Origin of the sequence: Caballeronia ptereochthonis (assembly GCF_001545075.1) — a bacterium.
Taxonomy (GTDB): domain Bacteria; phylum Pseudomonadota; class Gammaproteobacteria; order Burkholderiales; family Burkholderiaceae; genus Caballeronia; species Caballeronia ptereochthonis.
This window is the reverse complement of sequence record NZ_FCOB02000038.1, coordinates 1-56,997: the sequence shown is the minus strand read 5'-3', so window position 1 is coordinate 56,997 and position 56,997 is coordinate 1. Positions and strand designations below refer to the sequence as shown.

General features: G+C 64.4%; 54 protein-coding genes, 1 pseudogene and 1 riboswitch (1 of these 56 only partly in view). Of the genes and pseudogenes, 8 read left to right on the top strand and 47 right to left on the bottom strand.

Features of this window, described 5'->3' with window-relative positions:
• The 22 genes from hisF to AWB83_RS30050 form a co-directional block, all read right to left on the bottom strand.
• A protein-coding gene (hisF, locus tag AWB83_RS30155) for an imidazole glycerol phosphate synthase subunit HisF (protein WP_087049290.1) crosses the window boundary here: on the bottom strand, positions 1-230 show its start. 544 nt of this gene lie to the left of the window's left edge; 230 of the gene's 774 nt are visible here — the first part of the coding sequence; the start codon lies at positions 228-230; its stop codon lies off the left edge, out of view.
• 93 nt (positions 231-323) lie between these two features.
• Positions 324-1,076, bottom strand: coding sequence for a 1-(5-phosphoribosyl)-5-[(5-phosphoribosylamino)methylideneamino]imidazole-4-carboxamide isomerase (hisA, locus tag AWB83_RS30150; RefSeq protein ID WP_087049289.1), 753 nt, complete (start codon positions 1,074-1,076; stop codon positions 324-326).
• Between the two features lie 149 nt (positions 1,077-1,225).
• A complete protein-coding gene (gene hisH / locus AWB83_RS30145) occupies positions 1,226-1,867 on the bottom strand; it encodes an imidazole glycerol phosphate synthase subunit HisH (protein ID WP_087049288.1) in 642 nt (213 codons plus the stop codon).
• The gene (locus AWB83_RS30140) at positions 1,864-2,484 is read right to left on the bottom strand and encodes a YchE family NAAT transporter (protein ID WP_087049287.1); all 621 of its coding nucleotides are present in this window, start codon (positions 2,482-2,484) and stop codon (positions 1,864-1,866) included. Before AWB83_RS30140 ends, hisH begins: the two co-directional genes overlap by 4 nt.
• Before the next feature lie 63 nt (positions 2,485-2,547).
• Entirely contained in the window at positions 2,548-3,135 is a 588-nt protein-coding gene (gene hisB / locus AWB83_RS30135) for an imidazoleglycerol-phosphate dehydratase HisB (protein WP_087049286.1), read from the bottom strand.
• A 32-nt stretch (positions 3,136-3,167) separates the two neighbouring features.
• Positions 3,168-4,241, bottom strand: a complete 1,074-nt coding sequence (hisC, locus tag AWB83_RS30130; RefSeq protein ID WP_087049285.1) for a histidinol-phosphate transaminase — start codon at positions 4,239-4,241, stop codon at positions 3,168-3,170.
• 74 nt (positions 4,242-4,315) lie between these two features.
• Entirely contained in the window at positions 4,316-5,638 is a 1,323-nt protein-coding gene (gene hisD, locus AWB83_RS30125) for a histidinol dehydrogenase (protein WP_087049284.1), read from the bottom strand.
• A 44-nt stretch (positions 5,639-5,682) separates the two neighbouring features.
• Complete coding sequence (gene hisG / locus AWB83_RS30120) at positions 5,683-6,375, bottom strand: ATP phosphoribosyltransferase (protein WP_087049283.1); 693 nt, start codon at positions 6,373-6,375, stop codon at positions 5,683-5,685.
• Positions 6,372-7,643 carry a UDP-N-acetylglucosamine 1-carboxyvinyltransferase gene (murA, locus tag AWB83_RS30115; RefSeq protein ID WP_087049305.1) on the bottom strand — a complete coding sequence of 424 codons (1,272 nt, stop codon included), beginning with the start codon at positions 7,641-7,643 and terminating at the stop codon, positions 6,372-6,374. The genes hisG and murA overlap by 4 nt, the downstream gene beginning before the upstream one ends.
• A 156-nt stretch (positions 7,644-7,799) precedes the next feature.
• Positions 7,800-8,039, bottom strand: a complete 240-nt coding sequence (locus AWB83_RS30110; protein ID WP_087049282.1) for a BolA family protein — start codon at positions 8,037-8,039, stop codon at positions 7,800-7,802.
• A 15-nt stretch (positions 8,040-8,054) separates the two neighbouring features.
• Positions 8,055-8,810 (bottom strand): ABC transporter permease, encoded by a 756-nt coding sequence (locus AWB83_RS30105; RefSeq protein ID WP_087049281.1) that lies wholly within the window; start codon positions 8,808-8,810, stop codon positions 8,055-8,057.
• On the bottom strand, positions 8,807-9,733 hold the full coding sequence (locus AWB83_RS30100) for an ABC transporter ATP-binding protein (RefSeq protein WP_087049280.1): 927 nt from the start codon (positions 9,731-9,733) through the stop codon (positions 8,807-8,809). The genes AWB83_RS30105 and AWB83_RS30100 overlap by 4 nt, the downstream gene beginning before the upstream one ends.
• Before the next feature lie 200 nt (positions 9,734-9,933).
• Complete coding sequence (locus tag AWB83_RS30095) at positions 9,934-10,221, bottom strand: STAS domain-containing protein (protein WP_087049279.1); 288 nt, start codon at positions 10,219-10,221, stop codon at positions 9,934-9,936.
• Positions 10,218-10,847: an MlaC/ttg2D family ABC transporter substrate-binding protein gene (locus AWB83_RS30090; RefSeq protein ID WP_087049278.1), complete on the bottom strand. Its 630-nt coding sequence runs from the start codon at positions 10,845-10,847 to the stop codon at positions 10,218-10,220. The genes AWB83_RS30095 and AWB83_RS30090 overlap by 4 nt, the downstream gene beginning before the upstream one ends.
• 124 nt (positions 10,848-10,971) lie before the next feature.
• Entirely contained in the window at positions 10,972-11,910 is a 939-nt protein-coding gene (locus AWB83_RS30085; protein WP_087049304.1) for an MlaA family lipoprotein, read from the bottom strand.
• Between the two features lie 10 nt (positions 11,911-11,920).
• Positions 11,921-12,493, bottom strand: a complete 573-nt coding sequence (mlaD, locus tag AWB83_RS30080) for an outer membrane lipid asymmetry maintenance protein MlaD (protein WP_087049277.1) — start codon at positions 12,491-12,493, stop codon at positions 11,921-11,923.
• 93 nt (positions 12,494-12,586) lie between these two features.
• Positions 12,587-13,354, bottom strand: a complete 768-nt coding sequence (gene mlaE, locus AWB83_RS30075) for a lipid asymmetry maintenance ABC transporter permease subunit MlaE (RefSeq protein WP_087049276.1) — start codon at positions 13,352-13,354, stop codon at positions 12,587-12,589.
• Positions 13,351-14,166, bottom strand: a complete 816-nt coding sequence (locus tag AWB83_RS30070; protein WP_087049275.1) for an ABC transporter ATP-binding protein — start codon at positions 14,164-14,166, stop codon at positions 13,351-13,353. Before AWB83_RS30070 ends, mlaE begins: the two co-directional genes overlap by 4 nt.
• Before the next feature lie 97 nt (positions 14,167-14,263).
• On the bottom strand, positions 14,264-15,349 hold the full coding sequence (thiE, locus tag AWB83_RS30065) for a thiamine phosphate synthase (protein ID WP_087049274.1): 1,086 nt from the start codon (positions 15,347-15,349) through the stop codon (positions 14,264-14,266).
• Positions 15,346-16,152: a thiazole synthase gene (locus AWB83_RS30060; RefSeq protein ID WP_087049273.1), complete on the bottom strand. Its 807-nt coding sequence runs from the start codon at positions 16,150-16,152 to the stop codon at positions 15,346-15,348. The genes thiE and AWB83_RS30060 overlap by 4 nt, the downstream gene beginning before the upstream one ends.
• A 24-nt stretch (positions 16,153-16,176) precedes the next feature.
• On the bottom strand, positions 16,177-16,374 hold the full coding sequence (gene thiS / locus AWB83_RS30055) for a sulfur carrier protein ThiS (RefSeq protein WP_087049272.1): 198 nt from the start codon (positions 16,372-16,374) through the stop codon (positions 16,177-16,179).
• 16 nt (positions 16,375-16,390) lie between these two features.
• A complete protein-coding gene (locus AWB83_RS30050) occupies positions 16,391-17,551 on the bottom strand; it encodes an FAD-dependent oxidoreductase (RefSeq protein WP_087049271.1) in 1,161 nt (386 codons plus the stop codon).
• A 246-nt stretch (positions 17,552-17,797) separates the two neighbouring features.
• Positions 17,798-17,923: riboswitch (TPP riboswitch) on the bottom strand.
• Positions 17,924-18,194: 271 nt separating this feature from the next.
• Between AWB83_RS30050 and AWB83_RS30045 the strand changes: the two genes are divergently transcribed.
• Complete coding sequence (locus AWB83_RS30045) at positions 18,195-19,937, top strand: ABC transporter ATP-binding protein/permease (RefSeq protein WP_087049270.1); 1,743 nt, start codon at positions 18,195-18,197, stop codon at positions 19,935-19,937.
• A gap of 4 nt (positions 19,938-19,941) precedes the next feature.
• Here AWB83_RS30045 and AWB83_RS36260 read toward each other — a convergent pair whose 3' ends face one another.
• The 4 genes from AWB83_RS36260 to AWB83_RS30025 form a co-directional block, all read right to left on the bottom strand.
• Positions 19,942-20,454, bottom strand: coding sequence for a hypothetical protein (locus AWB83_RS36260; protein WP_143750125.1), 513 nt, complete (start codon positions 20,452-20,454; stop codon positions 19,942-19,944).
• 26 nt (positions 20,455-20,480) lie between these two features.
• The gene (locus AWB83_RS30035) at positions 20,481-21,947 is read right to left on the bottom strand and encodes a glutamate synthase subunit beta (protein WP_087049268.1); all 1,467 of its coding nucleotides are present in this window, start codon (positions 21,945-21,947) and stop codon (positions 20,481-20,483) included.
• A gap of 84 nt (positions 21,948-22,031) precedes the next feature.
• Positions 22,032-26,735 (bottom strand): glutamate synthase-related protein, encoded by a 4,704-nt coding sequence (locus tag AWB83_RS30030; RefSeq protein ID WP_087049267.1) that lies wholly within the window; start codon positions 26,733-26,735, stop codon positions 22,032-22,034.
• Positions 26,736-27,058: 323 nt separating this feature from the next.
• A complete protein-coding gene (locus tag AWB83_RS30025) occupies positions 27,059-27,766 on the bottom strand; it encodes a transposase (protein WP_087049266.1) in 708 nt (235 codons plus the stop codon).
• A 205-nt stretch (positions 27,767-27,971) separates the two neighbouring features.
• Between AWB83_RS30025 and AWB83_RS30020 the strand changes: the two genes are divergently transcribed.
• Together AWB83_RS30020 and AWB83_RS30015 are read left to right on the top strand one after the other, a co-directional pair.
• Positions 27,972-28,697, top strand: a complete 726-nt coding sequence (locus tag AWB83_RS30020) for an OmpW/AlkL family protein (RefSeq protein ID WP_087049265.1) — start codon at positions 27,972-27,974, stop codon at positions 28,695-28,697.
• Positions 28,698-28,993: 296 nt separating this feature from the next.
• Positions 28,994-29,371 carry an ElaB/YgaM/YqjD family protein gene (locus AWB83_RS30015; protein ID WP_087049264.1) on the top strand — a complete coding sequence of 126 codons (378 nt, stop codon included), beginning with the start codon at positions 28,994-28,996 and terminating at the stop codon, positions 29,369-29,371.
• Between the two features lie 4 nt (positions 29,372-29,375).
• Here AWB83_RS30015 and ugpQ read toward each other — a convergent pair whose 3' ends face one another.
• The 12 genes and pseudogenes from ugpQ to pilM form a co-directional block, all read right to left on the bottom strand.
• Positions 29,376-30,131, bottom strand: a complete 756-nt coding sequence (ugpQ, locus tag AWB83_RS30010) for a glycerophosphodiester phosphodiesterase (protein ID WP_087049263.1) — start codon at positions 30,129-30,131, stop codon at positions 29,376-29,378.
• 20 nt (positions 30,132-30,151) lie between these two features.
• Complete coding sequence (locus AWB83_RS30005; protein WP_087049262.1) at positions 30,152-31,237, bottom strand: sn-glycerol-3-phosphate import ATP-binding protein UgpC; 1,086 nt, start codon at positions 31,235-31,237, stop codon at positions 30,152-30,154.
• A gap of 17 nt (positions 31,238-31,254) precedes the next feature.
• Positions 31,255-32,100: a sn-glycerol-3-phosphate ABC transporter permease UgpE gene (gene ugpE, locus AWB83_RS30000; RefSeq protein ID WP_087049261.1), complete on the bottom strand. Its 846-nt coding sequence runs from the start codon at positions 32,098-32,100 to the stop codon at positions 31,255-31,257.
• Positions 32,097-32,981 carry a sn-glycerol-3-phosphate ABC transporter permease UgpA gene (ugpA, locus tag AWB83_RS29995; RefSeq protein ID WP_087049260.1) on the bottom strand — a complete coding sequence of 295 codons (885 nt, stop codon included), beginning with the start codon at positions 32,979-32,981 and terminating at the stop codon, positions 32,097-32,099. The genes ugpE and ugpA overlap by 4 nt, the downstream gene beginning before the upstream one ends.
• 56 nt (positions 32,982-33,037) lie before the next feature.
• Complete coding sequence (gene ugpB, locus AWB83_RS29990) at positions 33,038-34,363, bottom strand: sn-glycerol-3-phosphate ABC transporter substrate-binding protein UgpB (protein ID WP_087049259.1); 1,326 nt, start codon at positions 34,361-34,363, stop codon at positions 33,038-33,040.
• A gap of 44 nt (positions 34,364-34,407) precedes the next feature.
• Positions 34,408-35,592: pseudogene (locus AWB83_RS29985) on the bottom strand (deoxyguanosinetriphosphate triphosphohydrolase); the annotation flags it as partial.
• 80 nt (positions 35,593-35,672) lie between these two features.
• A complete protein-coding gene (gene aroB / locus AWB83_RS29980; RefSeq protein ID WP_087049257.1) occupies positions 35,673-36,770 on the bottom strand; it encodes a 3-dehydroquinate synthase in 1,098 nt (365 codons plus the stop codon).
• Positions 36,770-37,321 (bottom strand): shikimate kinase AroK, encoded by a 552-nt coding sequence (gene aroK / locus AWB83_RS29975; protein WP_087049303.1) that lies wholly within the window; start codon positions 37,319-37,321, stop codon positions 36,770-36,772. Before aroK ends, aroB begins: the two co-directional genes overlap by 1 nt.
• 104 nt (positions 37,322-37,425) lie before the next feature.
• Positions 37,426-38,967 (bottom strand): type IV pilus secretin PilQ, encoded by a 1,542-nt coding sequence (locus AWB83_RS29970; protein ID WP_087049256.1) that lies wholly within the window; start codon positions 38,965-38,967, stop codon positions 37,426-37,428.
• Entirely contained in the window at positions 38,964-39,839 is an 876-nt protein-coding gene (locus tag AWB83_RS29965; RefSeq protein WP_087049255.1) for a type 4a pilus biogenesis protein PilO, read from the bottom strand. Before AWB83_RS29965 ends, AWB83_RS29970 begins: the two co-directional genes overlap by 4 nt.
• Positions 39,836-40,519, bottom strand: a complete 684-nt coding sequence (locus AWB83_RS29960; RefSeq protein WP_087049254.1) for a PilN domain-containing protein — start codon at positions 40,517-40,519, stop codon at positions 39,836-39,838. Before AWB83_RS29960 ends, AWB83_RS29965 begins: the two co-directional genes overlap by 4 nt.
• Positions 40,516-41,517: a type IV pilus biogenesis protein PilM gene (gene pilM, locus AWB83_RS29955; protein WP_087049302.1), complete on the bottom strand. Its 1,002-nt coding sequence runs from the start codon at positions 41,515-41,517 to the stop codon at positions 40,516-40,518. Before pilM ends, AWB83_RS29960 begins: the two co-directional genes overlap by 4 nt.
• Positions 41,518-41,768: 251 nt before the next feature.
• Between pilM and AWB83_RS29950 the strand changes: the two genes are divergently transcribed.
• Positions 41,769-44,177 carry a penicillin-binding protein 1A gene (locus AWB83_RS29950; RefSeq protein ID WP_087049253.1) on the top strand — a complete coding sequence of 803 codons (2,409 nt, stop codon included), beginning with the start codon at positions 41,769-41,771 and terminating at the stop codon, positions 44,175-44,177.
• 53 nt (positions 44,178-44,230) lie between these two features.
• Here AWB83_RS29950 and cyaY read toward each other — a convergent pair whose 3' ends face one another.
• Entirely contained in the window at positions 44,231-44,548 is a 318-nt protein-coding gene (cyaY, locus tag AWB83_RS29945) for an iron donor protein CyaY (protein WP_087049252.1), read from the bottom strand.
• Between the two features lie 35 nt (positions 44,549-44,583).
• On the opposite strand from cyaY, the gene lptM reads away from it, so the two are divergent.
• The gene (lptM, locus tag AWB83_RS29940; protein ID WP_087049251.1) at positions 44,584-44,892 is read left to right on the top strand and encodes an LPS translocon maturation chaperone LptM; all 309 of its coding nucleotides are present in this window, start codon (positions 44,584-44,586) and stop codon (positions 44,890-44,892) included.
• 44 nt (positions 44,893-44,936) lie between these two features.
• Positions 44,937-46,199, top strand: a complete 1,263-nt coding sequence (gene lysA / locus AWB83_RS29935) for a diaminopimelate decarboxylase (protein ID WP_087049250.1) — start codon at positions 44,937-44,939, stop codon at positions 46,197-46,199.
• A 49-nt stretch (positions 46,200-46,248) separates the two neighbouring features.
• Here lysA and msrQ read toward each other — a convergent pair whose 3' ends face one another.
• The 5 genes from msrQ to AWB83_RS29910 form a co-directional block, all read right to left on the bottom strand.
• Entirely contained in the window at positions 46,249-46,911 is a 663-nt protein-coding gene (msrQ, locus tag AWB83_RS29930; RefSeq protein WP_087049249.1) for a protein-methionine-sulfoxide reductase heme-binding subunit MsrQ, read from the bottom strand.
• Positions 46,912-46,914: 3 nt separating this feature from the next.
• The gene (gene msrP, locus AWB83_RS29925; protein ID WP_087049301.1) at positions 46,915-47,904 is read right to left on the bottom strand and encodes a protein-methionine-sulfoxide reductase catalytic subunit MsrP; all 990 of its coding nucleotides are present in this window, start codon (positions 47,902-47,904) and stop codon (positions 46,915-46,917) included.
• 157 nt (positions 47,905-48,061) lie between these two features.
• A complete protein-coding gene (gene ccsB, locus AWB83_RS29920) occupies positions 48,062-49,267 on the bottom strand; it encodes a c-type cytochrome biogenesis protein CcsB (RefSeq protein ID WP_087049248.1) in 1,206 nt (401 codons plus the stop codon).
• 4 nt (positions 49,268-49,271) lie between these two features.
• Entirely contained in the window at positions 49,272-51,506 is a 2,235-nt protein-coding gene (locus AWB83_RS29915) for a cytochrome c biogenesis protein ResB (RefSeq protein ID WP_087049247.1), read from the bottom strand.
• A gap of 173 nt (positions 51,507-51,679) precedes the next feature.
• A complete protein-coding gene (locus tag AWB83_RS29910; RefSeq protein ID WP_096059401.1) occupies positions 51,680-52,363 on the bottom strand; it encodes a c-type cytochrome in 684 nt (227 codons plus the stop codon).
• Between the two features lie 295 nt (positions 52,364-52,658).
• On the opposite strand from AWB83_RS29910, the gene yihA reads away from it, so the two are divergent.
• Positions 52,659-53,321: a ribosome biogenesis GTP-binding protein YihA/YsxC gene (gene yihA, locus AWB83_RS29905; RefSeq protein ID WP_087049245.1), complete on the top strand. Its 663-nt coding sequence runs from the start codon at positions 52,659-52,661 to the stop codon at positions 53,319-53,321.
• Between the two features lie 256 nt (positions 53,322-53,577).
• On the top strand, positions 53,578-54,576 hold the full coding sequence (gene hemB / locus AWB83_RS29900; RefSeq protein WP_087049244.1) for a porphobilinogen synthase: 999 nt from the start codon (positions 53,578-53,580) through the stop codon (positions 54,574-54,576).
• Positions 54,577-54,629: 53 nt separating this feature from the next.
• Here hemB and dsbD read toward each other — a convergent pair whose 3' ends face one another.
• The 3 genes from dsbD to AWB83_RS37010 all read right to left on the bottom strand — a co-directional run.
• Positions 54,630-56,468: a protein-disulfide reductase DsbD gene (gene dsbD, locus AWB83_RS29895; RefSeq protein ID WP_087049243.1), complete on the bottom strand. Its 1,839-nt coding sequence runs from the start codon at positions 56,466-56,468 to the stop codon at positions 54,630-54,632.
• The gene (gene cutA, locus AWB83_RS29890) at positions 56,461-56,793 is read right to left on the bottom strand and encodes a divalent-cation tolerance protein CutA (protein ID WP_087049242.1); all 333 of its coding nucleotides are present in this window, start codon (positions 56,791-56,793) and stop codon (positions 56,461-56,463) included. Before cutA ends, dsbD begins: the two co-directional genes overlap by 8 nt.
• On the bottom strand, positions 56,790-56,997 hold a 208-nt coding region (locus AWB83_RS37010; protein WP_208636819.1), incomplete at its 5' end, for a hypothetical protein. The genes AWB83_RS37010 and cutA, both read right to left, overlap by 4 nt.

Here is a 56,997-nt window from a genome sequence, read left to right as displayed (position 1 = left end):
GGAATGAACACCTGCGATGCGACCGCCTCGATGATCGGCAGGATGAGATCGCGCTGATCGGAGGTCGCGGTGATGTCGAGGAACGTGAGTTCGTCGGCGCCCTGATCGTCGTAACGCCGCGCGATTTCGACGGGGTCGCCCGCGTCGCGCAGTTCGACGAAGTTGACCCCTTTGACGACGCGGCCCGCGGTCACGTCGAGACAGGGAATGATGCGTTTTGCGAGAGCCATGTTCTTGCCACTGCCGGTTCGATACGAAGTGAGGGCGGCACACGCCGCCCGGCTTGCTTCAGGATGCTCGCGCAAGAGCGAAAAACCAGGAGCTTAGGCGCCGTCCGCTTCGCGCAGCGCGTCGGCGCGCGTCTGGGCGGATTGGAAATCGAGGTCGCCGGAGTAGATCGCGCGGCCGCAGATGACGCCTTCGATGCCTTCGCCCTCGACTTCGCAAAGCGATTCGATATCCGCGATGCTCGACAGCCCGCCGCTCGCGATCACCGGAATCTTCACCGCCTGCGCGAGGCGCACGGTCGCGTCGATGTTGATGCCCTGAAGCATGCCGTCGCGGCCGATGTCGGTGTAGATGATCGACTCGCAGCCGTAGTCCTCGAACTTGCGGCCGAGGTCCACGACTTCATGGCCGGTCAGCTTGCTCCAGCCGTCGGTGGCCACCTTGCCGTCCTTCGCGTCCAGCCCGACGATGATATGTCCCGCGAACGCCGTGCACGCGTCCTGCAGAAAACCGGGATTCTTCACCGCCGCCGTGCCGATGATCACGTACGCGAGGCCGTCGTCCAGATAGCGCTCGATGGTTTCCAGGTCGCGAATGCCGCCGCCCAGTTGCACGGGAATCTCGCCCCCCACTTCATCGACGATTGCGCGGATGGCGTCGCCGTTCCTCGGCTTGCCCGCGAATGCCCCGTTCAGATCGACGAGATGCAGCCGCCGCGCGCCGCGATCGACCCAATGTCGGGCCATTGCTGCCGGATCTTCTGAAAAAATGGTCGCCTGGTCCATATCGCCCTGCTTGAGGCGCACGCACTGACCGTCCTTAAGATCGATGGCCGGAATGAGCAGCATAGGTATCGCGTATTTTCTGGGTGAAGTTGATCAAAACGGCGCGCGCGTGGTCTGGTGCCTTTCCGCGAGCCGTCTCGCTAGTGTAGTACAAGTCTTGCAACGGTCATGCGCACGTCGTGATAGGCGAAAACGCTAGCGTGCGCGCCGTTTCACGGGTTCCAGTGCACGAAATTGCGGTACAGGCGCAATCCGGCGTCGGCGCTCTTCTCGGGGTGAAATTGGGTCGCGAAGATGTTGTCGCGTGCCACCGCCGACGTGAACGCATCGCCGTACACCGTTTCGCCCGACGTATGGGCCGGATTGTCCGGCACGACGTAATAGCTGTGCACGAAGTAAAAAAACGCGCCATCCGCGATGCCGTCCCAGATCGGGTGCTGCAGCGTCTGACGGACGCGGTTCCAGCCCATCTGCGGCACCTTGAAGCGCGAGCCGTCGTCCTGCAGCAGGCCCTCGAGCCGGAAGCGCACGACCTTGCCCGGCAAGAGGCCCAGGCCCTTCGTGTCGCCTTCCTCGCTCCAGTCGAAGAGCATCTGCTCGCCGACGCACACGCCGAGCATCGGCTTCTCGCGCGCCGCCTGCATCACCGCTTCCTGCAGGCCCGATTCGGCAAGATGCGCCATGCAGTCGCGCATGGCGCCCTGACCGGGCAGCACCACGCGATCCGCCGTGCGAATGCCTTCGGGCTGATCCACGATCGCCACATCCGCCTCGGGAGCAGCCTTTTTCAGCGCCTGGTACACCGAGCGCAGGTTGCCCATTCCGTAATCAACAATCGCAATCGAAGTTTTCATTTCAAAGATGGCATCAAGGCCTTCAACCCGTTGACGATGAACTCCACCGCCAACGCGGACAACATCAAACCCATGAGACGCGTGCCGATATTGATTCCCGTGCGCCCGACCCAGCGCGCGATCGGCTCGGCGAGATTCAGCGCACCGAAGCACAGCCCCGCGATGATCGCGCCCAGCACGACGAGCCCGAAGCGGTCGTACCAGTGCTGCGCACTGGCAGCATAGACGATCACGGTGCTGATCGAGCCGGGGCCGGTGAGCAGCGGAATCGCGAGCGGCACGACCGCGACGCTGTTGCGCTCCTCCGCTTCCATGCGCTCTTCCGGCGTCGAGCGCGCGTTGCCGATCTGCGCGTTCAACATGCTGATCGCCATGAGCAGCATGATGATTCCGCCGCCCACTTCGAACGACCCGACCGAAATGCCGAAGAACGCGATGATCTGCTGGCCGAGCAGCGCCGTCACCGCGATCACGCAGAACACCGAAATGGACGCGACGCGAATCGTGTTGCGCTTTTCCGTATCGGATTGCTGCGCGGTCAGGCTGAGAAAAAACGGTATCGCGCCGACCGGATTGATCAGCGCGAGCAACGATATGAACGATTTGAACAGATCCATCGCGGGCTGCCATCCGTGCGCGACGCGCTGGTTTCGGTCATGCGCCGAACCGGCGTCGGTCGATCAGAGGCTTCCTTTGGTGGAGGGAACCTGCCCTGCCGCGCGCTCGTCGACTTCGACGGCCATGCGCAGCGCGCGGCCGAACGCCTTGAACACGGTTTCGACCTGGTGGTGCGCGTTGATGCCGCGCAGATTGTCGATATGCAGCGTCACGCCCGCGTGATTCACGAATCCGCGGAAGAATTCGATGGTGAGATCGACGTCGAACGTGCCGATGCGCGCGCGCGTGAACGGCACGTGGAATTCGAGACCGGGACGCCCGGAAAAATCGATGACGACGCGCGAGAGCGCCTCGTCCAGCGGCACGTACGAGTGCCCGTAGCGGCGAATGCCCTTGCGCTCGCCGATGGCCTTCGCCACCGCCTGCCCGAGCGTGATGCCGGTGTCTTCGACGGTATGGTGATCGTCGATATGGAGGTCGCCATGCGCTTCGATGTCGAGATCGATGAGCCCGTGACGGGCAATCTGGTCGAGCATGTGATCGAGGAACGGGACGCCGGTGGCGAGCTTCTGCTTGCCGGTGCCATCCAGATCGAGCTTCACACGGATCTGCGTTTCGCTGGTGTTGCGAACGACTTCCGCAATGCGCATGGTGATTCCTTGAGACTTGATCGTTGTGGGGTTCAGTTCAGTGCGAGCTTTTTCAGCGCCGCGACCATGTGCGCGTTCTCTTCGGCCGTTCCGACCGTCAAACGCACGCAATTGGCCAGCAATGGGTGCATTTTACCCACGTTTTTGATCAAAACCCGCGAAGTCAGAAGGGTTTCGAAAGCAACGGCCGCATCCGGCACGCGCACGAGCAGGAAGTTGCCCGCGCTCGGGAACACCGTCATCCCGGGCAGCGCGGCGACTTCGCGCGCGAGCGCGGCGCGCTGAGCACGCAAATCGGCGGCCTGGGCGTCGAGCACGTCGAGATGATCGAGCAGGAAATCGGCGGTTGCCTGCGTCAGAACGTTGATGTTGTAAGGCGGGCGCACCTTGTCGAACTGCATGATCCACTCGGGGCGACCCGCCATGTAGCCGAGTCGAATCCCCGCGAGACCGAGCTTGGAGACGGTGCGCATCACGACGACGTTGTCGAAGTCGGCTGCGCGCGGCATCCAGCTCTTCTCGGCGAACGGCTGATAGGCCTCGTCGATCACGACGAGACTCTCGCTCGCCGCCGCGATCACGCGCTCCATGTCGGCGGCGTCGTAGAGCGTGCCGGTCGGATTGTTCGGGTACGCGAGATACACGAGCGCCGGCGCATGTTCGTCGATCGCGGCGATCAGCGCATCGGCGTCGAGCGTGAAGTCCGCCTTCAACGGCACGCCGATGAACTCGAGGTGCGCGAACACCGCGGACATCTGATACATGACGAATCCCGGCACCGGCGCCACCACCTTCGCGCCCGGCTTCGAGCACGCGACCGACATCATGCTGATCAGCTCGTCCGAGCCGTTGCCGAGCAGCACGTCGCAGGCCGCGGGCACCCGCATCGTGCGCTTGATCTTCGCGAGCAGTTCGGCGGGACGCGGCGCCGGATAGCGGTTCAACGCGACGCCGGCGAGATGTTCGCCCAGGCGTTGCGCGAGATCGGGAGGCAAGGTGTAGGGATTCTCCATCGCGTCGAGCTTGATCAGGCCCGTGGAATCGGGCACGGGATAGCTCGTCATCGCGAGGACGTCGGGACGAATGATGTCTTGTGCTGTGGTCATGATTTCCCGGCGTCTCTCTCGCCGGACAAACGGCGGCTCTCAGGCCGCCTCGTTCAGTCTCGGGCCGGCCAGGATCAGCCGACGTTCTTCATCCGGTATTCCGCGCTGCGTGCATGCGCCTGCAAGCCTTCGCCGTACGCCAGCTCGGCCGCGATCTCGCCGAGCGTCTGCGCGCCGTCCGCGCTCACTTCGATCACGCTCGAGCGCTTCATGAAATCGTACACGCCGAGCGGCGACGAGAAACGCGCCGTGCGCGAAGTCGGCAGGACGTGGTTCGGGCCTGCGCAGTAGTCGCCGAGGCTTTCGCTCGTGTAGCGGCCGAGGAACATCGCGCCCGCGTTGTGGATTTGCGCGGCCCATTGATGCGGATCGAGCGCGGAAATCTCCAGGTGCTCGGGCGCGATGTCGTTGGCGATCGCGCATGCTTCGGCCATGTCCTTCACCTTGATGAGCGCGCCACGATCCTCGAGCGAGCGCTGGATGACTTCGCGGCGCGGCATCGCGGGCAGCAGCTCGACGATCGCATCTTCCACGCGCTGAATGAACGCATCGTCCGGGCACAGCAGGATGGATTGCGCGAGTTCGTCGTGCTCGGCTTGCGAGAAGAGGTCCATCACGACCCAGCGGGGGTCCGTGGTGGCGTCGCAGATGACGAGAATCTCGGAAGGCCCGGCGATCATGTCGATGCCGACCGTGCCGAACACGCGACGCTTCGCCGACGCGACATACGCGTTGCCCGGGCCGCAAATCTTGTCGACGGCCGGAATCGTGTCCGTGCCGTATGCGAGCGCGCCGACCGCCTGTGCGCCGCCGATCGTAAACACGCGGTCCACGCCGCCGAGCAGCGCCGCCGCGAGCACGAGCGGATTTTTCACGCCGTCCGGCGTCGGCACGACCATCACGATTTCCTTCACGCCCGCGACGCGCGCCGGAATCGCGTTCATCAGCACCGACGACGGATACGCCGCCTTGCCGCCCGGCACGTAGATGCCCGCGCGATCGAGCGGCGTCACCTTCTGGCCGAGCACGGTGCCGTCGGCTTCGGTGTATTGCCAGCTATGGCTGCCGCATTCGATGCGCTGCTTTTCGTGATAGCCGCGCACGCGCGCCGCCGCCGCTTCGAGTGCTGCGCGGCGCTTGGGTTCGAGCCCTTCGAGCGCGGCTTCCATTTCGGACTGCGGCAGTTCGAGCGCCGCGACGCTGTCCGCCTTCAGGCGATCGAACTTGTTCGTGTATTCGAGCACGGCCTCGTCGCCGCGCGCTTTGACATCCGCGAGAATCTGCGCGACCGAGCGCTCGATCGCTTCGTCCTCGCTCGCTTCGAATGCGAGGACCGCGCGCAGCGCCCGCTGAAAACCATCGGTGCTGGAATCGAGTTTGCGAATCTTGATGGACATGCTGGTTTTCCGTTTTGCTTGGGGCGCCGCGGCGTGCGGCTCCCCTAATTTCCCGTACCGGCCGTGGCGCGCTCGAAGGCCTCGAGGAACGGCTTGAGCGCCGCGCGCTTCAGCTTGAGCGCCGCCTGATTCACGACGAGGCGCGACGAAATCTGCATGATTTCCTCCACCTCGACCAGATTGTTCGCCCTGAGCGTACCGCCCGAGCTGACCAGGTCGACGATCGCGTCCGCCAGGCCGACGAGCGGCGCGAGTTCCATCGAGCCGTACAGCTTGATCAGATCGACGTGCACGCCCTTCGCTGCGAAATGCTGACGGGCGGTCTCCGTGTACTTCGTCGCGACGCGCAGGCGCGCACCCTGGCGCACCGCGTTCGCATAATCGAACCCCGCCTTGACCGCCACCGACATGCGGCAGCGCGCGATGTCCAGATCGATCGGCTGATACAGACCGCTGCCGCCGTGCTCGATCAGCACGTCCTTGCCCGCCACGCCGAAGTCCGCCGCGCCGTATTCGACATAAGTAGGCACATCGGTCGCGCGCACGATGATCACGCGCAGATTCGGATTGGTGGTCGGAAGAATGAGCTTGCGCGAGCTTTCGGGATCTTCCGCCACCTGCACGCCGGCGGCGGCGAGCAGCGGCAGCGTTTCTTCGAAGATACGCCCTTTCGAGAGTGCGAGCGTGAGCGGCGCGCTCGGTTCCACCGACGACGACGTCTGCGGCAGCGAACTCATTGCTCGCTCCCGCTGCCCTTGATGCGGCGCACGTTCGCACCCACGGCCGTCAGCTTCGATTCCATGCGGTCGTAGCCGCGATCCAGATGGTAGATGCGGTCGATCAGCGTCTCGCCGTCGGCGCACATCGCCGCGATCACGAGGCTGGCGGACGCACGCAGGTCGGTCGCCATGACCTTCGCGCCGGAGAGCTTCTCGACCCCGGCGACGAGCGCCGTGTTGCCGTCGATCGTGATGCTCGCGCCCAGACGGTTCAGTTCCTGCACGTGCATGAAGCGGTTCTCGAAGATCGTCTCGACCACTTGCGAGGTGCCGTTCGCGATCGCGTTGAGCGCCATGAACTGCGCCTGCATATCCGTCGGGAACGCGGGGTATTCGGACGTGCGGATGTTCACCGCGTCGGGGCGCTTAGCCATGCACACGCGCATCCAGTCGTCGCCTTCCTCGATCGTCACGCCCGCTTCGCGCAGCTTGGCCGTGACCGCATCCAGAAGATGCGAGCTCACGCGACGCAGCGTGACATCGCCGCCCGCCGCCGCGACCGCGCACAGGAACGTGCCGGCTTCGATGCGGTCCGGCACGACGTCGTGCTTCGCGCCGTGCAGCTTCTCGACGCCCTGAATCACGAGCCGGTCCGTGCCGATGCCGTCGATCTTCGCGCCCATCTTCACGAGCAGATGCGCGAGGTCGCTCACTTCCGGCTCGCGCGCCGCGTTCTCGATGACGGTCTCGCCATCGGCCAGCACCGCCGCCATCAGCAGGTTCTCCGTGCCGGTGACGGTGATCATGTCGGTGATGATGCGCGCGCCCTTGAGACGCTTCGCGCGCGCCTCGATGAAGCCGTGCTCGATGTTGATCTCGGCGCCCATCGCCTGCAAGCCCTTGATGTGCTGATCGACCGGTCGCGCGCCGATCGCGCAGCCGCCCGGCAGCGACACCCTCGCCTCGCCGAAGCGCGCGACGAGCGGCCCGAGCACGAGAATCGACGCGCGCATCGTCTTGACCAGTTCGTACGGCGCGACGAGATTGTCGACCTTCGATGCATTGAGGCTCACGCGGCCGTCGCCCGTCACTTCAGACTGCACGCCCATCTGGCGCAGCAGCTTGAGCGTGGTGCGCACGTCCTGAAGATTCGGAACGTTCGACAGATGGACGTCGTCCGCGGTGAGAAGGCTTGCGCAAAGAATGGGCAGAGCCGCGTTCTTGGCGCCCGATACGGTGATTTCGCCGGAGAGCTTTGTGCCCCCCGTGATGACCAGTTTATCCATGATGACGTGTCCTTCGACCGAGCTTCCTGCTGCGGAGCCGCTTTCGACGCCGCGATTGTCTTTGATGATTCGCACTCTCTACTGCCTATGTCTGCCGGTGATGCCGGGTGTTGCTTGAGATAAGTCGTATGACCTGATTGGCTTCGCCGGGTGGACTCAGGCCGATTTCCACTCGTCGGGGGTGAGGGTCTTCATGCTGAGTGCATGAATCTCCTCGCGCATGCGCTCGCCGAGCGCCGCATAAACCAGTTGATGACGCGCGATCAGCCGCTTGCCGACGAACGCATCGCTCACGATGGTCGCGAAAAAGTGCTGGCCGTCGCCTTCCACTTCGAGATGCTGGCAAGCCAGGCCGCCAGCGATGTAGTCCTTCACCTGCTCCGGAGTCGGCAACATGGAAGTCTCCTTGAATTAGTGACGCAGCTTGTAGCCGCTCGCGAGCAACCGCACCGCGATCAACGCCAGCACGGCCAGGAATCCGCCGACGATGCCGAGGCTCACCAGCGGATTGACGTCGGACAGGCCGAAGAAGCCGTAGCGAAAGCCGTCGATCATGTAGAAGAACGGATTCAGATGCGACACCGCGCGCCATACGGGCGGCAGCGTATGCGTCGAGTAGAACACGCCGGAAAGAAACGTGAGCGGCATGATCAGGAAGTTCTGGAACGCGGCCAGTTGATCGAACTTGTCGGCCCAGATTCCCGCGATCAGGCCGAGCGTGCCGAGAATGCCGGAACCGAGTATCGCGAACGCAATGATGTAGAACGGCGCGGAAAAAGACATCGGGATGAACCATATCGTCACGATGAACACGCCGAAGCCGACGCACAATCCGCGCACGACCGATGCCAGCACGTACGCAAAGAACATTTCCCAATGCGCGATCGGCGGCAGGAGCACGAACACCAGATTGCCCGTGATCTTCGACTGAATCAGCGACGAAGAACTGTTCGCGAATGCGTTCTGCAGCACGCTCATCATCACGAGGCCGGGCACGAGGAAGCTCGTGTAGCCGACGCCCGGATAAACCTGCACACGCCCGGAGAGCGCATGACCGAAGATGGTCAGATACAGCAGCGCCGTCACCACCGGCGCAAGCACGGTCTGAAACGAGACCTTCCAGAAGCGCAGCAGCTCCTTGTAGAACAACGTCTGGAAACCGCTCATGAAAGCCCCTCGACCACTTCCGGCTCGTTCATCACCTGCACGAACACGTCTTCGAGATCGGCCTTGCGCACTTCGATTTCATCGAACGTGCAGCCGGCTGCGCGACACTTCGCGAGGATCGGCTCGACGTCGTCGTAGCTCGCGAGACGCAGCAGATGCTGCGCGCCCAGCACCGCTTGCGGATCGACTTCGAGCGGACGCAGGTCGGCGGGCAACGCACCGTTCGACAGACGCAGATACAACTGCATGCCGGAGAAGCGCTGCAGCAGCGTGCTCGTGCGCTCGAGCGCGACCACTTCGCCGCGGCGGAGCATCGCGAGCCGGTCGCACAGCGATTCGGCTTCTTCCAGATAGTGCGTCGTGAGCACGATCGTGTGGCCTTCGCGATTCAGGCGCGAGATGAACTTCCAGAGCGTCTGGCGCAGTTCGACGTCGACGCCCGCGGTGGGCTCGTCGAGCACGATCACGGGCGGCCGGTGCACGAGCGCCTGCGCGACGAGCACGCGGCGCTTCATCCCGCCCGAGAGCGCCCGCGTGTTGACGTCGGCTTTCTCGGTGAGATCGAGGTTGGCCATCACCTCGTCGATCCAGTCGTCGTTATTGCGCAAGCCGAAATAGCCCGACTGGATCCGCAGCGATTCGCGCACGGTGAAGAACGGATCGAACACCAGTTCCTGCGGTACGACGCCGAGCGAACGGCGCGCCGCCCGGAAGTCGCTGACGACATCATGCCCGCGCACGGAGATCGTACCGCTATCGGCACGCGCAAGGCCGGCCAGAATGCTGATCAACGTGGTCTTGCCTGCACCGTTCGGGCCGAGCAAGCCGAAGAACTCGCCCTCTTCCACCGTGAGGCTCACGCCCTTGAGCGCCTGAAGCTCCTTATAGCGCTTCCGGACGTTTCGGATTTCTATGGCTGACATGGACAGTGCGCGCGCCTCACGCGGCCGCGCCTCGATTGTGCGGAGAGTTTCGCTTGACGGACCCGGGCTCAAACAAAAAGGGCCGGGTTCGGGCCCGAAAAAACGCTTGATTATAGGGCAAAGCGGCTGGAGCCGACTTCGGAGCGATCCTGATTGCGGCGGCAACCATGCCGCCGCGCCTGCGCGGAGTCAGTGCAGGATCACTGTCGGAAAGAGAGGAGCGTATCGACGCCGTAGGCTCGCGCGAGACTCGCGAGCCCGGAAGGAAGGTTGACGACATCCAGCGAGGCGCCCCGCGCGGACGCGGCGCGCTCCCATGCCAGCAGCACGGCGAGCGCGGATGAATCGAACTGCGTAAGCGGTGCGCAATCGACTTCGGTCGCGCCCGCTGCGATGCGCGACAAACCCGCGTCGAGCGCGACCTTCGCGCTCTCGTGGGTCAGGGATGCGGCCGTCTGGAAACGGCCACCCGAGGCCTGCGTGCTCACGATGCCTTGCCGCTCGCGAGCTGCTGGTTGCGCTGCGTGAGGAACTGCAGCAGGCCGCTCACGCCGTTCTGAGAAATCTGCTCGTTGAACTGCTGCTGATACGCCTGGATCAGCCATGCGCCGAGCACGTTGATGTCGTAGACGCGCCAGCCCTGCGGCGTCTTGTACAGGCGATAGTCGAGCTCCACCGGCTGGCCGTTGTTCATCACGACCGAGCGGACCACGACGTCGGTATCGTCCGGCGAAGCGCGGAACGGCTTGTACTGAACCGTCTGGTTGCGCACTTGCGCCAGCGCCCCCGAGTACGTGCGGATCAGGAGCATCTTGAACTGCTCGACGATCTGCTTCTGCTGCTCCGGCGTCGCCGAGTTCCAGTTGCGGCCCATCACGAGGCGGGTCGTGCGCGTGAAATCGGTGTACGGAAGGATCTTCTGATTGACGAGCTCGGTGATCTTCTGGATGTCGCCCGATTGAATCTTCGTGTCGGACTTGATCTCGTCGAGGACTTGTTGCGTGATCGTCTTGATCATCTGGTCGGGCGAGTTCGTGTCGACGGCCTGTGCCGACGCCGTGCCGCAGAACGCCACGAACATGGCAAAGAGGGGAAGAAGAAATAGTTTTTTCATCGCAAACCCTGCAGAAATAGAGGCTTCGGTTTGAGCGCTCCGACCGAATCGAGTTCAGGCGGAGCGTGTTCCAAAGCGTAAGAAATGTCGTTAGATATGTTACCGCGCGTTAGCGAAACCCCGCTCAACGCAAGCGGAATGAAGGGAATCCGGGCGGTGCGCGCGGCGGAACGTACTGGTTGCCCGGTACGGTGTTGGCCGAGCCGCTCGCCGGTGCGGGTGCGGCCGCGGCGCCCGAAGCGGGCGCGGCGCCTTCCGCAGTGGACGCCGGTACCGCCGGCACGGCCGGAGCCGCTGTCGCCGATGCGCCTTCCGCAGCGGCCGCGCCTTCCTCGCCGTAGTTCGGCAACGGCGCTTCGCCATAATCGGGCATGTTGCCGTCGCCGCCGGAGATCAGATACTGACGGCGCTGCAGGTACGCGTTACGCACGAACGAATACTTGTCGAGCGCGGCGTCGGCGAGCACGTCGCTCGCGCCCAGCAGATTCGCACGCGTATTGATGAGATTCACGCCGTAGAGCGCCCAGCTCACCGAATCCGGGCTCACGTAGGTCAGCGGATTGCCGAAATAGTCGACCACGAGGCCGCTCGTGTCGCGCACGGTGCTCGGTCCGAGCAGCGGCAGCACGACATACGGGCCGGACGGCACGCCATAGTGGCCGAGCGTCAGGCCGAAATCCCCGGCGTGCTTCGGCAGCTTCGCGATGGTCGCGACGTCGAACAGACCGCCGACGCCGAACACCGTGTTGATCGCCACGCGCATGATGTCCGACACGCCGTCCGCGATCTTCAGCTGCAGCAGATTGTTGGCGGCAATGTAGACGTCGCCGATATTCGAGAAGAAGTTGGTCACGCTGTTGCGCACCGGCTCCGGCACCACAAAGACATAACCCTTCGCCACCGGCTTCAACGCGTATTGATCGATCTTGTCGTTGATCGTGAACATCGTGCGGTTGTAGCTCTCGAAGGGATCACCCTTGGTCGGCGTCGTCACCGTCGCGCAACCTGCGAGCGCCACTACGCATGCGATCGTGATTGCGCGCCGCATCCCCTTGGCCTGCATGTTCTTCTCCTTATTGAGCCGCGCCCGAGGCGGCATTCGCCCCCGCGGCACTCGATGCCCCCATCGCGCTCGCCGCGCCCGGGAAAGCCGGTGCGGGCGCTGCCGCCGCCGCTGGTTTCGAGGCGCCGGAATCCGCCGCCTTGTTGTAAAGGAACTGGCCGATCAGGTTTTCGAGCACCACGGCCGATTGCGTCATCGTGATGGTGTCGCCGTCCTTGAGCATCTGATCGTCGCCGCCCGGCTCGAGGCCGATGTACTGCTCGCCGAGCAGACCCGAAGTCAGGATCTTCGCGGACGAATCCTTCGGAAACTGATACTGCTTGTCGATATCGATCGTGACGACGGCCTGGTACGTGTTCTCGTCAAAGCCAATGCTGCCGACGCGCCCCACGGTCACGCCCGCGCTCTTGACGGGCGCGCGCGCCTTCAGTCCGCCGATGTTGTCGAACTTGAGTTTCACCGCGTAGGTTTGCTGGAACGACAGGGAGCTCATGTTGCCCGCCTTCAGCGCAAGAAAGAGCAGCGCCACGAAACCGAGCACCACGAAGAGGCCGACCCAAAAGTCGAGAGCAGTCTTTTTCATCGTCTTCCCAAAGAGAATCTTTTCGCAGATTGCGCGTGACGGGCTGTGCCGTTCACGACGCCCGCGCCGGATCCGGCGCCTGCGCCTGGTCCATTAGCTGAACATCAGTGCGGTCAGCAGGAAATCGAGCCCGAGCACAGCGAGCGACGCGTACACGACGGTTTTCGTCGTCGCGCGCGACACGCCTTCCGGCGTCGGCCTCGCTTCGTAGCCCTGGAACAACGCGATGAACGTCACCGCGAAACCGAACACCACGCTCTTGATGACACCGTTGCCGACGTCGCGCCAGACGTCCACGCCGCCTTGCATCTGCGACCAGAACGCGCCCGGATCGACGCCGATCAGCTCCACGCCGACGATATAGCCGCCGATGATGCCGACGGCGCTGAAAATGGCCGCCAGTACCGGCATGGCGATGATGCCCGCCCACATGCGCGGCGCGACGACCACTTTCAGCGGGTCGACGGCCATCATTTCCATCGCCGTGAGCTGCTCGCCGGCTTTCATCAGGCCGATTTCCGCGGTCAGCGACGTGCCCGCGCGCCCCGCGAAGAGCAGCGCGGTGACCACCGGGCCGAGCTCGCGCACGAGCGACAGCGCGACCAGCAGGCCCAGAGCCTGTTCCGAGCCGTAGCGGCTCAATGTGTAATAGCCCTGCAAGCCGAGCACGAAGCCGACGAACAGACCCGACACCGCGATGATGACAAGCGAATAATTGCCGACGAAGTGGATCTGCTTCGTGACAAGACGCGGGCGGCGCAACAGGGGGAAGAATTCGAGCACGAGGCGCATGAACATGCGCGTCGCGTAGCCGGCGGTGCCGAACCCGTCGAGCACCCAGCGTCCGAGCGCGCTGATCATGCCTGCCCTCCGATGCCGAAATCCGCGGCGAGCGGCGTGCTCGCATAGTGGAACTTGAAGGGGCCATCCGGCGTGCCGTCGATGAACTGGCGCACGGTCGGATCCTGTGATGCGCGCAGTTGCGCCGGCGTGCCCTCGGCGTGAATGCCGCCATTCGCGATGAAATACACGTAGTCCGCGATCGCGAACGATTCGGGCACGTCGTGCGTGACGAGAATGGAGGTTGCGCCGAGCGCGTCGTTGATCGTGCGGATCAGTTGCGCCGTGATGCCGAGGGAGATGGGATCGAGGCCGGCAAACGGCTCGTCGTACATCATCAATTGGGGATCGAGCGCGATCGCGCGGGCAAGCGCGACGCGGCGCGCCATGCCGCCGGAAATCTCCGACGGCGCGAGATCGCGCGCGCCGCGCAGGCCGACCGCGTTCAGCTTCATCAGCACGAGATTCCGGATGAGCTCTTCGGGCAGATCGGTGTGCTCGCGCAGCGGAAACGCCACGTTCTCGAACACGGTCTGGTCGGTGAAGAGCGCGCCGAACTGGAACAGCATGCCCATCTTGCGGCGCAGGGCATAAAGGCCCTCGCGCGTCTGCGCGCCGACATCCTGCCCGTTAAACAGCACCTGACCGCGGCTCGCCTTCACGAGGCCGCCGATCAGGCGCAAGGTCGTGGTCTTGCCGCAGCCGGAGCCGCCCATGACCGCGACCACCTGCCCACGCGTGAAACGCATGTTCAGGTTCGACAGAACGAGCTGGTCGCCGTAGCCGAAGTCGACGTCGCGTAGCTCCAGCAGAGTCTCGGAAGAAGCAGGCACTGGGTAAGAGATTCCGTTGACGCAAGAGGCCGAATTATAGGGCCTGCGCGCAATCGGTGCTTTGCCTAGGCCTGGACCCCCTTGTTTTTCCGACTTTTCAACATTGACCTGAAAACATTTGTTGCAGAGCCGAGACCGCCGACGCCGTGTCCGGCGCCTCGGTCACCGCGCGCACGACGGCGGCACTGCCGACGCCTGTCGCGAGCACGCCGGGCAGCGCTTGCGCGTCGATTCCGCCAATCGCGACGAGCGGCACGCGCCCCGACAGCAATTGCACGTAGCGCGCGAGCCGCGCGAGGCCCTGCGGCCGGGTCGGCATGACTTTCGTCGTGGTCGGGAACACCGCGCCCAGCGCCAGATAGCTGGGCCCGAAGTGCAGCGCGCGCAACATTTCGTAATACCCGTGCGTCGACAGGCCGAGGCGCAGGCCGGCGCGCGCGATCGCGCTCAAGTCCGCCGTCTGCACGTCTTCCTGGCCGAGATGAACGCCGTACGCGCCCGCCGCGATCGCCTCGCGCCAGTGATCGTTGATGAAAAGCTGCGCGTCGTGCCGCCGCCCCGCGTCGACCGAACGTGCGATTTCGCGCGGCAGACCGGCGACGTCGTTCGTCTTGCGGCGCAGTTGCGCCGTGCGTACGCCGAGATCGAGCACACGCTCGATCCATTCGGCGCTCGGCAGCACCGGATAAAGACCGAGCCGGTCCGGGCACGACTGGAATCCGCCGTCGGGCGCCGGCGGCAAGTCGGTCACACGCGGGAAGGTCGCAAAATCGACGGGCCAGGCATCGTCCTTGTTTTCGTCGCCCGCGCGCCACGCGAGCGCAAGCACCAGCGCGTCGTGCGGCTCGAAGTTGCAGTCGAGGAAAGCGGCGAGTGCGGCCAGCCAATCATCCGACCATTGACCTTCCAGCGCGAAACGCTCGTCGCCCCGCCGCAGTGTCACGCGAGCGCCGTGCGCTTCCAGCACGGCCGCGCCGCCGCTCGCGAGCCGCTCCGTGTCCGCGTCGTGCGGCTCGGTGAAGACGATCAGATCGCCAGCCTTCGGCGATTCCGGCGCGGTCAGGCAGATGCGCCAGCGCGTTTCGGCCGCGGGCCACTCGCCCAGACGCGCGCGAATCCGCTCGGCGACTTCGACCAGTTCGTCCGCGGGCGGCCAGAATACTTCGCGATTCAGCAAGCTCACGCCGCACCTCCGTCCTGATGCCAGAACGGCATGCCGACGACCGGCGTGCTCGCCTGTGCGCTGTCCCGCTCGGCCATCGGCCCGGCGAGAAACGCCGTGCGCCCGGCTTCGACGCCGAGCGCGAACGCCCGCGCCATCTGCGGCGGGAAAGTCGCCTGCGACACCGCGGTGTTGAGTAGCACGCCGTCGAAGCCCCATTCCATCACCTGGCACGCGTGCGACGGCACGCCAAGACCCGCATCGACGATCAGCGGCACGTCCGGCAGACGCTCGCGCAGCGTGCGCAGCCCGTAGGGATTGGTCACACCCTTGCCGGTGCCGATCGGCGCGCCCCACGGCATCAGCGCCTCGCAGCCGGCGTCGAGCAGGCGCCGGCCGATCACGAGATCCTCGGTGCAATACGGCAGCACCTTGAAGCCGTCGCGGATCAGCTTCGCCGCCGCTTCGACCAGCCCGATCGGGTCGGGCTGGAGCGTGTAGTCGTCGCCGATCAGCTCGAGCTTGATCCACGGCGTCTCGAACACCTCGCGCGCCATGCAGGCGGTCGTCAGCACTTCGTCGACGCTCTGGCAGCCCGCGGTATTCGGCAGCAGCGCGACGCCGTGGCGCTTGAGCACGTCGAAGAAGCCGGCTTCGCCCGTCTCCGACTGGCGGCGCAGCGCGACGGTGACCATGCCTGGCCGAGCGGCGTCGATGGAGTCGGAAAGCGATTGCAGCGACGGATAGCGCGACGTGCCGAGCAGCACGCGGCTCGGGAACGCCTGGCCGTAGAGCGTGAGGGCGTCCGCGGTTAATGTGGTCATGGTTCGATCCTTCGAGTTCGGAGTTCAGCCGCCCGCCACGGGCGACACGATGTCGAGCTTGTCGCCGGCGGCGAGCGTCCTGGTGGCGTGCTCGCCGCGCGCGACGAACTGGCCGTTGAGCGCGACCGCGAACGGCGGTTTCGCGCCGAACGCGGCGATCGCCTCGGTGACGGTGGCGGCATCGTGCAAGTCGAAGACGCGCTGATTGATGTGGATGTTCATGGCTTTCGTCTCTTTCTCAATGCGACAGCGCGGGCGCGGCGGCGAATTCGCGGTGCAGCAGCTCCGGCCAGCGCGCGGCGCTGCGGAAATCTCCGAACGTGTCGACGTTGGCGACATCGCCCGAAACGAGCGCTTCGGCGAGCCGGCACGCGGTATCCGCGACTTCCGGCGCGATCATGAAACCGTGCCGGTACAGGCCGTTCACGCGCAGGGTCCGCGCCCCGTCCCAGACGATGGCCGGCCGGTGATCCGGCAAGGTCGGCCGGCAATGGGAATTCAGCTCGAGGATGCGCGCCTCGCCGAAGCCCGGATGCACGGCAAATGCGGCGCTCAGCAGTTCGAGCGCGGAGCGCACGCTCACCGGCGACATGTCCTCGCCTTCCACTTCGGTCGCGCCGATTACATACAGATCGTTCTCTTTCGGCGCGATATAGAGCGGATAGCGCGGATGCAGAAGCCGCACGGGCCGCGAAAGCCCGATGCCCGGGGCGTGCACCCGCGCGACTTCGCCGCGAATGCCGCGCAGCGCGGGCCACGCGGGCTTGCCGCCCAGGCCGCGGCAATCGATGATCCAGCGCGCTTCATTCGTCGACTCGGGCGTCGCGTCGACGGGCGTGTTCCAGTGTGTGCGCACGCCGCGCGCGGCGAGGCCGGCGCCGAGGGCGCTCAAGGCCTGGCGGTTGTCCAGTTGCCCTTCGTTCGGCAGCAGCCAGCCTTGCGCGAAGCGCGCGCCGAGCGCCGGTTCGGCCTGCGCGACCTGCGCGCCCGCGAGCTTGACGAAACCGCCATCGAGCAGTTCGGCGGGCGAATTGGCGCGCAGCCGGCGCTCGAAGAGCGGCGCCTCGGCGCGGTCCGCGCCGTGCCAGACGACGAGTGTGCCGTTGCGCTGAAAGAACACCGGCTCGGGCAATTGCGCGATGAGACGCGGCCAGCGTTCGAGCGACGCGGCTCCGAGCCCGACGACGAGCGGCTCCGCGCTGGCGGCCTCCGCGAGCGGCGCGAGCATCGCGGCGGCGACCCAGGCGGCGGATTGCGTGCCGAGGGCGTCGCCGCGCTCATACAGTTCCACGCGATGCCCCGCGCCCGCGAGTTGCCACGCGACGAGCCGTCCGACGAGCCCACCGCCGATGACGGCGAAATCCGCCCGACGCGCGGCGGTCTGATCGATCCTGTTCAATTCGATGTCTCCTCGTCGACCGCGGCTGGCGCTTCAGCGCGCACCGCGGTCCCATGCAAAGCTTGCGGCCTGACGCTGCGCTGCACGAGGAGAAGGAGTACGCGATCTCGACCGTGCTGGCGCGGCGGCACATCACAAGGACGAAATCAGCGGAGAGAGACCGGCCCGGCAGCCGCGTCGATAGGAAGCGCGCGCCGGACGGAAAAGACAGTTACTCGGAAGAGACTGGAGGAATGGCGCGAGTTCGCGCGTTCTCCGGAAACTTCCCTCGCCGGTATTACCCGGATCGGGTGCAAAGGGTCTCTCTCAGCCTCGCCGCGCTGGTGACCGGTTCCGGTCGCCGATGCGCGCGAAGCACCCCTGTTTCGTCGAGGGTCATTAGAACATGAAAGGCGAACGCGCTGCAAACCGGGATTGCCCCGGGCTTTTATCGTGCCCGGCGGCACTCTGGCACAATGCCGCGAACATGGTTCACCGAACGATCGCGCGAAATTAAGTGAGCGTTAAGAGAACCCCGGAAGAATTTGCAGGCCCGGAACAGGCTGCGCGCAGGATTACCGCGCGCCGAAAGCCGGCTGCATGACGCAACAACCGCGTAACGCGTAACAATTCGCCGCCCGCAGGGCGCATCGGCAGGAAGCTCATGATCGACACTCGTACCAGAAGCACCCAACAGAAGGCCGACGAAGTATCGGCGTGGAGTCTCATCAAGCCCTACTGGGTGTCCGAGGAACGCGGCATTGCGTGGGGCCTGCTCGTTGCGATCATCGTGATCAACATGACGGTCGTGTGGATCAACGTGCGGCTCAACAGCTGGAACGCCGACTTCTATAACGCACTGCAGAACAAGAACGTCCGCGACTTCCCGCACTTGCTGCTGATCTTCACGGGTCTCGCGTTCGCGTACATCCTGCTCGCCGTGTATGGCCGGTATCTGCGGCAGATGCTCGCGTTCCGCTGGCGGCAATGGCTCACCAACCGGTATCTCGAACAATGGCTCGGCGACAAGGCGTTCTACCGCATCGAGCGGGACCGCCTCGCCGACAACCCCGACCAGCGTATCAGCGACGACCTGCAATCCTTTGCGACGACCACGCTCTCGCTCTCCCTCGACCTGCTTTCGACGCTCGTCACGCTCGTCACCTTCATCACGATCCTCTGGACCATCGCGGGCGCGCTGACGCTCACGCTGGGCGGCACGCCGATCGTCATTCCGGGCTACATGGTGTGGGCCGCCGCGCTCTATGCGATCGCGGGCTCGCTCATCATCCAGAAGGTCGGGCATCCGCTCGTGTCGATCAACTATCAGCAGCAGAAGGTGGAGGCGGATTTCCGCTTCGGCCTGATTCGCGTGCGCGAGAATGCCGAGCAGATCGCGTTCTACGACGGCATCTCGACCGAGACGGCGAACGCGAAGAGCATCTTCCAGCGCATCCGCGACAACTGGTGGCTCATCATGAAGTACACGAAGCGCATGACCTTCGTGCTCTCCTTCTACGGGCAGATCGCGATCATCTTCCCGATCATGGTCGCCGCGCCGCGCTACTTCGCGGGCGCGTTTTCGTTCGGCGTGCTGATGCAGATTTCATCGGCGTTCGGCACGGTGAGCGATTCGTTTTCGTGGTTCATCAACAGTTATTCGACGCTGGTCGAATGGCGCGCCACGGTCAACCGTCTGCGTGAATTCAAGCGCGTGATGCGCTCGACGCATATCCGCGAGGAAACATCGCCGGCGACCGAGCACGGCGGCATCAACCTGCACTACACGAGCACCACCTCGCTCACGACGAACGGCCTGATGCTCGCGCTGCCCAACGGCACACCGCTCTCTCGCGTGGCGAACGTGTCGATCGAGCCGGGATCGCGCTGGCTCGTCGTCGGGCCGTCGGGCTCGGGCAAGAGCACGCTGATGCGCGCGCTCGCGGGCTTGTGGCCGTTCGGCGACGGCACGATCGATGCGCCCGTCGACGCCAAGATGATGTTCATCCCGCAGATGAGCTATCTGCCGATCGGCACGCTGCGCGCGGCGTTGAGCTATCCGTCGCCCGGCGGCACGTTCAGCGACGAGGAATCGCGCGAAGTGCTGCGTCAGTGCAATCTCGAGGGGTACATGGATCGGCTGGATGAAAGCGCGCATTGGGCGCGGAGTTTGTCGCCGGGCGAGCAACAGCGTCTGGCCGCGGCGCGCGTGCTGCTGCACAAGCCGGACTTCGTGTTCCTCGACGAAGCCACCAGCGCACTCGATGCCGAGAACGAGCTGCACATCTACAACACGCTGGTCGAGCGGCTGCCGAAAGCGGCGATTCTGAGCGTCGCGCATCGCGAATCGGTGGCGATGTTCCATGACTACAAGATCGAGATCGAGAGGGCGTTGGTGGAGGCTTGAAGCTTCACGCTCTCGTCGCTGGTGAATCAGAGAACCGCACCCGTGAGTGATCATCGGTGCGGTTTTTCTTATTTGTCGGCGCGGTTGATTTGATCGACGTGCTGCGTCCTGGACTGTCGCGTCTTGTCGACGGAAAAGCAGCAAAGGGACCCAGATCGCGTCGGAGTCGGATGAGCAGCAGAATCTCGTCGAAATCGTCGGCATCGACAACGTCACCGAAAATTACCTCGCGCCGGAAGTCCCCGATGCGACCGACTGGAGTCCGGAGCGCACGCGGCTCGCGACCATCATGCTTCAGCACATCGACCAGTACATCGAGCGCTTCGATTCGATCATCGTGTTTCAGGATGCGAGCGAGATTCCGAGCAGCGATCTGCGCAGACTCATGAACGCCGCAAACGACATGGTTGATTCCATCGACGCCAGGGCGGCGCTCGCGAAGAAGATCAATCACCCAAATGCACGCGGCATGACCACCGCCGTCGAAAGCAAAAAGGGCGGACAACCGCACGGTCATCCGCCCTGTTTCAATGCTGCCGTGACTTAGCGCGGCAATTCGCTGCTACCCATCAGATACGCATCCACCGACCGCGCGCACTGCCGCCCTTCGCGAATCGCCCACACGACGAGCGACTGACCGCGCCGCATATCGCCCGCCGTGAACACCTTGTCCACCGACGTGTAATACGCCTTGTCGCCTTCGGTGGAAGCACGCACGTTGCCGCGCGCATCCTTTTCGACGCCGAACGCATCCAGCACCGGCGACGCCGGCTGCGTGAAGCCCATCGCGAGCAGCACGAGATCGGCCTTCATCTCGAACTCGGAGCCCGGCACTTCCTGCATCTTGCCGCCCTTCCACTCGACGCGCACCGCGACCAGCTTCTCGACCTTGCCGTTCTTGCCTTCGAAGCGCTTCGTCGCGACCGACCAGTCGCGCTCGCAGCCTTCCTCATGCGACGACGACGTGCGCAGCTTGATCGGCCAGTACGGCCACACGAGCGGCTTGTTCTCTTCCTCGGGTGGTTGCGCGAGCAGCTCAAACTGAGTGACGCTCTTCGCACCATGCCGATTCGACGTGCCGACGCAGTCCGACCCCGTATCGCCGCCGCCGATCACGACGACATGCTTGCCCTTCGCGAGCAACTGATCCGGCAGCTTGTCGCCCGCGTTGACCTTGTTCTGCTGCGGCAGGAATTCCATCGCGTAATAGATGCCTTCGAGCTCGCGCCCCGGCACCGGCAGGTCGCGCGGCGTTTCCGAGCCGCCCGCGATCACGACGGCATCGAACTGTTCGTTCAACTCCTCCGGCGTGATGGTTTCCTTCGCCGTATTGCCGATGTACGCCGGCAGCGGATCGCGGCCGATGAACACGTTCGTGCGGAACGACACGCCTTCCGCTTCCATCTGGCGCATGCGGCGGTCGATCAGCCACTTCTCGAGCTTGAAGTCGGGGATGCCGTAACGCAGCAGGCCGCCGATGCGATCGTTCTTCTCGAACACGACCACATCATGCCCCGCACGCCCCAGTTGCTGGGCGGCGGCCAGACCGGCAGGACCCGAACCGACGACGGCGACCTTCTTGCCCGTCTTGTGCTTCGGCGGTTGCGGCACGACCCAGCCTTCGGCAAACGCCTTGTCGATGATCGCGTGCTCGATCGACTTGATGCCGACCGGATCGTCGTTGATGCCGAGCGTGCACGCCGCTTCGCACGGCGCCGGGCAGATGCGGCCCGTGAACTCCGGGAAATTGTTGGTCGAGTGCAGCACGTTGATCGCGCTCTTCCAGTCCTGCTGGAACACGAGATCGTTGAAATCCGGAATGATGTTGTTGACCGGGCAGCCGTTGTTGCAGAACGGAATGCCGCAGTCCATGCAGCGCGCGCCTTGAATCTTCGCGTCTTCATCCGTCAGTGCGGCGACAAATTCCCTGTAATGCTTGACGCGGGTCAGCGGTGCTTCGTACGCCTCGTGGCGGCGTTCGAACTCGAGAAAACCGGTTGCCTTGCCCATGTGGTTCTCTTCTTTCTCTATGTACGGTGAGGAACTCGCTTCCCGGCGCGACGCATCGGGAAGCCCTTCGTTATGTGAAACCGCTCAAGCCGCGATGGCGTCCTTCGCCTTCTTCGCGCCGATTTCGCCGAGCGCGCGCTTGTACTCGGTCGGGAAGACCTTGACGAACTGACGGCGCGACGCGTCCCAGTTCTCGAGCAGCGCCTTCGCCCGCGGCGAACCGGTGAACTGGAAATGACGCTCGATCAAGCCCTTGAGCAGCGCTTCGTCGGTCTTGCCGGTGTGCCACAGCGCGCGATCCACGGTGCGCTCCTGTTCGGCCTGCTGCAGCACCGGATCGAGCGCGACCATCGACTTGTTGCACTTGCCCGCGAACGTGCCGTCCGGGTCGTACACGAATGCGATGCCGCCCGACATGCCCGCCGCGAAGTTGCGGCCGGTCTCGCCGAGCACGACCACCGTGCCGCCTGTCATGTACTCGCAGCCGTGATCGCCCGTGCCTTCGACGACCGCCGTCGCGCCCGAGTTGCGCACGCAGAAGCGCTCGCCCGCGACGCCGCGGAAGTACGATTCGCCCTCGATCGCGCCGTACATCACCGTGTTGCCGCAGATGATGTTTTCTTCGGACTTGCCGCGGAAATCGTTGGTCGGGCGAATGATGATGCGGCCGCCCGACAGCCCCTTGCCGACGTAGTCGTTGCCGTCGCCGACGAGATCCAGCGTCACGCCCTTCGCGAGGAATGCGCCGAAGCTCTGGCCCGCCGTGCCCTTCAACTGGATGTGGATCGCGTCGTCGGGCAGGCCGTCGTGGCCGTGCTTCTTCGCGATCAGGCCGGACAGCATCGCGCCGACCGTGCGGTTCACGTTGCGCACCGGCTGGATGAACGACACGTGCTCGCCGCGCTCGATCGCCGCCTTCGACTTCTCGATCAGGATGTGATCGAGCGCCTTGTCGAGGCCGTGGTCCTGCACGTCGACGTGCTTGCGCGCGACTTCCTCGCCCACCGGCACCTGATAGAAGATGCGCGAGAAGTCGAGGCCCTTCGCCTTCCAGTGCTCGATGCCCTTCTTCATGTCGAGCAGCTCGACGTGGCCGATCAGGTCGTCGAACTTGCGGATACCGAATTGCGCCATGATTTCGCGCACTTCTTCCGCGACGAAGAAGAAGAAGTTGACGACATGCTCCGGCTGGCCGGAGAACTTCGCGCGCAAAACCGGATCCTGCGTCGCGACGCCGACCGGGCACGTGTTCAGATGGCACTTGCGCATCATGATGCAGCCTTCGACGACGAGCGGCGCCGTCGCGAAGCCGAACTCGTCCGCGCCGAGCAACGCGCCGATCACGACGTCGCGGCCGGTCTTCATCTGGCCGTCGGCCTGCACGCGGATGCGGCCGCGCAGGCGGTTCAGCACCAGCGTCTGCTGCGTCTCGGCGAGACCCAGTTCCCACGGCGTGCCCGCATGCTTGAGCGACGAGAGCGGCGACGCGCCCGTGCCGCCGTCGTGACCCGCGATCACGACGTGATCCGCCTTCGCCTTCGCCACACCCGCGGCCACGGTACCGACGCCCACTTCCGACACCAGCTTCACCGAGATGCTCGACGACGAATTCACGTTCTTCAGGTCGTGAATGAGCTGCGCGAGGTCTTCGATCGAATAGATGTCGTGGTGCGGCGGCGGCGAGATGAGACCCACGCCCGGCACGGAGTAACGCAGCTTGCCGATGTAGTCCGACACCTTGTGGCCGGGCAACTGGCCGCCTTCGCCGGGCTTGGCGCCCTGCGCCATCTTGATCTGGATCTGATCCGCCGACGCCAGATACTCGGCCGTCACGCCGAAACGGCCCGACGCGACCTGCTTGATCTTCGAGCGCAGCGAATCGCCGTCCTTCAGCGGGATGTCCGTGATGACTTCCTTGCCGATGATCGATTTCAGCGTGTCGCCGTTCTTGATCGGAATGCCGCGCAGTTCGTTGCGGTAGCGCGTTTCGTCCTCGCCGCCTTCGCCGGTGTTCGACTTGCCGCCGATGCGGTTCATCGCGACAGCCAGCGTGGCGTGCGCTTCCGTGCTGATCGAGCCGAGCGACATCGCGCCAGTGGCGAAGCGCTTGACGATTTCCTTCGCCGGCTCGACTTCCTCGAGCGGAATCGCCTTCGCCGGATCGACCTTGAACTCGAACAGGCCACGGAACGTCATGTGACGCTTCGTCTGGTCGTTGATGATGTGCGCGTATTCCTTGTACGTCTGATACGAGTTGCTGCGCGCCGAGTGCTGCAGCTTGGCGATCGCATCCGGCGTCCACATGTGCTCTTCGCCGCGCACGCGATACGCGTATTCGCCGCCCGCATCGAGCATGTTCGCGAGGACCGGGTTGTCGCCGAACGCATCGCGGTGCAGGCGAATGGCTTCCTCGGCCACTTCGAAGATGCCGATGCCGCCGACCTTCGACGCCGTGCCCTTGAAGTACTTCTCGACCAGATCCGCCGACAGGCCGACGCCCTCGAAGATCTGCGCGCCGGTGTAGGACATGTATGTCGAGATGCCCATCTTCGACATGACCTTCTGCAGACCCTTGCCGACCGCCTTCGTGAAGTTGTAGATGACCTTCTCCGCCGACAGATCGCCCTTCAGGCCTTCGGCCATGTTGGCGAGCGTCTCCAGCGCGAGATACGGGTGAACGGCTTCCGCGCCGTAGCCCGCGAGCAGCGCGAAGTGATGCGTCTCACGCGCCGAGCCGGTTTCCACGACGAGACCCGTGCTCGTGCGCAGGCCGTGCTGCACGAGATGCGAGTGAATCGCCGACGTGGCGAGCAGCGCCGGGATCGCGACGTTGTCGCGGTCCATCTTGCGGTCGGACACGATCAGGATGTTGTAGCCCGACTTCACGGCGTCGACCGCTTCCGCGCACAGCGACGCGATGCGCGCTTCGATGCCTTCCTTGCCCCACGCCGCCGGATAGCAGATGTTCAACTCGTACGCGCTGAACTTGCCGCCGGTGTACTTGTCGATCGCGCGGATCTTCGCGATGTCCTTGAAGTCGAGCACGGGCTGCGACACTTCGAGGCGCATCGTCGGGTTGATGTTGATCGTGTCGAGCAGATTCGGCTTCGGACCGATGAACGAGACGAGCGACATCACCATGTTCTCGCGGATCGGGTCGATCGGCGGGTTCGTCACCTGGGCGAACAACTGCTTGAAGTAGTTGTAGAGCGTCTTGTTCTTGTTGGACATGACCGCGAGCGGCGAGTCGTTGCCCATCGAGCCGACGGCCTCCTCGCCCGACTGCGCCATCGGCGCCATCAGGAACTTGAGGTCTTCCTGCGTGTAGCCGAACGCCTGCTGACGGTCGAGCAGCGCGGCGGCTTCGCGGCGCTGCGCCTCGACGTCTTCCGCCTTCGGCTCGATCTCGTCGAGCTTGATGCGCACGGCATCGATCCAGCTCTTGTACGGCTTCGCGTTCGCGAGGTTGTCCTTGAGCTCCTTGTCCTCGATGATGCGGCCCTGCTCCATGTCGATCAGGAACATCTTGCCCGGCTGCAGGCGCCACTTCTTGACGATCTTCGATTCGGGGATCGGCAGCACGCCCGACTCCGACGCGAGGATCACGAGATCGTCGTCGGTGACGAGATAGCGTGCCGGACGCAGGCCGTTGCGGTCGAGCGTCGCGCCGATCTGGCGCCCGTCCGTGAAGGCGATCGCGGCGGGGCCGTCCCACGGCTCCATCATCGCGGCGTGGTATTCGTAGAATGCGCGGCGGTTGTCGTCCATCAGCGTGTGCTGCTCCCACGCTTCGGGGATCATCATCATCATCGCGTGGACGAGCGGGTAGCCTGCCATCACGAGCAGTTCGAGACAGTTGTCGAACGATGCCGTGTCCGACTGGCCCGGATAGATCAGCGGCCAGAGCTTCGGCAGATCGTCGCCGAGCACGTAGGACGCGATCGCGCCGGTGCGCGCGTTCAGCCAGTTGACGTTGCCCTTCACGGTGTTGATTTCACCGTTGTGGGCGATCATGCGGTACGGGTGCGCGAGCTCCCACGCGGGGAACGTGTTGGTCGAGAAGCGCTGGTGCACGAGCGCGAGCGCCGAGACGACGCGCTCGTCCTGCAGGTCGCGGTAATACACGCCGACCTGACCGGCGAGCAGCAGGCCCTTGTAGACGACGGTGCGCGACGACATCGACGGCACGAAGTATTCCTTGCCGTGCTTCAGCTTGAGCGCCTGAATACGGTGGCTCGCCGTCTTGCGGATGATGTACAGCTTGCGCTCGAGCGCGTCCGTCACCACGATGTCCTTGCCGCGGCCGATGAAAATCTGGCGGATCAGCGGCTCGCTCGCCTTCACCGTCGGCGAAATCGGCATGCTGGAATCGACCGGCACGTCGCGCCAGCCGAGCACGACCTGGCCTTCGGCCTTCACCGTGCGCTCGAGCTCCTGCTCGCACGCAAGACGCGATGCATGCTCCTTCGGCAGAAAAATCATGCCGACGCCGTATTCGCCCGCGGGCGGCAGCGTCACGCCCTGCTTGGCCATCTCTTCGCGATAGAAGCCGTCCGGAACCTGGATCAGGATGCCGGCTCCGTCGCCCATCAGCGGATCGGCGCCGACCGCGCCGCGGTGGTCGAGATTTTCGAGAATCTTGAGACCCTGCTGAATGATCTCGTGGCTCTTTTTCCCCTTGATATGGGCGACGAAGCCGACGCCGCAGGCGTCATGCTCGTTGGCGGGGTCGTACATGCCCTGCGCGGCGGGAAGCGAACCGGCTGCCGGTTGCTGATGATCGTTCATGGGGACACCGTCTCTACTGTGAGGGGCCGACTCGGCCGTTGAACCATTTTGTTGTCGCCCGCGGCCCTGTTCTTTCGACTTGGAGGCCGCGAAGCCGGTCGTGCACGGACGCGCTGCGCCGCAAAAATCGCCGGAAATCGAAATATACGCGACGAATCAAAAAGATGGCAAATAAAACGTGATGGTCTGACACCAATTATCGATATGGTGCAAACATGCCCCATTTAATTGGGGTCGCAACATCGCCGATAAAAAAGAAACGGCGATCCCGAAAGTTCGAGACGCCGTTTCATTTTTCGCTACAGGTTCGACGCGTGGGGCCGTTATTGAGGCTGTGGAGTTTCGCGAACCTTGCGCGGACGCCCGCGCGGCAATGGCGACACCCGGCGGTTGGCGGCACGGGACGCCCACTCGCGATAGGCGTCGCTGCCAAGCACCCAGCCTTTGAGTGTCGCTTGCAGGAGACGGTTGGCCTCGCGTTCGTCGAGCGGTTGTTCGCCCAGCTCCTTGTACGCATGCTGGCGTTCGAACGGCGTGTTGCCGAGCGACCAGAAGAGCGGATGGTCGGTGATGAGGCCATCGAGCGTGAGCCCGATGTGATGACGGTAGCTGGACCACTTGTAGTCTTGCGGCGCCGCGACGAGTTGCGCGCGCACGGGCGCCGTCTCGACGACGCGCGTGGCGAGCAGGAAGTAGCGCTCGCCCTCGATAACGGTGGCCCGATAGCGGCCTTCCCACAACGTGCCGCGCCGCATGTAACGGCGATTGAAGTGCGCTACGTAACGACGCCCGACCGCCTGCATCGCCTTGGGCAGGCTGGACTCGTCGCGAGGCGTGACGAGCAGATGCACGGCTTGCGGCATGAGCGCATAGGCGTGGATGGAAAGGTGATGATCACGTGAAGCAGTCCTCAAGCAGTCGATGAAGAGCTCGTAGTCCTGGTCGTCGACAAAGGCGGGCTGCTGGTCGAGACCACGCAGGATGACATGCTGCGGCTGTTCGGGAACGTAGAGTCGTGCAAGCCGTGCCATTCTGGATATTCCGTTGGTCGCGTTTGTGTTACCCCGATCGGGGGCCTTCAGGAGCCGTTCCGGCTGCATGGACAAACACATGCAAGTGCCGTGCAACGAAGCCCCAAAGCCGCTCCATGCCCTAGGGAAAATGCTCTACGGCACCGCTATGGTTACTTTGAAATGTTGTGTTCATAATGAGCGTGCTTTTTCGGAGGAGCACAAATTGAAAATAAAACAAGTCATCACGGGGATCGCAGCATTAGCGTGTGTGTCCACCGCGGCACATGCGCAGTCGGCTGGATCCTTCTACGCAACTGCAGGCTGGTTTCACTTTGCCCCGCAAGACAGCAGCGGTCCGCTCAAAGAAACAAGTGTAGGCGGATCTCCCGTCAATATCGATGTTCCCGGTACGGGCGCAGGCATTTCGAGCGCTGACACCGCCGGCTTCACATTTGGCTACTTCGCAACCGACCACATCGCAGCCGAACTCGAAATGGGCGTGCCGCCGACGTTCGACCTGAAGGGCACGGGCACGCTCGAGCCTTACGGCAAGCTCGGCAGCGCGAAGCAATGGAGCCCGACGCTGCTCTTCAAATACTTCTTCAATGCTCCTCAAGCGAAGTTCCGCCCGTTCGTCGGCATTGGCGTGACGCGTACCTGGTTCACCGATGCGAAACTCACGAATGAGCAATTCGAAGGCTCCGTTCTGCATGGTCCGACCACCGTCGACACGGATAGTTCGTGGGCTCCCGTGTTTAACGTCGGCGCAACCTACAATTTCACGGAGCACTGGTTCGCCGGATTTTCCGTCTCGTTCATTCCGTTGAAGGCCACCGCCAAGTTGAGCACGCAAGCGCAAACGCCCGTCGGCACGCTCAATGTCCAGTCTCAGGCGAAAATCACGCTCAACCCGATCGTCACATATTTGCGCGTAGGCTATCGCTTCTAAAGCGTTTCCTCTCACGCACCAGATTACGACGATATAAACGGCGTCGCTGTAACAAAGATAACGCGGGCATGTTTGCGCATGCCCGCGTTATCTTTTTCATGACCCTTGTAAATGTGACCTTCACCGGAAGGCATTGCTTGCAGTTCTTACGTGTCCGGCACTTGAATGCCCCGTCGCGGTCGCGGTTTGCCGAGCGTCGTGCACGTGCGGAGCATCGGCATCGAATTTGCTGCATCATGGATTTTCCCGCCGACCTTGACGGGCAATCCACGACTCATCCATCGACGGAGCGATCTATGAACGCACTGCCTAATACGCGAGACGCCATCGGAGACTCATGGAGCACTACCAGCCGCCGCGCACGCCGCATGGCGCGGCACGGCCGTGAGGCCGCCGAGGATATCGGCTCCGAACTGCGCTCGCTGCTGAGCGAGTTGGAAAGCACGCTGGCCGAAGGCACATCGGCCGATGCCGCCGCACTGCGCGCGCAGATAAGCGCGCGTCTCGACAGCGCCCGCGCACGTCTCAACGATACGCACGCCGCGCTGCGGCAACGCGCCGGCGCCGTCATCGAAGATGCCGATGCGTACATCCACGAGAAGCCCTGGCAGACGATCGTGCTCGTCGGCGGGCTTGCGCTCGTCGCGGGCGTGCTGCTCGCGCGCGTGCGCTGAGCGCTCAGCCGGCCGAATTTTCCAGAAAATCCGCGCCGATGATGTCGATGCGATCCGTGCAGATCGCATCGACGCCCCACTGCGCGAGCAGACGTGCGCGCGCCGGTTCGTTCACGGTGTAGGCGAGGATGCGCAAGCCCGCATCCTTGATCTGCGCGACGAGCGCCTCATCGAGCGCGCGATGGTTCGCGTGCAGCGACACGCACGATAGCGCGGCGGTCTGCGCACGCCAGTCCTGCGGAACGTGTTCGTACAGCATCCCGCGCGGCAGATTCGGCGCGACATCGCGCGCCGCCTCCAGTGCCGCATACGAAAACGACGACAACAGCGGCAGCGGATCCGCATCCGCCCACAAGGCCGCCGCCTCGCGCGCGACCAGCACGCCGGTTTCCACGTCGCGGCCCTGGCTCGGCTTGATCTCGATGTTCGCCGCGAGACCGTGCTGCGCGCAGCGCTCGCGCACTTGCGCGAGCGTCGGCATGCGTGCGCCGGCGAACCCGGCGCCGAACCACGTGCCCGCGTCGAGCGCACGCAACTGCGCATAGGTCATCGCTTGCGCCGCGCCGTGCCCGTTCGACGTGCGGTCCACGGTATCGTCGTGCAGCAGGAACACGATATCGTCCGCGGAGAGTTTGGCGTCGAACTCGATCATCCTGTGGCCGAAGCGCGCGCCCACGTCGATGGCCTCGAGCGTGTTCTCCGGCGCGAGCTTGCCGCCGCCGCGATGCGCGACGATCGCGGGATAAGGCCAGGTTCTCATCGCCGTTCCTCCATTCAGTCTCAGTTGGCGCGCAGGCCCGTGGCGGGATCGAAGAAATGCAGGTGACGCGCGGGCAACGACACGGCGAGCCTCTCCCCTCGCTGCGGCCGATGCTCGTGCGGCAAGCGCGCCGCCACGTCGTGCCTGCCCCACTTGCCGTGCGCGAGATTGTCCGCGCCGAGCAGTTCGGCTGAATCGACTTCCAGCGCCGCGCTCGCGGCGCCATCGGCGCCCGGCGTCATGTGCTCGGGCCGAATGCCGATGATCCACTCGCGGCCGTGCATCGCGCTCGTAACGTTGTGCGCGTTCGCGACGGGCAACCTGGGTCCGTCGCCCGCCACCTGAAAAGTCGAACCATCCTCCGAAAGGCGTCCTTCGAGCAGATTCATCGCCGGCGAGCCGATGAAGCTCGCGACGAAAACCGTCGCCGGCCGCTCGTACACTTCGGTCGGCGCGCCGATCTGCTCGGCGTGTCCCTTGTTCATCACGATCACGCGCTGCGCGAGCGTCATCGCTTCGATCTGGTCGTGCGTGACGTAGAGGCTCGTCGTCGCGAGGCGCGCATGCAGGCGCTGGATCTCGAGGCGCATCTGCACGCGCAGCTTGGCGTCGAGGTTGGACAACGGTTCGTCGAAGAGAAAGACCGCCGGTTCGCGCACGATCGCGCGGCCCATCGCCACGCGCTGGCGCTGCCCGCCCGACAGCTCGCGCGGCTTGCGCGCGAGCAGATGATCGAGTTCGAGGATACGCGCGGCGTTCGCCACGCGCGAGTCGATGGTCGCGCGGTCCGCGCCGCCGATCTTCAGCGCATACGCCATGTTCTGCGCGACGCTCATGTGCGGATAGAGCGCGTAGTTCTGAAACACCATCGCGATGTCGCGATCCTTCGGCTCCAGCCTGTTCACGACCTTGCCGCCGATTTCGATCGTGCCTTCGGACACGCTCTCGAGTCCCGCGACCATGCGCAGCAGCGTGGACTTGCCGCAGCCCGAGGGCCCGACCATCACGACGAACTCGCCGTCTTCGATCGCCACATCGATGCCATGCAGCACGTACTGCGAGCCGTCGTAGGTTTTCTTCACGCTCTTGAGATTCAGCGCAGCCATTCTATCCGAGTCTCCGTTTATTTTTCCGCGTCCACGAGTCCGCGCACGAACCAGCGCTGCATCGTCAGGACGACTGCGAGCGGCGGCAGCATCGCGAGCAGCGTCGCCGCCATCACGTAATGCCATTCGGTCGCGGTGTCGCCCGACGCGATCATGCTCTTGATGCCGACCACCGCCGTCTGCAGCGACACCTGGTTGGTGATGAGAATCGGCCAGAGATATTGATTCCAGCCGTAGATGAACGTGATGACGAAGAGCGCCGCGATGTTCGTCCTGGAGAGCGGCAGCACCACGTCCCAGAAGAAGCGCAGCGGCCCGGCGCCGTCGATGCGCGCCGCTTCCATCAGTTCGTCGGGCAGCGTCATGAAGAACTGTCGGAAGAGGAATGTCGCCGTCGCCGATGCGATCAGCGGCAGCGTCAATCCGGCATACGTGTTCGACAGATGCATCGACGACACCACTTGCACCGTGGGAAAGATGCGCACTTCGACGGGCAGCATCAGCGTGATGAAGATGAGCCAGAACGCGAGGTTCTTCAACGGAAAGCGGAAGAACACGATCGCATACGCGGAGATGATCGACACGGCGATCTTGCCGATCGAAATGACGAGCGCCATCACGAGGCTGTTGAGCAGCATCAGGCCGAAGGGCGCCGCCGCGTTGCCGCTGCCGTGCGTCCAGATGTGCGCGATGTTCTCGAAGAGATGCGTGCTCGGCACGAGCGACAGCGGCACGCTGAAGACCTCCTTCGAGTTCATCGTCGCCGCGCAGAACGCGACGTACACGGGAAACACGATCAGCGCGACGCCCGCCAGCAGCACCGCGTGACAGAAGACATCGAAGCCGCGACGGTTCTCGATCATGAGTATTGCACCCTGCGTTCGACGAAGCGGAACTGGATCACCGTCAACGCGACGACGATCACCATCAGCACGACCGACTGCGCGCCCGAGCTGCCGATGTCGAGCCCCTGGAAGCCCTCCGCGAAGATCTTGTAGATGAGCGTCTTGGTCGATTGAGCAGGGCCGCCGCCGGTTGCGGCATCGATGACGGGGAAGGTGTCGAAGAACGCGTAGACGAGGTTCACGACGAGGAGGAAGAAGCTCGTCGGCGACAGCAGCGGCAGCGCAATGCCGAAGAAGCGTCGCACCGGCCCGGCGCCGTCGATGGCGGCGGCTTCGATCAGTGATTGCGGTATCGCTTGCAGACCGGCATAGAAGAACAGGAAGTTGTAGCTGACCTGCTTCCACACGGACGCGAGCACGACGAGGAACATCGCCTGCGTGCCGTTGAGCGCGTGATTCCACACGATGCCCTGCTTCGCGAGCGCAAACGTCACGAGCCCGATGCTCGGATTGAACAGGAACGACCACAGCACGGCGGCAATCGCGGGCGCGACCGCGTACGGCCAGATGAGCAGCGTCTGATAAGCCTTCGCGCCGCGCGTCACGCGATCGGCACACGCGGCGAGCAGCAGCGAGATGACGAGCCCCGACACGGTGACGAGTGCGCAGAAGATCATCGTCGTGCTGAACGACGAGAGATAGAGCGGGTCCGCGAAAAGCTGCCTGAAGTTCGCGAGCCCGACGAATTCGCTCGACGTGCCGAATGCGTCCTGGCTCTGCGTGGCCTGCCAGAGCGCCTCGCCCGCGGGCCAGAGAAAGAAGAGCGCGGTGATCGCGAGTTGAGGCGCGACGAGCAGATACGGCAAGACGCTCGTATCGAAACGAGACCGTTTTTCCATTCGATGTGTCCTGAGCGGCGCGCCCGCGTCGCACGCGGGCGCCTGCCAAAGCGACTTCAGTTGCCGGTCTTCTCGAAGCGGCGCAACAGCTCGTCGCCACGCTGCACCGACGCGTCGAGCGCCTGCTGCGGCGTCTTCTTGTCCGCCCAGACCTGCTCCAGCTCCTCGTCGACGATGGTGCGGATCTGCGGCATGTTGCCGAGGCGCAGGCCCTTCGTGTACGGCAGCGGCGGCTTGTTCAGCATCTGCTTGATGGCGATGTCCGCGCCGGGGTTCTTGTCGTAGAAGCCCTGCTTCTGGGTGAGCTCGTAGGCGGCCTGCGTGACCGGCAGATAGCCGGTGTCCTGATGCCACTTCGCCGCGACCGGCGGCGTCGCCAGATAGGCGAGGAACTTCGCGACGCCCTTGTACACGGCCGGATCCTTGCCCGACAGCACCCACAGGCTCGCGCCGCCGATGATCGCGTTCTGCGGCGCACCCTTCACGCTTGCGTCGTAGGGCATCATGCCGACGCCGTAGTCGAACTTCGCGTATTTGGCGATGGTCGCGCGCGAGCCCGACGAGTTCGTGATGATGCCGCAATCGCCGCTATAGAACTTCGACACCGGCTCGTCCTTGCGGCCCACGTAGGTGAACGTGCCTTCCTTCGCCATGTTCTGCAGGAACTGGATGTGCGCGACCTGCAGCGGCTTGTTGAACTCGAGCTTGGCGTCGAGGCCGTCGAAGCCGTTGTTCTTCGATGCGAACGGCGCGGCGTGCCACGCGCTGTAGTTCTCGAGCTGAATCCAGCTCTGCCAGCCCGACGAATAACCGCACGAGTAACCCGTGGCCTTCAGCTTCTTCGCGTCGGCTTCGACATCGGCCCAGGTCTTCGGCGGCTGGTTCGGATCGAGGCCGGCTTTCTTGAACGCGTCCTTGTTGTAGTAGAGGACCGGCGTCGAGCTGTTGAACGGCATCGAGATCAGATGCCCGGTCTTCGCGTCGCTGTAATAGCCCGCGATGGTCGGCACGAACGCCTTTTCGTCGAGCGGCACGCCCGCCTGCTTGAATACGTCGTAGACCGGGATGACCGCCTTCTTCGCCTGCATCATCGTCGCGGTGCCGACTTCGTACACCTGCAGGATCGCCGGCGCATTGCCGCTGCGATACGCGGCGATCCCCGCCGCGAGCGTCTGGTCATAAGTGCCCTTGAACACGGGGACGATCTTGTAATCGCTCTGCGACGCGTTGAAGTCGTTGGCGATATCGTTCACGCGCTCGCCGAGCGCGGCTTCCATCGCGTGCCAGAACTGGATTTCCGTCGCGGCGTGCGCCGCGGTGCTGGCGCCGAACGCCAGAACGGCCGCGGCCGAGATCGAACGGAACAAGGGCTTGCAGCTCATCGATAAGTCTCCTTTTGAGGATTCGCGCCTTAAAGGGCGCGATATTAGTTGTTGTCGATGACAAACAGGCGTTGATACTCTTTCAATGCGTAGCGATCGGTCATCCCGGCGATGTAATGCGCAATGAGCCGCGCCTGCGAGCCGTCGTGGCTCGAGGAAGGCGCATCGTTCGCCGACTCTTCCGCTACCGGCGGGCTCGCCTGATAGGCCGGCGGCAGGAGACGCGGATCGTTGGTGAAGGCGTCGAAAAGGCCCGTCACGACGCGCTTCGCCTTGTTGGCCATGCGCATCACGCGATAGTGCCGGTAGAGGTTCCTGAACAGGAAGCGCTTGAGCTGGGCCGCCTGTGCCGCGACTTCATCGCTGTGGGCGACGAGCGTCGGCGCATTGCGCACATCGTCGAGCGACTGGGGCGCCACGCGTTCGAGATTGCGGCTGGTCGATTCGATCAGATCGACGATCAGCGTATTGATGATGCGGCGGATCGTCTCGTGGATCAGCCTGCGCCCTTCGATGTTCGGATAATCGGCGCGCGCCGCATCGCAGTGCGTGTGCCAGAGGCTCACTTCGGAAAGCTGCTCGAGCGTGATGAGACCGGAGCGCAAGCCATCGTCGACGTCGTGATTGTTGTACGCGATTTCATCCGCGACATTCGCGATCTGCGCTTCGAGCGAAGGCTGCTTGCCGGTGAGAAAGCGCTCGCCGAGGTCGCCGAGCTTGCGCGCATTCTCGCGCGAGCAATGCTTGAGAATGCCCTCGCGGGTCTCGAAGCACAGATTCAGGCCATTGAACGCGCCGTAGTGCTCCTCGAGCTGATCGACCACGACAAGGCTCTGCAAATTGTGTTCGAAGCCGCCGTGATCGCGCATGCATTCGTGCAGCGCGTCCTGCCCCGCGTGGCCGAACGGCGTGTGGCCGAGATCGTGCGCGAGCGAAATGGCTTCGACGAGATCCTCGTTCAGCCGCAGATTGCGCGCGACCGAACGCGCGATCTGCGCCACTTCGAGACTATGCGTGAGACGCGTGCGGAAGAGGTCGCCTTCATGATTGACGAACACCTGCGTCTTGTATTCGAGCCGGCGAAAGGCGGTCGAATGCACGATGCGGTCGCGGTCGCGCTGGAACTCCGTGCGGGCCGCCGGCGGCGCCTCGGCGAAACGGCGGCCGCGCGACTGCGATGAGTGCGCGGCGTACGGCGCGAGATGCGCTTCGAGCGCAAGCGTCGACGGCGTGCCCGGCGGAAGTTGACGTTCTTTTTCGCTCACCGGCTGCTCCGCATCGTCGTGGTCCTGGCCGCCGCGCGCGCGAATCAGACGCTGGCGGCGAGTGTCGCGCGCACGGCCTGATCGGGCGCGCTCGTGATCTCGGTCGCGCCGAAGCGGGTCAGCAGGATGAATTTGATCTCGCCGGCTTCGGCCTTCTTGTCGACCTTCATCAGATCGACATAGCGGTCGTCGCCGAGCCTGGGCGCCGTGACCGGCAGCTTCGCCGCCTTGATCACGCCCACGAGACGCTGGCGCGCGGCTTCGTCGAGCTTGCCGAGGCGCACTGACAGATCGGCCGCCATCACCATGCCGCAGCCGACCGCCTCGCCATGCAGCCATTCGCCGTAGCCGAGTCCGGCTTCGATCGCATGGCCGAAGGTGTGGCCGAAGTTGAGGATCGCGCGCTGCCCGCCTTCGCGCTCATCCGACGCCACCACCGATGCCTTGATCTCGCACGAACGCTTGACCGCGTGCGCGAGCGCGGTCTCGTCCTGACTGTTGAGCGCGGCGATGTTCGCCTCGATCCATTCGAAGAATTCGGCGTCCTTGATGGCGGCGGTCTTGATGACTTCCGCGATGCCCGCCGCCATTTCGCGCGCAGGCAGCGAATGCAGCGCGGCGATGTCGGCAATCACCGCTTGCGGCTGATAGAACGCGCCGATCATGTTCTTGCCGAGCGGATGATTGATGCCCGTCTTGCCGCCGACGGACGAATCCACCTGCGAGAGCAGCGTCGTGGGAACCTGGATGAACGGCACGCCGCGCATGTAGCACGCGGCGGCAAAGCCGGTCATGTCGCCCACGACGCCGCCGCCGAGCGCGATCAGCGTGGTCTTGCGGTCGGCTCGCTCGGTGAGAAGCGCGTCGAAGATCTTGTTGAGCGTTTCCCAGTTCTTGTGCGCCTCGCCGTCCGGCAGGACGACGGTCGTCACTTTCTTGCCGAGGGGGCCGAGCGCGGCGCGCAATTGATCGCCGTAGAGCGGATCGATGGCCGAGTTCGTGACGATCGCCACCGACGCGCCCTTGATATGCGGCGCGAAGAGTTCCGTGCGGCCGATCAGGCCCGCACCGATATGAATGGGATAGGCGCGCTCGCCCAGTTCGACGCTGACGGTGATCGTTGGGGTAATCATGGCGGACATTATGACTCAGCCGGCTTGACGACGCCGGCCACCTCCAGTTGCATCAGGACCATGTTGACGAGCGCATTCACGGTCGGCCGCCCCGTCTCCACGACGTAATCCGCGCATTCGTGATACAGCGGATCGCGTGCCTGAAAGAGTGCTTCGAGCTTGCCGCGCGGGTCCTCGGTCTGCAGGAGCGGGCGGTTCTTGTCGCGCCGCGTGCGCTGCCAGAGGTCGTGCGGATTCGCGCGCAGATAAATGACGATGCCGCGATTCTTCAGATGTTCGCGATTCTCGGGCCGCAGCACCGCGCCGCCGCCCGTCGCGAGCACGATGCCGCTTCGCTGCGACAGCTCGTCGATGACGTTTGCCTCGCGCTGGCGGAAACCCGCCTCGCCTTCGAGCTCCCAGATCACGGGGATGCGTGCGCCCGTGCGCGCCTCGATCTCCAGATCCGAATCGATGAACGAGCGCTGCAGACGGCGCGCAACCGCGCGGCCCACGGTGGTTTTACCCGCCCCCATGAGTCCGACGAAAAAAATGTTCGCGTTCGCGTGCCCTTCCTGCAACTCGGTTTCCTTCCAGTTCGATGCAATTTGTTCGTGCGGCAGCTTAAGGGCAAACCGCCCGCTTTGTCGAGTCGCGCCGCCCGCCGCCGCTGACGCCATCGGCCTCATCCGCTCGACGCGATCACATGCGGCGTGATCAGGATGACGAGTTCGCTCTTCGACCTGCGCCGCGCGTCGTGACGGAACAGCCAGCCGATCAGCGGCAGTTTCGACAGCCCCGGCACGCCCGTCGTGTCGTCGCGTTCGTCGTCGGAATAGATGCCGCCGATCGCCACCGTGCCGCCGTTTTCAACTTCCACGCGCGTCTGGACGTGTTTCGTGTGGATGGCCGGCCCGTTGGCCGTCTGCTCGCCCAGGCTGTCTTTCGTGATGTCGAGATCGAGAATGACGTGCCCATGCGGCGTAATTTGCGGCTCGACCTCCAGTTTGAGCGTTGCGCGCCGGAACTGCACGCCCGACATGCCGTTGCCGACCTTCGCCTGATATGGCACTTCCATGCCTTGCTCGACGACGGACTTCACCCGATCGGCCGTCACCACGCGCGGCCGCGACACGATCTGCCCGCGCCCTTCCGCTTCCAGCGCGCTCAGCTCGAGATTGAGCAGCCGCGTCGCCTGCGCGACGAACAGCGTGAGCCCGGCCGTCGCCGCGTCGAAGCCGTTGATCGGCCCCGCCGACAGATCGTATACCACACCGTCCTTCCCGCCCGTGAAACCCGTCGCCGGATCGCTCTGCGGCGCGGCGCTCAGCTTGACGCCGAGATTGCGCGACAGGCCGGCTTCGCCTTCGACGATCTTCGCCTCGATCATCACTTGCGGCGTCGGCTTGTCGATCAGGGAGACGAGATCGGCGATCTGCTGCACGCGCGCGTCGAGATCGGTCACGAAGAGCAGGTTCGTGCGTGCATCGGCGATGGTGGAACCGCGCTTGGACAGCACGCGCTGGCTGCCGGAGCCGGTCAGCATCTTGCGCATGTCCTCCGCGCGCGCATAGCGCAGCACGAATGTGCGGCTCGCGAGCGGTTCGAGATCGGCGGCGCGCGCGTGCGCCTCGTAGCGCAGCTTTTCGCGCGCGGCGAGCTCCGCGAGCGGCGCGACCCAGATCACGTTGCCGTGCTCCTCCATGGCGAGGCCGTTCACTTCGAGGAGCGTATCGAACGCGCGCCGCCACGGCACGGCGACGAGGTTCATCGAGACCTGCCCGCGCACTTTCTCGCTCGCGACGATGTTCAGGCCGGTGAACTGCGCGAACGTGTGCAGTGCGGCGCGCAGATCGGCATTCTTCAGGTCGAGGGTGATCGGTTTGCCCGCGCCTTCGCTCGACGCGGCGTCGGAGCCTGAGTCAGCGCTGCTCAGGCGCGCGACAGGCCGCAACGGTACCGGCGGGCCTTCGAGCGCTTCCGCCGGCTCGGCGGCGGGCTTCGCGGCGGGCTTCGCCGCGGGCGCGTCGGCCACGGGCGGCGGACTTGGGTCGATCGCGGCTTGGTCCGTAGCCAGCGCGTCGAACGACGCCGGGATTGGCGGCAGCGGCGCGACGTTCGCATCGCCGCTTTCGGCAGCGAGCGCCGCGTGCGCGAACAGAAGCGCCGCCACCGCGGGCAGGACCGGCCTCGCGACTGCGCGTGAAACCTGCGCGAACTGGCTCACTTGCGATCCTCCACGAAGGTCAGCTTGCGCCAGAATCCGTCGTCGCGAGCGAGCTCGACCGCGCGCGGCACGACGCGCCCGAGTCGTTCGTCGCCGATCTTCTGCCCCGCCGCGAAGCCGTCGACTGCGTCGCCGCGCTGCAGAAGGGCCATCGCGCGTCGTGGCTCGACGAAGGTGCCCACGAGCAGCATGTCGCCGCCTTGCGCGGCCGCATCCGCGCGGCCGAACGGATCGACGATGAACGCGTTCGCACGCGGCGCCGCCGTCGTCGGGGGAATCGGCGGCAAGCTTTCGAAAACGCGCAGCGTCGCCTCGATGGCGAGCACGCCCGCCTGCCGCCTGATCTGCACGCCCTCCGGCACGACGAGCCGCGGTAACCCGCCGAGCGCTTCCAGGAACCGGTGGATCTCCGCAAACGTGCCCTCCGCTCGCAGCCTGAAGGCGCGTTCCGGGACCGGCTGCGGTGCCTTCGAGTCGCCGCCCTTTCGCGTCGCCGGCTCGATTGCCGCGTCGCGCAGTCCGCTGTGCGCCGCCAGGTCCGCGATGGCGTGCAATGCGTCGGCGGCGCTCCAGCGCTCCGGCTCCATGCGGCTCGACGTGGCCCGCGCCCTCAAGTCCGGCAGTTCCGCCACGATGCGTCCGGTCTCTTGAGCTTTCGCCTGCGCGGCCGTCCATGCGGCGCGGCTGGCATCGAGCTGGCTCGCATCCGACATCCGCCAGGCGCGCACGCCGAGCAATCCAACGAGCAGGCACAACGCAAGCGCGACAAGCGCGGTGCGCATGCGCGACCATTCGTCGATCGGCTGCAGCACGGAAGGCAGGCCGCGCGAGCGCTTTCGAGCGGCGGCGAAGTTCATCGCGATAGCGTTCATGGCCGCCTCCCCTGCGCCGCCGGGCGATTCGCCGCGAGCACCGGTCGCGCCTGATGGGACGCTGCCGCGCCGCGCGGACGATCGGGCGCATACCGCACGAGCGCGATGAATTCGTAATGCCCGGCACGCTCATCGAGCGGCGCAGGCGCGCCGCGCTTGCCGCGCATCGCGGCGTCGGCGCGACGCTTCATCTCGATCACTTCGACGGCCTCGACGCCGCGTACCTGCTCGAGTCGCTTGAGCCACTGCGCCGCCGTCTGCGAATCGGGCGCGAGCGCCGCGAGCTCGACCTCGCCGGTCCGCTGCGAGACGCGTTGAAGCGCAACGCCCCGTTGCGGCGACGGATCCGCGAGCGCCTCGAGCAGCGCGAGGAAGCGCTCGCGCGGCGCAGCCAGCGGTTGCGCGGCCTCTCTCGCGCGCCGCCGGTCGGCTTCGGAGCGAACAAGCCGCGCGTGTTCGTCGATCTGCGCGCCCGACGCGCGCAGCGTCGCTTGCAACGCCATACGCCGCTCATCCAGACGGGCGCGCGCGAACGCATCCCAGCCCGCGACGGCGCCCACGGCCGCGCAGCCCGCCAGACTCGCGGCCGCCAGCAGCACGAGCCTGCGACGCCGCACTTCGCGGCGTCGGCGCACCCGATACGGCAGCAGATTGAATCCTTCCAGCGTCGCGGCGATCATTGCATCACCTCGCGCAAGGCAAGCCCGAAGGCGGCCGCGAAGCGCGGCGAATGCTTGTGCGCGGCCATGATCTCGGCCGCGCCGTTGCAATACGGCGCCGATTCGAACGGCAGCGCCGGGCAGGCGAAGGTCTTGCCCAGCACCGGAAGCGGAACACCGGCATGCGCCAGCAATTCGAGCTGGCCACCCGCGTAGATGCAATCGAGCGGCGCGTGCTCGCCCACCAGGTCGCGCAGCGCATCGGAGATGCTCCGATACTCCGGCGCGGGATAGCGCACCTCGTTCTCGATGCCGCGCGAGCCGACGAGCCAGCCGTGCAGTCCCGTGCTCTCCAGCCAGCAGACGAGATAGCGCGCGTCGTCGCCCAGTTCGACGGAGCCCGAATGACGCATCGCGCGAAGCGCCGCGGCCGGTTCGCCATCGATGGCGGAAAGCGCGATGCCCGCCTCCGCCGCCGTCTCGACGCGCGCCTCCACATGCCGCCGCGCCGTCGCCGCGATGGCAACTTGCGCCTGACCGTCCTCGCTCGTCTGCACGGACCAGTCGACGGCCAGCGCCACGCGCTCGATTCCCGTCGCCCGCTCGGCCTCCGCCAGCACGGCCGGCTCGAGCACGCCGTGCGGATCGCCGCCCGTCGCCGCCGGCAGCGGCTCGCGCGCTTCCATCAGACGAGACAGCGGAATCTGCGTCGTGATCGTCGCCGATGCGGGCAAGCCCATCGCGCAGCGCAACGCCCGCCACGCGCCGCCGGACGGCAGCCGCCCGAATGCCTCGCGCAACGCCGACACGACGACCGCGCGATCGACGAAATCGCCGTCGATCACCGCGCCCGACGGAAGCGGCACCGACTCCAGGTGTTCGACGCACAGCACCGCGTTCGCCCGCAGCCGTCTGCTGACGACTGCCAGCCGCACCGCATCCTCGCCGACGTCGATGCCCGCCGCATAGCGCCGCGTGACCGTCAACATCGTGCCGCGCAACGCGTTTTCCTTGCCCATGACCCACTCCTTCCATTCACTTGCGCACCGAACCGTTCGGTCGCTCGACGTGAAAGGATTGTCGCGAGCGGCGCCGCCGGCGAACATTCGTCCGAATGGCCAGCGCGCGCGATAAGAAGATGCTTCCGCGCACGATCGCGCGTATCTTGAAGACAGCAACGAGCAGGCGCGACCGCGGCGTGGGCTGTAAGCGTTCAGAAAAGTCTCAAACCCGGGCGGCTATAATCGCGTGACTGTTTTTTGGTGGTGCTATGCAATCCTCTTCCCCGACCAACCCGCCGTCCACGCCGCCCGAGGGGCAAAAGAAAGCCAAGCGCCCGTGGTGGGCGCGGCTTCTGCTCGGATTCCTCGTCAGCCTCTTCGCACTCGTCGTCTGCGCGGGTCTGGTGCTCGGCTATGCGCTCGTCGTCGCGATGCCGAACCTGCCTTCGCTCGAGGCGCTCACCGACTACAAGCCGAAGGTGCCGCTGCGCATCTACACGGCGGATCACGTGCTGATCGGCGAATTCGGCGAGGAACGCCGCAGCGTCGTGCGCATTCAGGACGTGCCCGATCATCTGAAAAAAGCCGTGCTCGCGATCGAGGATGCGCGTTTCTACGATCACGGCGGCGTCGATCTCACCGGCATCCTGCGCGCGGGCTCGGTCGCGCTGACCAACGGCCACGCATCGCAGGGCGCGAGCACGATCACGATGCAGGTGGCGCGCAACTTCTTCCTGTCGAGCGAAAAAACCTACACGCGCAAGATCTACGAGATGCTGCTCGCGTACAAGATCGAGCGTGCGCTGACGAAGGATCAGATTCTCGAGGTCTATATGAATCAGATCTATCTCGGGCAGCGCGCGTACGGTTTCGCGAGCGCGGCGCGCGTCTACTTCGGGAAGGATCTGAAGGACATCTCGCTCGCCGAGGCCGCGATGCTCGCGGGCTTGCCGAAGGCGCCGTCGGCGTACAACCCGGTCGTCAATCCGAAGCGGGCCAAGGTCCGGCAGGAGTACATCCTGCAGCGCATGCTGGAGCTCAACTTCATTTCGCGCGACGAATACGACCAGGCGGTGAAGCAGCCGCTCGTCGTGAAGGGCGCGGGTCGGGAATTCAGCGTGCATGCCGAGTACGTCGCGGAAATGGTGCGCCAGATGATGTACGCGCAATACCGCGAGGAAGCGTATACGCGCGGCCTGAACGTCGTGACGACGATCGATTCCGCCGATCAGGACGCGGCCTATCGCGCGGTGCGCAAGGGGCTGATGGACTACGAGCACCGGCACGGTTATCGCGGACCGGAAGGCTATATCGAACTGCCGGCGGATCCGGACGACCGCGAGCAGGCCATCGACGATGCGCTAGCCGAGCATCCGGACAACGGGGAGATCGTCGCTGCGGTCGTGACGTCGGCGAGCCCGAAGGAAGTGAAGGCGAATTTCATCGACGGCAACACGGCGACGATCAGCGGCAACGACCTGCGCTTCGTCCAGTTCGCGCTGAGCCCGCGCGCGCAGCCGAATGCGCGCATTCGCCCGGGCGCGATCGTGCGTCTCATGAAGACCGACGACGGCGACTGGACCATCACGCAATTGCCGCAGGTCGAAGGCGCGCTGATTTCGATGGTGCCGCAGGACGGAGCGATCCGCGCGCTCGTCGGCGGCTTCGACTTCAACAAGAACAAGTTCAATCACGTGACGCAGGCGTGGCGTCAGCCGGGTTCGAGCTTCAAGCCGTTCATCTACTCGGCATCGCTCGAAAAGGGTCTTTCGCCCGCGACCATCATCAACGACGGCCCGCTCTTCTTCAGCGCCGCCGAAACCGGCGGCCAGGCGTGGGAGCCGAAGAACTACGGCGGCGGCTTCGACGGCCCGATGACGATGCGCTCCGCGCTGCAGCGCTCGAAGAACATGGTGTCGATCCGCATCCTGAGCCACATCGGCACGAAGTACGCGCAGCAGTACATCACGCGCTTCGGCTTCGACGCGGACCGCCATCCCGCCTATCTGCCGATGGCGCTCGGCGCGGGCCTCGTCACGCCGCTGCAGATGGCGGCGGGCTATGCGGTGTTCGCGAACGGCGGGTATCGCGTGAATCCGTATCTGATCGCCGATATCACCGATCCATACGGCCGCGTCGTCTCGCATCCGCAGCCGCTCGTCGCGCAGCAGAGCGCGCCGCTTGCGATCACGCCGCGCAACGCGTTCGTGATGAACAGTCTGCTGCAGAGCGTCGCGCAGCACGGCACGGGCGCGAAGACGAATCAGCTGAAGCGCGGCGACCTCGCCGGCAAGACGGGCACGACGAACGATTCGCGCGATGCGTGGTTCGCCGGCTATCAGCGCACGCTCGTGGCGGTCGCGTGGATCGGCTACGACAATCCGCGCAGCCTGGGCGACAAGGAAACCGGCGGCGGCCTCGCGCTGCCCGTCTGGATGGAATACATGGGCCGCGCGCTGAAGGGCGTGCCCGAGTACAAGCCGTTGACGCCGCCCGATGTCACGTCGCTCGGCGGCGAGCTGTACTTCGACGACATGACGCCGGGCCACGGCTTCGTCGCGACCATCGGCGTGAGTCAGGCGCCGCCGCAGGAAGGCGTGTCCGGCGTGACGGCGCCCGCGCCCGAAGTCGGCGAGCAGGAAAAGCAGGACATCATGAATCTGTTCAAGGGGCAGTAACCGCGCCCTTGCAACGTTCGAAGCGAGCGGGTCGAATGATCCGCTCGCTTTTTTTACGCTTTGAAGCTGATCGGCTCGCCCGCCTGTTCGCTCGAATACTTGCTGAGCGCGGCGAAGAACTCGCTGTCATCGCGCGTGTCGCGCCAGGCGCCGTCGACGTATTTATAGTGAAATCCGCCCGCCTTCGCCGCGAGCCAGATCTCGTGCTTCGGCGGCTGCAGATTCACGATCACCTTCGTGCGGTTCTCGAATTCCAATGTCAGCACATTGCCGCTGCGCTCGAACTCGATGTCGGCTTCGGCCTGGTCCACCGAGCGCTCGATGGCGGTCAGCGCGGCTTCCGCCAGCGTCAGGTATTCCTGGTCTGTCATGCTAAACTCCATCGATTAATCGTATAGGGACGGTCATGCGTGTCGTTTTCAGGATGAGCGCGATTGTAGCGGCTTTGAGCCTTGGCGCCGCGGCAACACTCACGCTCGGCGGTTGTGGGCAGCGCGGTCCGCTTTATCTGCCGACAGTGCCGCCGCTGCCGCAACGTCCCAACGATCTCCAGAATACGCCGCCTTCGGATGTAACTCCGAGCGACGAAACGGCGTTGCGCAGAGGCACCGTTCCGGACACATCCGGCGAGCCGCTGACGCTATCGCCCGAAACGGACCTGAAGTCCGGCCCCAACGCCGCCTCGGCGCCGAAAGCCGCCTCGTCCGCTTACTGATCCGCAAGCCCTGACGCCTTCCCGGCGCATTTTCGATTCCACGCATGAGTGATTCCGCATTCCATTACGTCGGCGGCGTGCTGCACGCCGAAGGCGTCTCAGCCGCGTCGCTCGCGGAGCAGTTCGGCACGCCGCTCTATGTCTATTCGCGCGATGCGCTCACGCGCGCCTATCACGCCTATGCCGATGCCTGCGCGGGGCGCCGCGCGACCGTGCACGTCGCGGTGAAGGCGAACAGCAATCTCGCGGTGCTCAACGTGTTCGCACGCATGGGCGCGGGCTTCGACATCGTGTCGTCGGGTGAACTGGCGCGCGTGCTCGCCGCGGGCGGCAGGGCGCAGAACACGGTGTTTTCGGGCGTCGGCAAGTCGGCGGCGGAAATGCGCGAGGCGCTCGAGGCGGGCGTGAAGTGCTTCAACGTCGAATCGATTCCCGAGCTGCACGCGCTGAACGAAGTGGCGAAGTCGCTCGGCAGGAAGGCGCCCGTTTCGCTGCGCGTCAATCCCGACGTCGACGCGAAAACGCACCCGTATATTTCCACCGGCCTCAAATCGAACAAGTTCGGCGTGGCCTTCGGCGACGCGCGCGCGACCTACGCGCAAGCGCATGCGATGGCGCATCTCGATGTCGTCGGCATCGATTGCCACATCGGCTCGCAGATCACCGAGATCAGCCCGTATCTCGACGCGGTCGACAAGCTGCTCGAACTCGTCGAGCAGATCGAGTCGGACGGCATGAGCATTCGTCACGTCGATGTCGGCGGTGGCCTCGGCATCACCTACGACGACGAAACGCCGCCCGATATCGGCGATTTCGTGAAGACGCTGCTCGATCACATCGAAAAGCGCGGCCACGGCCAGCGCGAAGTGTATTTCGAGCCGGGGCGTTCGCTCGTCGGCAATGCGGGCGTGCTGCTCACGCGCGTCGAGTATCTGAAGCCGGGCGAGGAAAAGAACTTCGCCATCGTCGATGCCGCGATGAACGATCTCGCGCGCCCCGCGATGTACGAGGCGTTTCATCGCATCGTGCCGGTCGTGAAGCGCGATGCGAAGGCGCACAGGTACGATGTCGTCGGCCCGGTGTGCGAGAGCGGCGACTGGCTCGGGCGCGACCGTGAACTGGCGATCGAGCAAGGCGATCTGCTCGCGATCTGCTCGGCGGGCGCATACGGCTTCGTGATGAGCTCGAACTACAACACGCGTCCGCGCGCCGCCGAAGTCATGGTCGATGGAGAACGCGCGCGGCTCGTGCGCGAACGCGAAGAGGTGAAGCAGTTGTTCGCCGGGGAATCGATCCTTCCGGACTGAAGCTTCCGCGCTTCAACGAAAAAGCGACGCTCGAACGGCGTCGCTTTTTTTATGCGCGCCGCTGCGCCGATTTCGCCTTGAGCCACGCGATGACGCGCCAGCCGAGCAACGCGATCACGATCGCGCCGTAGATTTTCGGCAGCTCGAAATCGTGCTTGCCCGCCTTCATCCACCAGAAATGCAGGATCGCGAGCGAGGCGATCAGATAGATCGTCCGATGCAAGGTCTGCCAGCGTCGGCCGAGCTTGCGAGCCATTGCCCTGGGCGACGTCACCGCGAGCGGAATCAGCAGCATGAACGCCGCGAAGCCCACCGTGATGAAGGGCCGCTTGCCGATGTCCTTCAGCATCTCGGCGACATCGAACCACTTGTCGAACCAGATGTACGTCGTGAAGTGCAGCACCGCGAAGAAGAACGCGTACAGCCCGATCATGCGGCGAAAGCGCGCGAGCGCCGTGATGCCCGTCATGCGGCGCACGGGCGTGATCGCGAGCGTGATGCAGAGATAGACGAGCGTCCACAAGCCGGTCGAGCGCGTGATGAATTCGATCGGATTCGCGCCCAGGCCGCCATTCGCGCCGGTGACGCCGAGCAGCACGAGGCGCGCGAGCGGATAGAGCATCGCGATGAACACGATGACTTTCGCAGGCACGGCCCAGCCTCGCGCCTGCGGCGTCGCAGCGGAACGCTTGATTTCGGAAGCGGACGGCATCGTTCAGAAATTCTTCCTGAGGTCCATGCCCTGATACAGCGACGCGACCTGATCGCCGTAGCCGTTGAACATCAGCGTCTTGCGCTTCGGCTGAAAAAAGCCGTCCTCGCCGATGCGCCGTTCCGTCGCCTGACTCCAGCGCGGATGATCGACGTTCGGGTTCACGTTCGAATAGAAACCATATTCGTTCGGCGCGTAGAGGTTCCAGCTCGTCGGCGGCTGCTTTTCGACGAAGCGGATTTTCACGAGCGACTTCGCGCTCTTGAAGCCGTACTTCCACGGCACCACGACGCGCACCGGCGCGCCGTTCTGGTTCGGCAGCACTTCGCCATACAGCCCGACTGTGAGAAGCGTGAGCGGATTCATCGCTTCGTCCATGCGCAAGCCTTCCGAATACGGCCATTCGAGGATGGGCGTCGAGAGACCGGACATCTGCGACGGGTCGGCAAGCGTGATGAACTGCACGTACTTCGCATTGCCGGTGGGTTCGGCGCGCCTGACGAGCTCGGAGAGCGACACGCCAACCCACGGAATCACCATCGACCAGCCTTCGACGCAGCGCAGCCGGTAGACGCGCTCTTCCAGCGGCGCGAGCTTCAGGATGTCGTCGATGTCGTAGACCTTCGGATTCTTGATCGCGCCTTCGACGGACACCTTCCACGGCCGCGGGCGCAGCGTGCCGGCATGTTCCGCCGGATCGCCCTTGTCGGTGCCGAACTCGTAGAAATTGTTGTAGGTCGTGATGTCCTTGAACGCCGTCGGCTTGTCGAGCGCGACGAATTTCGGATTGGTCGTCGCCGCGAGCTTCTGGCCCTTGGCATCGGGCGATGTCAGCGTCGCGAGGGCGTTGCCGCTCGCGCCGGCCAGCCCGGTCGCGGCGAGCGCGCCGATCGAGCGCAGCGCGCGGCGCCGGTTCTCGAACACGTCGCGCGGCGTGATTTCATGACCCGCGATGTCGCCGCCGTAGAGGCGGCGGTTTCGTCTGATCCACATGAAGCGTTGCTCCTTCGTTCGCGGCGCGCGGCGCACGCCACCCATCATTCATATACGGGGAAACAGCAGACCGGATGCCCGTATTCCACCCCGAAACGAAAAAAAACCGCCAGCGCAACGACGCATGGCGGTTCTTTTCCGGTTCGTTCCGCTGGGCTCAGAGCTTGCCGTAGCTATGCAGGCCCGACAGGAACATGTTCACGCCGAGGAACGCGAACGTAGTGACGATGAGCCCGGTCAGTGCCCACCAGGCCGCCGCCGCGCCGCGCAGACCCTTCATCAGACGCATGTGCAACCATGCCGCGTAGTTCAGCCAGACGATCAGCGCCCACGTTTCCTTCGGGTCCCAGCTCCAGTAGCCGCCCCAGGCCTCCGCGGCCCACAGCGCGCCGAGAATCGTCGCGATGGTGAAAAACGCGAAGCCGACTGCGATCGACTTGTACATCACGTCGTCGAGCACGTCGAGCGACGGCAGGCGGTCCGCCAGCACGCCGCGCTGCTTCGCGAGGTACGCGACGGAAACCATCGCCGAAAGCGCGAAGCTGCCGTAGCCGATGAAGTTCGCCGGCACGTGAATCTTCATCCACCAGCTTTGCAGCGCGGGCACGAGCGGCTGGATCTGCTGCGCGTCGCGGGCGATCGAGTACCACATCAGGAAGCCGACCGCCGCGCTGATCACGAGCAGCACGAACGCACCCATCTGCCGCGTCGCGTAATGCTGCTCGTAGTAGAGATAGAACAGCGCCGTGATCAGGCAGAACAGCACGAAAACTTCATACAGATTCGAAATCGGAATATGGCCGACGTCCGAGCCGATCATGTACGACTCGTACCAGCGCACCATCAGGCCGGTGAAGCCCATCAGCACCGCGACCCACGTCATGCGCGAGCCGATCGCGCCGCCGGTCTGCGAGCGCGTCACGAGGCCGATCCAGTAGAACAGTGTCGCGAGGATGAAGAGCGCGCTCATCCACAGGATGGCGGACTGGCTCGACAGGAAGTACTTGAGGAAGAAATTGGTGTCGGCGCGCGCGAGATCGTGGTGATAGAGCTGGATCGACGACAGCGCCAGCACCGCGATCATCGCGATGAGCAGGCGCACCGGTTTCCAGCGCCAGCCGAGCACGACGAACGTGGGCACCGCGCCGATCAGCACGGCCGTGTCGTACACGTCCATGTACGCGTGATACCGATTCAGCGCGAAACCCGCTCCCGCGACCATCGCGATGGCGAACAGCCAGTCGATCGGCGTCAGCCGGCGCAGAAACGGACGGTCGTCGAACGTGGCGACATCGGGCAGTCCGCCCGGTGCCGGACGATCCGTCGTGGCGGGTGCGTGGGAGGAGGTTTGAGAGAGGTCCATGATCTTACCGTGTTGAAACTTCCGAACTCGGGGCTTCGGATTGCGTTTGCGCTGTGGGTGCGCCTGGTGTCGGGGACGGATCAGCCGGCTCTGCCGGCTTTGCGTCGAGCGCCGCCGCGATCTGCGCGCGCGTGCGCACGAACTCCTTCTCGAAATCGAATGTCCGGCGTGCCGTGGACATCGCCATCAGCACGCTCGCGCCACCCTGCCCTGCATCCTTGAGCCAGAACCAGAGCCGGCGTTCGCGCACGTAGAACATCGCGAAAATGCCGACCACCAGCAGAAGGCTGCCAAGATACACCAGATTCTTGCCCGGCGCGCGCGTCAACTGGAATACCGAAGCTTGCACCTGCTTGAAGTTGTCCAGTTGCAGAAAGACCGGCGAACCGTACAGAAAGCTGTCGGAAAGCGCGTTGATGGACGACTGCACGAATGCGCTGTTCTTCTCATCCACTTTAGCGTCCGGAAGGCCGTTTTGCTCTCGGGAAATCTGCCAGACATCCCACATCGCGCCTTCGAGCATGCGCATCAGCAGCCCCGCCGCCTTCTCCTGCTCGCCCTTCGGCACCGAGCGGTCGATGAACGTCGCGACGCTCTGGAAGCCGCCAATCATCTGAGGATTCGCGGTGGCCTTACCCGTTTCGTCCGCGCCGGCGAAGAGATTCAGCACGCGAATCGCGCTCTCTTCCAGATGCTTCTGCAGTTCGCCGTTTTCCTGCGGTACCGAGCGCAGCGCGAAACGATGCGCGGCTTCGGCGCGCGTCGCGGGCGTCTGGAGCGCCGCGCGCAAGTCCATCCATTGCTTGACCGTGCCTTGTTCGTCGGCGGGAATGCGCAGGTAGCGGAACGGGTCGTTCGGGCTCACCCGCATGCCCGCGAGGAACATGCGCTGGCCGCTGACATCCACCGGCAACATGTAGTTGCTGTACTCGCGTGCCTGACCGTCCGTGCCGCGTACCTTGTATTGCACCGACGGGCCGATATTGCGCAGATCGGTCGGTTTCGAGGTTTTCGCGCCGGAACCGAGGCGCTCGTCGAACGCGTCGCGCAGCGTTTCCTTCTTGCCGACGCCGCGCGCGTCGGGTGCGCCGCTGCCGTCCGTCATGTTCTCCACATTGATCGCGCGGAAATCCGTGAATTCGACGGTTTCGCCCTGCGCGCCCGTGAACTGCGTGCCGACGGGCGCGGTGCCGCCGATCGTGCCGCTGAAGGGCGCAGTCTTCGCGCTGCCGCCGGTCATCGGCCAGGCGGTCATTTCGAGCTTCGAGCCGCCGTCCTGGAAACTCGACTGATAGATCGAAATGCCGTCGTAGGTGAACGGCTTGTTCACCTCGACGCGCGCCGGAATGCGCTTGCCCGTCTTGTGATCGATCACGACGATGTCGCTCGCGAAGAGCTTCGGCATCCCGGTGGAGTAGTAATCGACGATGAACTTGTTCAGCTGAATCGAGAACGGCAGGTCCTGGATGATCGAGCCGTCCTGCTGATTCAGAATGGCCGTGCCGACGTATTGCCCTTCGGGCACCCACGCGTACCCGCGGAACGTCGGGTTCGACGTGGACAGCCGGTGTTCGGGAGGAATGTCGTTGATGACGGCGTTGCTGTTGATCGGCGTCTTGTTGAACATCCACATCTGCAGTTTGATGGGCAGGTTGCTGTCGAGCAGCCCGCCGATGCAGATCACGACGATCGCCAGATGCGCCGAGATATAGCCGATCTTCGTCATCGCGCCGCGCTTGCCGGCGATGAGCGTCGCGCCGTTGTCGGTCTGACGCGTGACGGTGCGATAGCCCATCTTGCCGGCGAGGCGCTCGAGCGTCGCCGCGGTCTGCGCGCGGCTCGCCGAAACGGCAAACTCGCCCTTGTGATGGAACGCGCGCAGGCCGCCTTCATGCACGCGATCCTTCCAGCTCTTGATGTCCGCGACCATCTTCGGGCTGTTGCGCACCACGCACAGCGACACCGAGATCACGAGGAAGATCAGGATCATCATGAACCACCACGCGCTGTACACGTTGTAGAGGCTCAGGCCGCGGAAGATGTCCGCCCAGAACGGGCCGAACTGATTCACGTAGTTGGGGTACGGGTCCTCTTGCGTGAGCACCGTGCCGATGATGCTCGCGATCGCCAGAATGACCAGCAATGCGATGGCGAAGCGCATCGAACTCACGAGCTCGATGAAATGCCTGACGGCGCGGCGGCTCGACTTCGACTGCAAACCCGATGTGGTGACGCTCATTCAAACTCCGACTAAACAGCAAAAAAGGGTGGAGACGCTGGCGGTCTCATCGACCGACGTCCCACCCTTTCTTGTTTTCGCGCCGACCTTCTCGGATCTTCCCGGGACCGGCTTCGTAGTATGGGCGATTCCCGCGTATCGAGCCGGGAACCGCTGGACGCTGACTGCTGCGCTTAATGCAAACCGGCGATGTAGTCCGACACCGCCTTCATCTCCGCTTCATTCAAGCGCGAAGAGATGGCGTGCATCGGCTCGCTGTTGTTGCGTTGTCCCGATGCGAAGGCGTTCAACTGCGCGACCGTGTAGTCGCCCCACTGCCACGACAGCCGCGGATACTGCACCGGGATGCCCATGCCCGTCGCGCCATGGCACGCGGCGCACGCCGGCACGCCCTTGTCCGCGATGCCGCCGCGATAGATCTTCTGGCCCAGCGCGACGTCGTTCTTGTCGCGCGCGTAGTTGGGCTTGGCCTTCTGCGACTCGAAGTACGCCGCCACGTTCACCATATCCTGATCCGACAGCGCGCCCGCGATGCCCGCCATGATCGGATTGTTGCGCGCCGGCGCCTTCGCGCCCGGCTGCGTCTTGTAATCCTTCAACTGCTTGACGATGTATTCCGCGTGCTGGCCCGCGAGTTTCGGAAACGCCGCCCCGGCGCTGTTGCCGTCCGCCGCGTGGCATGCCGCGCACACCTGGGTCGCGATGGCCTGCCCTCTTGCCGCATCCGGCTTCGCCGGTTGCGCGGGCTCTGCCGCATTCACTGACACCGATACTGCCAAGCCACCGAAACCCGCACCGAAACCCGCCGCTGCCCGAAGCACCTGACGCACCACCAGAGACCTGTACAGTCGGTTCATTCGCGTACCCTGTTTTTCGTCTTGTGAGAATGGGAGGTTCTGCAAAAAACGACGGCGACCGATCATCGCCGCAAGATACCCGAACGAAAGGGCTCAAAAAAGTGCCCGAAAAACTGTCTCGCTCCTGTGTGGGTGACGCCTGCGGCTTGGGTCTTGCGTGCCCGTGCTGATCTTTAAGAATCCGTCGTATTGTACAATAACCCGCTATACGCAAAGACGCCAGTCGGGGCATGCCCAGTATTTGCCGGGTTCTCAAGGCTTCAAGTTTTCGCAGCTCTTTCGATTGGGCCCGCCAATGTCATTCCTGCTTCACCAATCCCGCTTCTTCACCACCGTCAATCATCTGCGCGATCTGCCGCCCACGCCGCAGCCCGAAATCGCGTTCGCGGGGCGCTCGAACGCGGGCAAATCGACGGCAATCAACGTGCTGTGCAACCAGAAGCGGCTCGCGTTCGCGAGCAAGACGCCGGGGCGCACGCAGCACATCAATTACTTCGCGGTCGGGCCAGAAGCCTCGCCGGTCGGCTATCTCGTCGATCTTCCCGGCTACGGTTACGCCGAAGTGCCGGGCGCCGCGAAGGAGCACTGGCAGCGCCTGCTCTCCACGTATCTGCAAAGCCGCGCCCAACTGCGCGGCATGATCCTGATGATGGACTCGCGGCGGCCGCTCACCGAGCTCGATCGCATCATGATCGACTGGTTCGCGCCGACGGGTAAGCCGATTCACGCGCTGCTCACCAAATGCGACAAATTGACGCGACAGGAGATGACCAACGCCCTGCGCGCAACGAAGAAATCCTTCGCGGAATACAAGGATGCGGGCTATCGCGGCGAGCTCACCGCGCAGCTGTTCTCCGCGCTCAAGCGCACGGGGCTGGATGAAGCGCACGAGCTGATCGAAAGCTGGCTGATGCCCGAAGAAGCGGGCGAGAACGCGCAGGAAGATGTGGCCGAGTGAGCCGTCGAGCAGAAGCTCCGGCATAAAAAAACCCGCCGCATGACGGCGGGTTAACAGCCTAATCGAATATCGACAGGCACCCGCTCAGGGAGGAGAAGCGGGGAGTCCGGCGGCAAGCGCCTCGCTCGATCGGTATGATATACCATTGTCTCAAAACGGTTTCAGACGCGTCCAAGTCCTTGTTCAGCAAGGCTTTGCGTGTTTTGGAAGCCGTTTTCGACGTCCCCCGGAAGGCCACTCAAATTCGAGTCAAGACATGAGCTTCTATCCCCACCATCGCCCGCGCCGCATGCGCCGCGATGACTTCTCGCGCCGTCTGATGCGCGAAAACATCCTCACCACCAACGATCTCATCTATCCGGTGTTCATCGTCGAAGGCACGAATCTGCGGCAGGCGGTGCCGTCGATGCCCGGCGTCGAGCGCACGTCCGTCGATCTGCTGATGAGAGTCGCCGAGCAGTGCGTCGAGCTGGGCGTGCCGGTGCTGTCGCTGTTTCCGGCGATCGAGCCGTCGCTCAAGACGCCCGATGGACGCGAAGCCACCAACCCGGAAGGTCTGATTCCGCGCGCCGTTCGCGAACTGAAAAAGAACTTCCCGATGCTCGGCGTGTTGACCGATGTCGCGCTGGATCCGTACACGAGCCACGGCCAGGACGGCGTGCTCGACGAAGAAGGCTACGTGAAGAACGACGAAACCAGCGAGATTCTCGTCGAGCAGGCGCGCACGCAAGCCGAGGCGGGCGTGGATATCGTCGCGCCGTCGGACATGATGGACGGCCGCATCGGCGCGATCCGCGAGATGCTGGAAAGCGAAGATCACATTCACACGCGCATCATGGCGTATGCGGCGAAGTACGCGTCGGCGTTCTATGGCCCGTTCCGCGATGCCGTCGGCTCGGCTGCGAATCTCGGCAAGGGCAACAAGATGACATATCAGATGGACCCGGCCAACTCCGACGAAGCGATGCGCGAAGTGCGCATGGACATCGAGGAAGGCGCGGACATGGTGATGGTCAAACCCGGCATGCCGTACCTCGACATCGTGCGCCGCGTGAAGGATGAGTTCCGCTTCCCGACCTATGCTTATCAGGTGAGCGGTGAATACGCGATGATCAAGGCCGCCGCGCAGAACGGCTGGATCGATCACGACAAGGTGATGATGGAAGCGCTGCTCGCATTCAAGCGCGCGGGCGCGGATGGCGTGCTGACGTACTTCGCGCTGGATGCCGCACGGATTCTGCGGGCGTCGAAGTAACGCTTTGGTGTCTTTGAAGCTGAAAGGGCGATGCGTCACGGCATCGCCCTTTTTTATCCGTTCGACGGACCGAGCTTGTCGAGGCTCTTCAGGAACGTGTCCGCCGACTCATAGCCGACCACGCGCGCGACTTCGTTGCCCTGCGCATCGAAGAAGATGATGCCCGGCGGGCCAAACAACTTGAAGCGCTTGAGCAAGGCTTGATCGTCGGTGTTGTTCGCGGTCACGTCCGCACGCAGGAGATTGAGTTGCGCGAGGCGCGCCTGCACGCGGGCGTCGGAGAAAGTCAGCTTCTCCATTTCCTTGCAGGACACGCACCAGTCCGCATAAAAATCGAGCATCGCCGGGCGCGCGGCGGCCTTGACGGCAGAATCCAGCTCCGCCGATGAGCGCACCGGTGCAAAGGCCGGTCCTTGTGTCTGCGCGCGCGAAATAGCGGACGCGTCGCCTCGCGACGCCAGCACGGCGAGGGGGCGCAGCGGATCCGTGGAACCGGCCGCGAGGCCAATCAGCAATGTCGCCGCCCAGATCGCGAACGCGGCGCCGAGCCCCCGTCCGAGGCGCTTCCAGACGCCGACGGGCGCCGCCACGCCTGACGAGAACAAGCCGAGCGATGCCGCCGCGATCAGCAGCCAGAGCGCCGCAAGCAGCATCTGCGTGACGCCGCCGATTACCGGCCAGACAATCCACAGCGCGGCCGCGAGCAGGACGACGCCGAAGAACACTTTCACGCCGTCCATCCACGCGCCTGCGCGCGGCAGGAGCGAACCCGCACCGAGTCCGATGACGAGCAGCGGCACACCGAGGCCAATCCCCATTGCGAAGAGCGCCGCTCCGCCGAGCACGGCGTCGCCCGTATGCGCGATGAATGCGAGCACCGCGAAAAGCGGCGCGGTCATGCACGCACCCACGACGAGCGCGGAAAGCGCGCCCATCACCGCCACCGCGGCGAATTTGCCGCCACTGCGTTTCTGCGATGCCTGGTTGACGCCGCTTTGCCAACGCTCGGGCAACGCGATGTCCATGCCCGAAATCAGCGCGACGGCGAATGCCGCGAGCAGCACGCCAAACGCGCCGAGCACCCACGGATTCTGCAACCACGCGCCGAGACTTTGGCCGATCAGCGCGGCGGCGATGCCGAGCACGGTGTAGACGAGCGCCATGCCGGCGACATACGAAACCGACAGCGCGAATCCGCGCGCACGCGTCACGCGCGCGCCCTCTCCGACGATGATCGCGGAAAGAATCGGAATCATCGGATACGAGCAGGGCAACAGGCTCAGCACCACGCCCGCGAGGAAATATAGACCGATGATGGTGAAGAACCCGCCGCCTTCGAGCATCGATTGCGCGTAGTCAGCGCTCGTGGCGCGCTCGAACCAGGATTGCGAGTCGTCGGCGCGCGCTGCAGTGGCCGGCGGGACCGTGCCGGCGGGCTGAAGCGCGTCGCCTTTCACACGATACGTTTTTTCCATCGGCGGGTAACAAATACCCTGATCCGCACAACCTTGCGATGTCACCGCGAGTTCGAACGGCCCTTTCGCCTGCGTGACGGGAATGCGGATGAGAAGTTCGCCGCGATAGGTCTCGACGTCCTTGTTGAACGTCTGGTCGAAGTGGACTTTGCCGCCCGGCAACTGCGCGGCGCCGATCGTCGCATCGCCGCTTTTCACCGCGAAAGCGAAGCGCTCGCGGTACATGTAGTAGCCGTCCGCGATCTCGTAGCGCACGTCCACTTCGCCCGGCTTCTCGGATACGCTGAACTTGAACGCGACGTCGGGATCGAGGAAATCGTCGGCCGCGCGCGCGGCGCCCGAAACCAGCGAAAAAGCGGTCAGAAGGAAGAGCGCGGCGAGGAATCGGCTCGCGACGAGACGGGAAAACTCAAACATGGAGAGGACGCTGCGTTTCTGCGTTGACCCACTGACCATAGCCCGGCGATGCATCCACCTGCCAGACGAGGATTTCGGGTGTTTCATAGGGATGCCGAGCCGCGACGAAGCGCTGCAATTCCCCGGCGCGCGCGACGCTCGTCTTGAAAAGCAACTGGACCTCCTGCGACGACTCCAGCACGCCCTTCCAGTGATAGTGCGAAGCGACCGCGCCGAGATTCGTGACGCACGCGGCGAGCCGCGCTTCCAGCGCCGCTTGCGCGAGCGTATCGGCCGCTGCGGCGTCGGGCAGCGTGGACAGCATCAATACGACGGGGACGTTCACTCGGGACTCCAGGACGGCAAGACGACTACTTCCATATCGTAGCATCGGCGGCTGCCGCACATCTTTACAGCCAGGCGCGCTGAAAAGCCGCAGCCCGAATGCAAAAAGGCCAAGCTGAGCTTGGCCTTCAGACTGCTGACAAAGCCCTGGCTCTGCCCAGGGCTTTGTTCTTTAATAGAGGTCATGCTTAAGAAGCCGACACCC

Excerpts from the sequence above, each read along its gene's own strand:
- hisA (WP_087049289.1), bottom strand. The coding sequence starts at position 1,076 with ATGCTGCTCATTCCGGCCATCGATCTTAAGGACGGTCAGTGCGTGCGC.
- hisH (WP_087049288.1), bottom strand. The coding sequence starts at position 1,867 with ATGAAAACTTCGATTGCGATTGTTGATTACGGAATGGGCAACCTGCGC.
- AWB83_RS30140 (WP_087049287.1), bottom strand. The coding sequence starts at position 2,484 with ATGGATCTGTTCAAATCGTTCATATCGTTGCTCGCGCTGATCAATCCG.
- hisB (WP_087049286.1), bottom strand. The coding sequence starts at position 3,135 with ATGCGCATTGCGGAAGTCGTTCGCAACACCAGCGAAACGCAGATCCGT.
- hisC (WP_087049285.1), bottom strand. The coding sequence starts at position 4,241 with ATGACCACAGCACAAGACATCATTCGTCCCGACGTCCTCGCGATGACG.
- hisD (WP_087049284.1), bottom strand. The coding sequence starts at position 5,638 with ATGTCCATCAAGATTCGCAAACTCGATTCCAGCACCGATGGTTTTCAG.
- hisG (WP_087049283.1), bottom strand. The coding sequence starts at position 6,375 with ATGAGTTCGCTGCCGCAGACGTCGTCGTCGGTGGAACCGAGCGCGCCG.
- murA (WP_087049305.1), bottom strand. The coding sequence starts at position 7,643 with ATGGATAAACTGGTCATCACGGGGGGCACAAAGCTCTCCGGCGAAATC.
- AWB83_RS30110 (WP_087049282.1), bottom strand. The coding sequence starts at position 8,039 with ATGTTGCCGACTCCGGAGCAGGTGAAGGACTACATCGCTGGCGGCCTG.
- AWB83_RS30105 (WP_087049281.1), bottom strand. The coding sequence starts at position 8,810 with ATGAGCGGTTTCCAGACGTTGTTCTACAAGGAGCTGCTGCGCTTCTGG.
- AWB83_RS30100 (WP_087049280.1), bottom strand. The coding sequence starts at position 9,733 with ATGTCAGCCATAGAAATCCGAAACGTCCGGAAGCGCTATAAGGAGCTT.
- AWB83_RS30090 (WP_087049278.1), bottom strand. The coding sequence starts at position 10,847 with ATGAAAAAACTATTTCTTCTTCCCCTCTTTGCCATGTTCGTGGCGTTC.
- AWB83_RS30085 (WP_087049304.1), bottom strand. The coding sequence starts at position 11,910 with ATGCAGGCCAAGGGGATGCGGCGCGCAATCACGATCGCATGCGTAGTG.
- mlaD (WP_087049277.1), bottom strand. The coding sequence starts at position 12,493 with ATGAAAAAGACTGCTCTCGACTTTTGGGTCGGCCTCTTCGTGGTGCTC.
- mlaE (WP_087049276.1), bottom strand. The coding sequence starts at position 13,354 with ATGATCAGCGCGCTCGGACGCTGGGTGCTCGACGGGTTCGGCACCGCC.
- AWB83_RS30060 (WP_087049273.1), bottom strand. The coding sequence starts at position 16,152 with ATGACCACATTAACCGCGGACGCCCTCACGCTCTACGGCCAGGCGTTC.
- thiS (WP_087049272.1), bottom strand. The coding sequence starts at position 16,374 with ATGAACATCCACATCAATCAGCGCGTCTTCGACTTGCACGATGCCGCC.
- AWB83_RS30045 (WP_087049270.1), top strand. The coding sequence starts at position 18,195 with ATGATCGACACTCGTACCAGAAGCACCCAACAGAAGGCCGACGAAGTA.
- AWB83_RS36260 (WP_143750125.1), bottom strand. The coding sequence starts at position 20,454 with ATGACCGTGCGGTTGTCCGCCCTTTTTGCTTTCGACGGCGGTGGTCAT.
- AWB83_RS30035 (WP_087049268.1), bottom strand. The coding sequence starts at position 21,947 with ATGGGCAAGGCAACCGGTTTTCTCGAGTTCGAACGCCGCCACGAGGCG.
- AWB83_RS30030 (WP_087049267.1), bottom strand. The coding sequence starts at position 26,735 with ATGAACGATCATCAGCAACCGGCAGCCGGTTCGCTTCCCGCCGCGCAG.
- AWB83_RS30025 (WP_087049266.1), bottom strand. The coding sequence starts at position 27,766 with ATGGCACGGCTTGCACGACTCTACGTTCCCGAACAGCCGCAGCATGTC.
- AWB83_RS30015 (WP_087049264.1), top strand. The coding sequence starts at position 28,994 with ATGAACGCACTGCCTAATACGCGAGACGCCATCGGAGACTCATGGAGC.
- ugpQ (WP_087049263.1), bottom strand. The coding sequence starts at position 30,131 with ATGAGAACCTGGCCTTATCCCGCGATCGTCGCGCATCGCGGCGGCGGC.
- AWB83_RS30005 (WP_087049262.1), bottom strand. The coding sequence starts at position 31,237 with ATGGCTGCGCTGAATCTCAAGAGCGTGAAGAAAACCTACGACGGCTCG.
- ugpE (WP_087049261.1), bottom strand. The coding sequence starts at position 32,100 with ATGATCGAGAACCGTCGCGGCTTCGATGTCTTCTGTCACGCGGTGCTG.
- ugpA (WP_087049260.1), bottom strand. The coding sequence starts at position 32,981 with ATGGAAAAACGGTCTCGTTTCGATACGAGCGTCTTGCCGTATCTGCTC.
- ugpB (WP_087049259.1), bottom strand. The coding sequence starts at position 34,363 with ATGAGCTGCAAGCCCTTGTTCCGTTCGATCTCGGCCGCGGCCGTTCTG.
- aroB (WP_087049257.1), bottom strand. The coding sequence starts at position 36,770 with ATGTCCGCCATGATTACCCCAACGATCACCGTCAGCGTCGAACTGGGC.
- AWB83_RS29965 (WP_087049255.1), bottom strand. The coding sequence starts at position 39,839 with ATGAACGCTATCGCGATGAACTTCGCCGCCGCTCGAAAGCGCTCGCGC.
- AWB83_RS29960 (WP_087049254.1), bottom strand. The coding sequence starts at position 40,519 with ATGATCGCCGCGACGCTGGAAGGATTCAATCTGCTGCCGTATCGGGTG.
- pilM (WP_087049302.1), bottom strand. The coding sequence starts at position 41,517 with ATGGGCAAGGAAAACGCGTTGCGCGGCACGATGTTGACGGTCACGCGG.
- AWB83_RS29950 (WP_087049253.1), top strand. The coding sequence starts at position 41,769 with ATGCAATCCTCTTCCCCGACCAACCCGCCGTCCACGCCGCCCGAGGGG.
- cyaY (WP_087049252.1), bottom strand. The coding sequence starts at position 44,548 with ATGACAGACCAGGAATACCTGACGCTGGCGGAAGCCGCGCTGACCGCC.
- lptM (WP_087049251.1), top strand. The coding sequence starts at position 44,584 with ATGCGTGTCGTTTTCAGGATGAGCGCGATTGTAGCGGCTTTGAGCCTT.
- lysA (WP_087049250.1), top strand. The coding sequence starts at position 44,937 with ATGAGTGATTCCGCATTCCATTACGTCGGCGGCGTGCTGCACGCCGAA.
- msrQ (WP_087049249.1), bottom strand. The coding sequence starts at position 46,911 with ATGCCGTCCGCTTCCGAAATCAAGCGTTCCGCTGCGACGCCGCAGGCG.
- msrP (WP_087049301.1), bottom strand. The coding sequence starts at position 47,904 with ATGTGGATCAGACGAAACCGCCGCCTCTACGGCGGCGACATCGCGGGT.
- ccsB (WP_087049248.1), bottom strand. The coding sequence starts at position 49,267 with ATGGACCTCTCTCAAACCTCCTCCCACGCACCCGCCACGACGGATCGT.
- AWB83_RS29915 (WP_087049247.1), bottom strand. The coding sequence starts at position 51,506 with ATGAGCGTCACCACATCGGGTTTGCAGTCGAAGTCGAGCCGCCGCGCC.
- AWB83_RS29910 (WP_096059401.1), bottom strand. The coding sequence starts at position 52,363 with ATGAACCGACTGTACAGGTCTCTGGTGGTGCGTCAGGTGCTTCGGGCA.
- yihA (WP_087049245.1), top strand. The coding sequence starts at position 52,659 with ATGTCATTCCTGCTTCACCAATCCCGCTTCTTCACCACCGTCAATCAT.
- hemB (WP_087049244.1), top strand. The coding sequence starts at position 53,578 with ATGAGCTTCTATCCCCACCATCGCCCGCGCCGCATGCGCCGCGATGAC.
- dsbD (WP_087049243.1), bottom strand. The coding sequence starts at position 56,468 with ATGTTTGAGTTTTCCCGTCTCGTCGCGAGCCGATTCCTCGCCGCGCTC.